Origin of the sequence: Croceicoccus esteveae (assembly GCF_031846435.1) — a bacterium.
GTDB classification, from domain to species: domain Bacteria; phylum Pseudomonadota; class Alphaproteobacteria; order Sphingomonadales; family Sphingomonadaceae; genus Croceicoccus; species Croceicoccus esteveae.
Window position 1 is genome coordinate 1 of sequence record NZ_JAVRHS010000002.1, and the last position, 57671, is coordinate 57671.

At 59.2% G+C, this 57671-nt stretch carries 47 protein-coding genes and 2 pseudogenes (1 of these 49 running past the window's edge); 26 read left to right on the top strand and 23 right to left on the bottom strand.

All coding sequences use genetic code 11. From position 1 onward, the window contains the following. Nucleotides 1-419 (top strand): annotated as a pseudogene (locus RM533_RS02890) (DDE-type integrase/transposase/recombinase); the annotation flags it as partial. Between the two features lie 618 nt (nucleotides 420-1037). Here RM533_RS02890 and RM533_RS02895 read toward each other — a convergent pair. The 10 genes and pseudogenes from RM533_RS02895 to RM533_RS02940 all read right to left on the bottom strand — a co-directional run bounded on the left by RM533_RS02895 (nucleotide 1038) and on the right by RM533_RS02940 (nucleotide 8002). After that, on the bottom strand, nucleotides 1038-2672 hold the full coding sequence (locus RM533_RS02895; RefSeq protein WP_311340149.1) for an MFS transporter: 1635 nt from the start codon (nucleotides 2670-2672) through the stop codon (nucleotides 1038-1040). Next, on the bottom strand, nucleotides 2653-2958 hold the full coding sequence (locus tag RM533_RS02900; protein ID WP_311339714.1) for a hypothetical protein: 306 nt from the start codon (nucleotides 2956-2958) through the stop codon (nucleotides 2653-2655). Before RM533_RS02900 ends, RM533_RS02895 begins: the two co-directional genes overlap by 20 nt. After that, nucleotides 2955-3218, bottom strand: a complete 264-nt coding sequence (locus tag RM533_RS02905) for a hypothetical protein (protein ID WP_311339715.1) — start codon at nucleotides 3216-3218, stop codon at nucleotides 2955-2957. Before RM533_RS02905 ends, RM533_RS02900 begins: the two co-directional genes overlap by 4 nt. A 12-nt stretch (nucleotides 3219-3230) precedes the next feature. Further along, complete coding sequence (locus RM533_RS02910; RefSeq protein WP_311339716.1) at nucleotides 3231-3515, bottom strand: hypothetical protein; 285 nt, start codon at nucleotides 3513-3515, stop codon at nucleotides 3231-3233. 142 nt (nucleotides 3516-3657) lie between these two features. Beyond that, nucleotides 3658-3848, bottom strand: a pseudogene (locus tag RM533_RS02915) (NAD(P)H:quinone oxidoreductase); the annotation flags it as partial. Between the two features lie 150 nt (nucleotides 3849-3998). Further along, nucleotides 3999-4514 carry a single-stranded DNA-binding protein gene (gene ssb, locus RM533_RS02920; protein ID WP_311339717.1) on the bottom strand — a complete coding sequence of 172 codons (516 nt, stop codon included), beginning with the start codon at nucleotides 4512-4514 and terminating at the stop codon, nucleotides 3999-4001. A gap of 15 nt (nucleotides 4515-4529) precedes the next feature. Further along, entirely contained in the window at nucleotides 4530-6380 is a 1851-nt protein-coding gene (gene feoB / locus RM533_RS02925; protein ID WP_311339718.1) for a ferrous iron transporter B, read from the bottom strand. Then, complete coding sequence (locus RM533_RS02930; RefSeq protein ID WP_311339719.1) at nucleotides 6377-6664, bottom strand: FeoA family protein; 288 nt, start codon at nucleotides 6662-6664, stop codon at nucleotides 6377-6379. Before RM533_RS02930 ends, feoB begins: the two co-directional genes overlap by 4 nt. Nucleotides 6665-6737: 73 nt before the next feature. Next, the gene (locus RM533_RS02935; protein WP_311339720.1) at nucleotides 6738-7397 is read right to left on the bottom strand and encodes a COQ9 family protein; all 660 of its coding nucleotides are present in this window, start codon (nucleotides 7395-7397) and stop codon (nucleotides 6738-6740) included. After that, a complete protein-coding gene (locus RM533_RS02940; protein ID WP_311339721.1) occupies nucleotides 7397-8002 on the bottom strand; it encodes an ankyrin repeat domain-containing protein in 606 nt (201 codons plus the stop codon). Before RM533_RS02940 ends, RM533_RS02935 begins: the two co-directional genes overlap by 1 nt. A 112-nt stretch (nucleotides 8003-8114) precedes the next feature. Here RM533_RS02940 and RM533_RS02945 point away from each other — a divergent pair, with 112 nt between their 5' ends. The 6 genes from RM533_RS02945 to RM533_RS02970 all read left to right on the top strand — a co-directional run bounded on the left by RM533_RS02945 (nucleotide 8115) and on the right by RM533_RS02970 (nucleotide 12135). After that, nucleotides 8115-8726 (top strand): SCO family protein, encoded by a 612-nt coding sequence (locus RM533_RS02945; protein ID WP_311339722.1) that lies wholly within the window; start codon nucleotides 8115-8117, stop codon nucleotides 8724-8726. Then, nucleotides 8714-9205, top strand: a complete 492-nt coding sequence (locus RM533_RS02950) for a YcgN family cysteine cluster protein (protein ID WP_311339723.1) — start codon at nucleotides 8714-8716, stop codon at nucleotides 9203-9205. Before RM533_RS02945 ends, RM533_RS02950 begins: the two co-directional genes overlap by 13 nt. 81 nt (nucleotides 9206-9286) lie before the next feature. Beyond that, complete coding sequence (locus RM533_RS02955; protein WP_311339724.1) at nucleotides 9287-9979, top strand: M48 family metallopeptidase; 693 nt, start codon at nucleotides 9287-9289, stop codon at nucleotides 9977-9979. A gap of 47 nt (nucleotides 9980-10026) precedes the next feature. Next, complete coding sequence (locus RM533_RS02960; RefSeq protein WP_311339725.1) at nucleotides 10027-10518, top strand: hypothetical protein; 492 nt, start codon at nucleotides 10027-10029, stop codon at nucleotides 10516-10518. Then, a complete protein-coding gene (ribD, locus tag RM533_RS02965) occupies nucleotides 10508-11527 on the top strand; it encodes a bifunctional diaminohydroxyphosphoribosylaminopyrimidine deaminase/5-amino-6-(5-phosphoribosylamino)uracil reductase RibD (RefSeq protein WP_311339726.1) in 1020 nt (339 codons plus the stop codon). The genes RM533_RS02960 and ribD overlap by 11 nt, the downstream gene beginning before the upstream one ends. Next, nucleotides 11512-12135, top strand: a complete 624-nt coding sequence (locus RM533_RS02970; protein WP_311339727.1) for a riboflavin synthase — start codon at nucleotides 11512-11514, stop codon at nucleotides 12133-12135. The genes ribD and RM533_RS02970 overlap by 16 nt, the downstream gene beginning before the upstream one ends. 3 nt (nucleotides 12136-12138) lie before the next feature. Here the strand turns inward: RM533_RS02970 and RM533_RS02975 are convergent, their stop codons facing one another. The 3 genes from RM533_RS02975 to uvrA all read right to left on the bottom strand — a co-directional run bounded on the left by RM533_RS02975 (nucleotide 12139) and on the right by uvrA (nucleotide 17306). Continuing rightward, complete coding sequence (locus RM533_RS02975; RefSeq protein WP_432265027.1) at nucleotides 12139-13311, bottom strand: amino acid aminotransferase; 1173 nt, start codon at nucleotides 13309-13311, stop codon at nucleotides 12139-12141. A 102-nt stretch (nucleotides 13312-13413) separates the two neighbouring features. After that, complete coding sequence (locus RM533_RS02980; protein WP_311339729.1) at nucleotides 13414-14253, bottom strand: DUF1134 domain-containing protein; 840 nt, start codon at nucleotides 14251-14253, stop codon at nucleotides 13414-13416. A gap of 131 nt (nucleotides 14254-14384) precedes the next feature. Further along, the gene (gene uvrA / locus RM533_RS02985; RefSeq protein WP_311339730.1) at nucleotides 14385-17306 is read right to left on the bottom strand and encodes an excinuclease ABC subunit UvrA; all 2922 of its coding nucleotides are present in this window, start codon (nucleotides 17304-17306) and stop codon (nucleotides 14385-14387) included. 282 nt (nucleotides 17307-17588) lie between these two features. Here uvrA and thpR point away from each other — a divergent pair, with 282 nt between their 5' ends. The 8 genes from thpR to RM533_RS03025 all read left to right on the top strand — a co-directional run bounded on the left by thpR (nucleotide 17589) and on the right by RM533_RS03025 (nucleotide 28817). Continuing rightward, entirely contained in the window at nucleotides 17589-18122 is a 534-nt protein-coding gene (gene thpR, locus RM533_RS02990) for an RNA 2',3'-cyclic phosphodiesterase (RefSeq protein ID WP_311339731.1), read from the top strand. A gap of 93 nt (nucleotides 18123-18215) precedes the next feature. Then, entirely contained in the window at nucleotides 18216-20393 is a 2178-nt protein-coding gene (locus RM533_RS02995) for a M3 family metallopeptidase (RefSeq protein WP_311339732.1), read from the top strand. 261 nt (nucleotides 20394-20654) lie between these two features. Further along, entirely contained in the window at nucleotides 20655-21617 is a 963-nt protein-coding gene (gene mdh, locus RM533_RS03000) for a malate dehydrogenase (protein WP_311339733.1), read from the top strand. A gap of 33 nt (nucleotides 21618-21650) precedes the next feature. Continuing rightward, nucleotides 21651-22541, top strand: a complete 891-nt coding sequence (gene sucD, locus RM533_RS03005) for a succinate--CoA ligase subunit alpha (protein ID WP_311339734.1) — start codon at nucleotides 21651-21653, stop codon at nucleotides 22539-22541. Between the two features lie 93 nt (nucleotides 22542-22634). Then, nucleotides 22635-25469: a 2-oxoglutarate dehydrogenase E1 component gene (locus tag RM533_RS03010; RefSeq protein ID WP_311339735.1), complete on the top strand. Its 2835-nt coding sequence runs from the start codon at nucleotides 22635-22637 to the stop codon at nucleotides 25467-25469. A gap of 34 nt (nucleotides 25470-25503) precedes the next feature. Beyond that, nucleotides 25504-26742, top strand: a complete 1239-nt coding sequence (gene odhB, locus RM533_RS03015) for a 2-oxoglutarate dehydrogenase complex dihydrolipoyllysine-residue succinyltransferase (protein WP_311339736.1) — start codon at nucleotides 25504-25506, stop codon at nucleotides 26740-26742. 38 nt (nucleotides 26743-26780) lie between these two features. After that, a complete protein-coding gene (gene lpdA, locus RM533_RS03020) occupies nucleotides 26781-28184 on the top strand; it encodes a dihydrolipoyl dehydrogenase (protein ID WP_311339737.1) in 1404 nt (467 codons plus the stop codon). Between the two features lie 18 nt (nucleotides 28185-28202). After that, entirely contained in the window at nucleotides 28203-28817 is a 615-nt protein-coding gene (locus tag RM533_RS03025; RefSeq protein WP_311339738.1) for a trimeric intracellular cation channel family protein, read from the top strand. Between the two features lie 70 nt (nucleotides 28818-28887). Here the strand turns inward: RM533_RS03025 and RM533_RS03030 are convergent, their stop codons facing one another. From RM533_RS03030 to RM533_RS03055, 6 genes are all read right to left on the bottom strand, one after another. Then, nucleotides 28888-29682, bottom strand: a complete 795-nt coding sequence (locus RM533_RS03030; protein WP_311339739.1) for a LysR family transcriptional regulator — start codon at nucleotides 29680-29682, stop codon at nucleotides 28888-28890. Between the two features lie 94 nt (nucleotides 29683-29776). After that, nucleotides 29777-30175 (bottom strand): Co2+/Mg2+ efflux protein ApaG, encoded by a 399-nt coding sequence (gene apaG / locus RM533_RS03035; protein WP_311340150.1) that lies wholly within the window; start codon nucleotides 30173-30175, stop codon nucleotides 29777-29779. A 55-nt stretch (nucleotides 30176-30230) separates the two neighbouring features. Then, nucleotides 30231-31439 (bottom strand): trans-sulfuration enzyme family protein, encoded by a 1209-nt coding sequence (locus RM533_RS03040; protein ID WP_311339740.1) that lies wholly within the window; start codon nucleotides 31437-31439, stop codon nucleotides 30231-30233. Next, on the bottom strand, nucleotides 31436-32491 hold the full coding sequence (leuB, locus tag RM533_RS03045; RefSeq protein WP_311339741.1) for a 3-isopropylmalate dehydrogenase: 1056 nt from the start codon (nucleotides 32489-32491) through the stop codon (nucleotides 31436-31438). The genes RM533_RS03040 and leuB overlap by 4 nt, the downstream gene beginning before the upstream one ends. After that, nucleotides 32488-33108 carry a DNA repair protein RecO gene (gene recO / locus RM533_RS03050; protein WP_311339742.1) on the bottom strand — a complete coding sequence of 207 codons (621 nt, stop codon included), beginning with the start codon at nucleotides 33106-33108 and terminating at the stop codon, nucleotides 32488-32490. Before recO ends, leuB begins: the two co-directional genes overlap by 4 nt. A gap of 201 nt (nucleotides 33109-33309) precedes the next feature. Next, nucleotides 33310-36294, bottom strand: coding sequence for a TonB-dependent receptor plug domain-containing protein (locus tag RM533_RS03055; protein WP_311339743.1), 2985 nt, complete (start codon nucleotides 36292-36294; stop codon nucleotides 33310-33312). Between the two features lie 345 nt (nucleotides 36295-36639). On the opposite strand from RM533_RS03055, the gene RM533_RS03060 reads away from it, so the two are divergent. The 10 genes from RM533_RS03060 to RM533_RS03105 all read left to right on the top strand — a co-directional run bounded on the left by RM533_RS03060 (nucleotide 36640) and on the right by RM533_RS03105 (nucleotide 50477). Beyond that, the gene (locus tag RM533_RS03060) at nucleotides 36640-39705 is read left to right on the top strand and encodes a TonB-dependent receptor domain-containing protein (protein ID WP_311339744.1); all 3066 of its coding nucleotides are present in this window, start codon (nucleotides 36640-36642) and stop codon (nucleotides 39703-39705) included. A gap of 112 nt (nucleotides 39706-39817) precedes the next feature. Then, nucleotides 39818-41074, top strand: coding sequence for a sensor histidine kinase (locus RM533_RS03065; RefSeq protein WP_311339745.1), 1257 nt, complete (start codon nucleotides 39818-39820; stop codon nucleotides 41072-41074). Nucleotides 41075-41160: 86 nt separating this feature from the next. After that, nucleotides 41161-42192 carry a substrate-binding domain-containing protein gene (locus RM533_RS03070; protein WP_311339746.1) on the top strand — a complete coding sequence of 344 codons (1032 nt, stop codon included), beginning with the start codon at nucleotides 41161-41163 and terminating at the stop codon, nucleotides 42190-42192. A gap of 37 nt (nucleotides 42193-42229) precedes the next feature. After that, a complete protein-coding gene (pstC, locus tag RM533_RS03075; protein ID WP_311339747.1) occupies nucleotides 42230-43612 on the top strand; it encodes a phosphate ABC transporter permease subunit PstC in 1383 nt (460 codons plus the stop codon). 7 nt (nucleotides 43613-43619) lie between these two features. After that, complete coding sequence (pstA, locus tag RM533_RS03080) at nucleotides 43620-44891, top strand: phosphate ABC transporter permease PstA (protein WP_432265028.1); 1272 nt, start codon at nucleotides 43620-43622, stop codon at nucleotides 44889-44891. 8 nt (nucleotides 44892-44899) lie between these two features. Then, nucleotides 44900-45709: a phosphate ABC transporter ATP-binding protein PstB gene (gene pstB / locus RM533_RS03085; protein WP_311339749.1), complete on the top strand. Its 810-nt coding sequence runs from the start codon at nucleotides 44900-44902 to the stop codon at nucleotides 45707-45709. After that, nucleotides 45709-46383 (top strand): phosphate signaling complex protein PhoU, encoded by a 675-nt coding sequence (phoU, locus tag RM533_RS03090; protein ID WP_311339750.1) that lies wholly within the window; start codon nucleotides 45709-45711, stop codon nucleotides 46381-46383. Before pstB ends, phoU begins: the two co-directional genes overlap by 1 nt. 35 nt (nucleotides 46384-46418) lie before the next feature. Further along, nucleotides 46419-47114 carry a phosphate regulon transcriptional regulator PhoB gene (gene phoB / locus RM533_RS03095; protein ID WP_311339751.1) on the top strand — a complete coding sequence of 232 codons (696 nt, stop codon included), beginning with the start codon at nucleotides 46419-46421 and terminating at the stop codon, nucleotides 47112-47114. A 156-nt stretch (nucleotides 47115-47270) separates the two neighbouring features. Continuing rightward, nucleotides 47271-48908, top strand: coding sequence for a mechanosensitive ion channel family protein (locus RM533_RS03100; protein ID WP_311339752.1), 1638 nt, complete (start codon nucleotides 47271-47273; stop codon nucleotides 48906-48908). 42 nt (nucleotides 48909-48950) lie between these two features. Continuing rightward, on the top strand, nucleotides 48951-50477 hold the full coding sequence (locus RM533_RS03105) for a phospholipase D family protein (RefSeq protein ID WP_311339753.1): 1527 nt from the start codon (nucleotides 48951-48953) through the stop codon (nucleotides 50475-50477). A gap of 35 nt (nucleotides 50478-50512) precedes the next feature. On the opposite strand, the gene RM533_RS03110 is transcribed toward RM533_RS03105, so the two are convergent. The 3 genes from RM533_RS03110 to RM533_RS03120 form a co-directional block, all read right to left on the bottom strand. Beyond that, nucleotides 50513-52450, bottom strand: a complete 1938-nt coding sequence (locus RM533_RS03110) for a glycosyltransferase family 2 protein (protein ID WP_311339754.1) — start codon at nucleotides 52448-52450, stop codon at nucleotides 50513-50515. Beyond that, complete coding sequence (locus tag RM533_RS03115) at nucleotides 52447-53739, bottom strand: glycosyltransferase family 61 protein (protein ID WP_311339755.1); 1293 nt, start codon at nucleotides 53737-53739, stop codon at nucleotides 52447-52449. The genes RM533_RS03110 and RM533_RS03115 overlap by 4 nt, the downstream gene beginning before the upstream one ends. Nucleotides 53740-53892: 153 nt before the next feature. Then, entirely contained in the window at nucleotides 53893-54864 is a 972-nt protein-coding gene (locus tag RM533_RS03120; RefSeq protein WP_311339756.1) for a phosphotransferase, read from the bottom strand. Nucleotides 54865-55173: 309 nt separating this feature from the next. On the opposite strand from RM533_RS03120, the gene RM533_RS03125 reads away from it, so the two are divergent. Then, nucleotides 55174-56997: an ABC transporter ATP-binding protein gene (locus RM533_RS03125; protein WP_311339757.1), complete on the top strand. Its 1824-nt coding sequence runs from the start codon at nucleotides 55174-55176 to the stop codon at nucleotides 56995-56997. 79 nt (nucleotides 56998-57076) lie between these two features. Here the strand turns inward: RM533_RS03125 and RM533_RS03130 are convergent, their stop codons facing one another. Continuing rightward, nucleotides 57077-57671, bottom strand: partial view of an acetyl-CoA C-acyltransferase gene (locus tag RM533_RS03130; RefSeq protein ID WP_311339758.1) — the 3' portion only. 611 nt of this gene lie beyond the right edge of the window; the window shows 595 of its 1206 coding nt (coding positions 612-1206); the start codon falls outside the window, past its right edge — the gene reads right to left on this strand; the stop codon is at nucleotides 57077-57079.

The following is a 57671-nucleotide window of genomic DNA, read 5'->3' on the forward strand; positions in this document are numbered from 1 at the left end:
GAACGAGGCCGGCTATGGCTTGAACAATGGCTTGTGGATCCGCCTGCGGCCAGAGTACCCGGGGTATGTGTGGGCCTACGAGTTTGTCGCGGGGCGCACCCATGATGGTCGCAAGTTCCGCATCCTGGCCATCATCGACGAAGCCAGCCGTGAATGCATGGCGCTGGTCATGGCGCTCAGGCTTGAACATCAGGACGTGCTGGCGCTGGCTGACTTGTTCGTCTCTCAAGGTCCACCTGCGCAGATCAGGTCCGGAATTTATCGCTTCCGCCATGCAGGACTGGCTCGCCCGCATCGGGGTGAAGGCACGCTGCATCGCGCGGGGCGCGCCATAGGAGAACGGCCACCACGAAAGCTTCAAGGGCTTACTGCGGGATGAGCTGCTCATTCGCGGGATCTTCTACAGGCTTACTGAGGCGTAAGTCCTGATCAAGACCGGCCGCCGCCACTACGACACCGTCGGGCCGCACCACTCGGACAGGGCCGGTGAAAACCTCCATGGCAACGATCGTCATCGCTGTCACCGTCACATGGTAGCTCTTATAAGTCCGGGCCCTGATTTCTTGGCGTCACTCCAGAGATGCCAGTTCAAAATCTCGCACGCCTCCCTGCCCTTGGGCTTGTCCCTCAACGCCCGGTTCTGCCATCTTGTGCGAAGGGCTATTTCGATATTATCGGCATTGAACGACACCCGGAGTGCCGCTGGAATTGCCGCCGAAACATTTTCTTCTTTCCCAGCGAACGTCTGGATCGAGCAATGGTTCGGCATCCCTTGCCTTTGATGCAGGAATTAGAAGATCTGGCGACGCGATCTCAATCGCACTTGTCGGGCAAAGACACGAACACGTCGTTAATCAACAAATTGACTTTGCGAATTGACCTTTATCAAGTGTAGAACTGAACCACGCTTTTGTCGCAAGTAAGACCTTCTGCCAGCGTCACTGCAGCCAAGTTGGCGGACTTATCCCGCTACGCGGCAAATTCGCCGAAATGTTTGTGCGCTGCTTGCAAACAAAAGATCAACCTAACTAAACAACTTATCTCCGGCCAGACACCCAATGCTTAACCAGCGGAGCTTGCGAACCGCTGTGTAAAGCGGCGACCTGGAGTTGTTTCTGGCGATCTTCCTCCGACACGCGGGAATGGTGGCGCATGTGATCGGTCCATGACGGTTCGAACCAGCTCTCGATGAATTCATCTTCACCCTCTGCGTTTCGCAGCAGGCTCCAGCCATATCCCCCGCCTCGCAACCGGGATGCTCGCATATCTTTCATCGCTGCCATGAAGGCACCTTGTTCAGAGACTGCCACCTTGTAGACAACGTCGATCCTGACAGGACCGTCGGCAATCTGATCTTCCGCCATGAGAACCGGTTCGGGCCAGTGCGAAGATGGCGCAAGCGCTTCTACTGAGTAAGTTTTCAGTTTGACTGGCAAGGTGATGAGAGCGAACACCAACGCACCGCCCGCAGCCAACATCAGTGCTGTCTCAATTGAAGTGTGGGTCGCAATCTGCCCCCAGATCACGCTACCTGCCGACATCGAACCGAAAAACACGGTCAGGAACACGGCGAGGCCACGCGCGCGGACCCAATCGGGAAGCGCGGTCTGGGCTGCGACGTGGAGGCTGGAAAGAACTGCGATCCATGACAGGCCTGCCAAGGCTGCCGCTGCGAGCGCCAAGACCTGGCTGGACCCCAGGGAAAGGATAACCAGCACCAGGGAGGTGCCGACAGATCCCGCAAAGACTGTTCCCCCGATGCCAAACATGCGTTTGATGGCCGGCAGCACGAAAGCCCCAGAGACCGCGCCGGCACCCACGCTTCCCAACAACAGACCATAGAGCCCGGGGCCGCCAGTCAGCACGTCTTTGGCGATCAAAGGCAACATTGCCCAGAAAGCGCTGGCGAACAAAAAGAATGCAGCCGCACGGATCAGTGTCGCTTTCATTGGTTTCGAATTCAGAGTGTATTTAAGACCGGAGCGCATTGCCCCGAGAACCTGTTCGGCGGGAACCTGCTGGACCGCGCGTGGCGCCGGTGACCACCAGAACAGAGCGGCGATGATAACCAGAAATGAAACGGCGTTTACAGCGAAGGGCGAGGCCAGCCCCAGCCCGACGATCAGAACCCCTGCCAGCGCCGGTCCGATCGCACGGCTGACGTTGATGCCAACCGAATTAAGCGCGATCGCGCTACCGAGGTGCGGTGGATCGATCAGCTTTGGAACTATAGCCTGCCATACAGGCGCCATGAATGCCGCGCCCGTTCCCATGGCGAAGGTGAAGATCAGCAGCAGCGCGGGCGTCATCAATCCCAGATAGACAATGCCTGCAAGCAGGAGGGCGACTACGCTAAGGAACGTATTGGCGATCAGGAGCAACTTCCGTCGATCGACTATATCAGCCACTGCTCCCGCCAGGAGTGCGAACAGAAAGATCGGCAGCGTCGTTGCCGCTTGGACGGCCGCGACTATGGCCGGTGACGCGCTGAGTTCGGTCATCAGCCACCCGGCACCGACATCGTGCATCCACGTGCCGATATTGGAAATCACGGTTGCTACCCACAACACTGTAAAAGCAGGGAACCTGAACGGTGACCAGGGTGTGCCGGGCCCATCGCGATGTCCTGAAGTGGTGTTCTCGGGCATCGGATCAGACTGGCGTCGGCACATCTGGCACAAGAACAATGACGTACCACCCAAGGTTATTCTTGCCGATCGACAGGAATTCGGGGCTAATGAGCAGGATCAGCGCGTAATTATCACGTGCATTGAGCACCAGCAGTTTTGCGAGTGCCTGATTCATGCCGAGTTCCTGCAAATTGGCCGATACGTTAGTGCGTTCGGCACCATTGCTCTGCGCAAACGGACAGGAAAACACCATCTCGCCCAGATCATCGCAGCCTGAATCATTTGTCACTTCAAGTCCGCCCTTCTCACAGTGTTCGCGGGTTTTCATGATGCAGTCTGCTTTCCTGCACCTGGTACACCGCAAAAGAGAAACCGCCCAGCGCCTGGCGCATAAACGCGTTCTATGTTCCAATCGCTGATGGTCTCAGCGTGATCAATAATAAAGCGCGTCTTGAACAGCGTCTTGCCGTCGATCCGTTTGAAGACATTGAGGAGGCGTTCGATGCTTTCATCGGAAATTTCATGGATGCGGAACGGCCAATCATTCGTGGCCAAAAATTCCAAGACGCCCTGCAGTTCGTTTTTCATGGTGGGAGCGAGTCACGGTCGGGGCTGGAGTAAATTCTCGCAGTCCGCAGCCAAACAGGTCAGGTATTCGCCCGCCCCGTTCACCAGCAGCTTCACACCGCCGACGCCTAGTCCGGTCCTTGTCAACCAGCGTTCGAAATCATCCTTTTCCTCGCCCGCTGTCTGCACGAACAAATTGTAGGCAATCCAAACGGTCAGCAGATCACCTTTGCTCGGAGCATCAATGCCAATGGACTCGATTTCGTCACGATGGTCCTGACCGTGTTGACCGCCGCCGATGGTGCCACGGAGTTCCAATCTAAAGGCGTCGCTTCATCTGGCGCTTCAAGTTTTTGGAAAAAAGCTGCGCGGGCGGGAGTGCGGCGCCTCCCGCAAGAGGTAGACCTGTCCTGCGGTTTATTTCATGATCCTGTGAAGTAGAATCATCTTCGGTTTCTCGTCACACGGCAAGCTTTGCCGCAGTGCGGGCGACTTGCGCGCCGAGATAACGGGCACCGGCGAGATCTGGATCGGTCGGTTGCAGGCTGCCGTCGCCGCCGGCAATGGTGATGTACCATATGGCGAGCCGCCGCGCACGCTGCTGTTGTCCATCTGCTCCTGGAAGCCATAGTCCAGCCCGACGATGGTCATAATACAGTAATGGCGTCCTACAGTTACACCTGCGGGACGCCCCTACTCATTGTCAATGATGCCGATAAATTAGTTACGGTAGTTTTGCGGGAAGTCGTACAAGCTTTAGGCACTTACTCCAGGACGTTACAGATCCTCACCTACCCGGCATCAGAACGGAATATCGTCGTCCAAATCTTCGTAGCCGCCACCCGATCCACCGCTGGAGCCGCCACCCTGGTTCCAGTTGCCTGCCCCTCCGCCGCCTGACTGATCTGATGACCCCGATTGCCAGCCGCCGCCCGACCCGCCACCAGTACCGCCGTCAGCACCGCCTTGACGGCCATCAAGCATGGTCAGGGTGCCGCCAAATCCGCGCAATACAACTTCGGTCGAGTAACGATCGTTACCTGACTGATCCTGCCATTTGCGTGTCTGCAACTGACCTTCGACGTAGACCTTGCTGCCTTTGCGCAGGAAGCGTTCTGCAACGCTGACCAGGCCTTCGGAAAAGATGGCCACAGTGTGCCATTCGGTACGTTCCTGCCGCTGCCCTTCGCGATCCTTCCAGTTTTCCGTCGTCGCGATGCGCAGATTGCACACCTTGCCGCCGTTCTGAAAGCTGCGAACCTCGGGGTCGGCACCAAGATTGCCGATCAACATTACCTTGTTCAAACTGCCTGCCATGAATTCGATCCGTTCCTACAGCCCCGCCGCCACGGCGAGCCAATATGTGAGTCCTGCGAAGATATAGGCGAGGACGAACAGATACAGCAACATGAACCCGGGCCATTTCCACCCGTTCGTTTCGCGCTTGGCAACTGCGATCGTGGAGAGGCATTGCGGCGCAAAAACAAACCAGGCAAGAAACGCAAGCGCTGTCGGCAAGCTCCAGCGTGCGGACAGTTGGTCGGTAAGGGCGACGGCCGTTGCATCCTCGTCCTGCTGATCCACCGCATAAGTCGTTGCAAGCGATGCCACTGCCACCTCGCGTGCAGCCATCGCCGGGATCAGCGCCAGAGCAATATCGCGATTGAATCCGATTGGCTCCACGACCACGGCGAGGCCATCTGCAATCTTCCCGGCAACGGATGCGTCCACCTGACTTTCACCAGGCTCTGCTTGCGGGAAACTGAGCAGCAGCCACAGGAGAAATGTTGCGGCAAAAATGATCGTGCCTGCGCGCCGCAAAAAAATCCACGCCCGCTGCCACAGCCCAAGCATCAGGTCCTTCAGCCTCGGCCATTGATAGCGCGGCAACTCCATGATGAACCCGCTGGCGTCGCCTTTTGTGACGCTGCGCCTCAACACCAGTGCGACGATCATTGCTCCGGCAATGCCGGCTACATACAATCCGAACAGCACCAGCCCTTGCAGACCCACGCCCAAGCCCACGCTGCGTGCCGGGATGAAGGCTGCGATGATGACTGCATAGACCGGCAACCGCGCAGAGCAGGTCATCAACGGCGCAATGAGAATGGTCGTCAGCCGGTCCTTGGGGTCGGAAATGGAACGCGTGGCCATGATCCCGGGGATGGCACAGGCAAAGCTTGACAGCAGCGGGATAAAGCTGCGGCCGGACAGTCCGACGCCTGCCATCATCCGGTCCATCAGGAATGCTGCGCGCGCCATGTATCCGGTCGATTCCATCAGCAGGATGAAAAAGAAGAGAATGACGATCTGCGGCAGGAAGACGACGACTGAACCCACGCCTGCGAGCACACCTTCGGTAATGGCGTCGCGGATCAGTCCCTTGGGCATCACCTCCGTCACGCCGCTGGAAAGAGCGGCGATCGCGCTCTCTATGGCATCTGCAAACGGCGCTGCCCATGCGAACACTGCCTGAAACACTATGAACAGGAGTGCAAAGAGAATGAGCGGCCCGGTCCAGGGGTTGAGCAGCACCTTGTCCAGCCCGCGATGCATCCTGCGGGTGCGCGTCTGCGAGACAATCGCGGCCCTGGCGATGGCTTGGGCAGTAACGCGCCGTTCCGTCATTGTGACATCGGTCGGCAGGACTGGCGCCTCGCGCGGTCGCTCGATCTGGTCAGCAAGAGCAGCCAGCAAGGCATCAAGGCCGCGCCCCCTTACTGCCACTGTCTCGACCACCGGGACGCCGACAGCCTGTGCCATGGCTTGCGGATCGAGGACCAGGCCGTCACGTTCGGCCAGATCGACCATATTGAGTGCGATCACCACCGGCAGGCCAATGGCGATCGCCTCCTGGGCGAACACCAGGTGCTGTTGCAGATTTGCAGCATCAACCACCACGATGAGCGCGTCCGGACGGCGCTGACCCGGCTGGTCTCCGGTCAGCACGTCACGGGTAACTGCCTCATCCGGGCTCGACGGATCGAGCGAATAGCTGCCTGGCAGATCGAGCAGTTCCACCGGTTCGCCATTGTGCAGGCTCATGCGACCTGCCTTGCGCTCCACTGTCACGCCGGGATAGTTTGCGATTTTCTGACGGGCGCCAGTCAATGCATTGAACAGAGCGCTCTTGCCGCAATTGGGATTGCCGGCAAGCGCCACCACGCGAATGGGTCTGGTCATGGCCTCGCCTCTGCGTCAACATCCTCGACCAGTATCGCCAGCGCATGAACCCTGCGCAAGGCGATCGTCATGCGGCCGATCTCGACCGCAAGCGGATCCCGCCCTGCAAAGATACCGCGGTAGGCAAGCTTCAGGCTGGCACCGGGTTCGATGCCCAGCGCATGCAACCTGCGCGCTTCCTCGCTGGCCAGCGCGTCCCAATCTACCGATCTGATCCGAACCGTTGTGCCCAGCGGACAATCTGCCAAAGTGTTCCGCTCTTCGTGCAAGACATGTTTGCGCATGTTGCGCCGGTCGCACACTCCTCGCGCCATTGCAACTGGTTCTCAATACCTGTTGGTCAGACGTACCCCGCCGCTAGATCGCCGGATAACGCAGGCGGCCAAGCAATCTGGTGACGCTGAACCGCTCCATACCGGGTTTCAGCAAGCTGGCTTTCGTCTTCTCGAACTGCATGACATCATCGATCCGCCGGTCGAGAAAGGCATGGGTTTCCCCTTGGCCCTCGCTGTCGTCATTGACGAACACCGACAAGGTCGCGGCATAGATCGACGCAAGGATCGCCCGCTTGCTGTAATGATTGTAATCGGTTGCCCGATCTCCGGCCATGCGCCACATCAGATCCGCGCTTCGCCATCCCAGCCTGAGCGATCTGCGGATGTTGCCGGGCAGTAGCATGACGGCGATGGCCCTGCGTACAGCTTCACGTTGAGGCAGCGCGGCTTCCAGACGAAATAGGACCAGCGTGCGGATTCGCTCCCGGATCTTCATCGACGCAAGTTCAACCGGGTCGAGCGATTCGGCCATGCGGCGATCAATAGACGCGGTCCACGCCGCGATCATGTCCATCGCTCCATCAGGAAAAGCCAGACGCGCTACATCGGCATCCACGCCCTCCAGCTGCGCTGCAGTCGCCAGTGCCTGTTCACCCCAACCATCGAATATTGCAGCATCGGCAAGCGCAGGCGCCAAGGCGATCGCAAGTTCTTCAAGCGTCAGATTTTCAGCATCGATCATCAAAGCACCGGTCCATAAGTTGCCTGCGTTCCTGCCTTGCGGTCGTCGCTTTCGATCGCGGCGAGTACGGGATTGTCGCGGCCGGCCAGCAGTGCATAATTGCGGGCACTGCGTCCTGAACTGTCAGCGCGATCGGGATCGGCTCCATTGGCGAGCAATATCTGCGCCAGCTTCGCATCGCGCAGATGCGTTGCAACGATCAGCGGCGTCTCACCTGTAACATTGGTTTCGTTCATGTTGGCACCAGCCTTGGCCAGCGCCTCGACCCCATCTAGAAACTGCAGCGAAGATGCCATTTCCAGCGGCGTCACTCCTTTATTGTCGCGGATGTTGGGATCTGCACCCTTGTCGAGAAGGAAGCGCAGCCATGTCAGATCCCGCCTTGCAACGACGTAGTGCAAGGCGCCTTCGCCGTTTCCTACATCACGCGCGTTGATCAACGTGCTTCCAGGCTCGTTCAGCGCTGAAACCGCAGCGTCGCCGTCGCGCTTCTTGACCGCTTCGAGAAACTTGTAGCCAGCCGAAAACTGCGCCAGCGCCGGTGTCGCTGCAAGGAGCAATGCTCCTCCCAACCCGAGATAGATGGTCTTGCCTGGCCCGTTCAACGTGCAGCGCCCCTGTTCTTGCGTATCTGTATCGGTCGTGTTCGCGCATCACAGGATACGCACGCCGGAAGATGGATGCAATTGCCTCTTGCGCAAGCAGCTTTACGCAGACATGAAACGACGCGTCATGCCTTCGCGCCCTGCCCATGCCCTTGCCCTGATGCTGACTTTGGCGTTGCCACTTGCCGCCTGCAGCGAAACGCCGCGCGAAGAGGCTCCGCTTGCCGGCGCCACCATCGGCGGCGACTTTGCCCTTGTCGGGGAGGATGGTCGCACGGTCCGCTGGTCAGATTTTGACGGTCAATGGCGGATCGTCTATTTCGGCTACACCTTCTGCCCGGACGTCTGCCCTGTTGATGCGCAGGCGATCGGACAAGGTCTTCGCCAGTTCGAAGCGCAGTCGCCAGATCTTGGCCGATCAATCACGCCGATTTTCATCACTATCGATCCTGATCGCGATACCCCAGAGGTGGTGGGCGAATTCGCAGGCAATTTCCACCCGCGCATGGTTGGCCTGACTGGAGGCGCAGATGAAATCGCTGCGGTTGCAAAGCTGTTTGCTGTCTACGCCAACAAGGGAGCAGAAACATCGAACGGCGGCTATCTGATGGATCACAGCCGGGCTGCCATGTTGTTTGATCCGGAAGGCCGGCCGGTGGCCTTGTTGCCATCGGAACAAGGCGGCACGGCAGTCGCGCAGGAACTTGCCCGGTGGGTGCATTGACTGACAAAAGTTGCGCTGCGACGCCTTTCTGGGAAAAGCCGCTTGAAGACCTCTCCCAAGGTGAGTGGGAAGCCCTGTGCGACGGTTGCGGCAATTGCTGCCTCCACAAGCTTGAAGATGCCGATACCGGCGCTGTCTATGCCACCGATGTGGCGTGCCGTCTGCTTGATACAGCGACGGCGCAGTGCACCGATTACGCAAACCGCAAGGCAATGGTCCCTGACTGCATCCGTCTGACGCGGGCTACCGCAGGAACTTTGTCGTGGCTTCCCCAAACATGTGCCTATCGTCTGCGCGCCAGGGGAGAAAGCCTGCCGCACTGGCATTACCTCGTTTGCGGAGATCGCGATGCAGTCGTTCGCGAAGGCGTGTCAGTCGCCGGACGGGTGATATCAGAAAATGATGCCGGGCCGATCGAGGAACATGTCATGATCGACGGGTTCGATCTCGTTCGGGCGGGCGATCGGGACGATTGTTGATGATCCATGTCGGTACGCGCGGGACTTGAGCAATTCCTGGCCAGGCGTCGTCCCGCACAGGCGTCCGGCATGGGCGAATTGATGACGCGAATCTCTGTGGGTGCAGACATCGTGCCGATGCGAATACGCCATCACCCCACCGCTCGTCAGATTACTCTGCGACTTTCACCTGATGGCTCTGAAGCGCGTGTTTCTCTGCCTCGCTGGGCTGCGTTGCGTGATGGCGAAGAATTTGCCCGCAGCCGCGTCGGCTGGATAGCGGACCAACTGCGCCGTTTGCCGAAACGTGAGGATCTCGTTGACGGCAGCTTTATCCCTTACCGCGGCACTTTGCTGCAATTATGCTGGGACGAAAGGCGGGATCGGCGACCAGTACGCAATGGCCAGGCGCTCGAGTGCGGCGGCGCGGAGCAATCTCTCGGCAGCCGCATCCGCTGCTGGCTGCGCACAGAAGCATCGATGGTGATGCAGGCCGACTTGGTGCATTTCTGCAAGGCAGTCGATCGCCAGGCCACTGCCATAAAGCTCAGCGAGGCGCGCAGCCGCTGGGGAAGCTGTGCGGCGGATGGCACCATCCGTCTCAACTGGCGGCTGATCATGGCGCCCGATCACGTCCGGCGATGTGTGGTGGCGCATGAAGTTGCACATCTGGTGCATTTCAATCATTCAGCCGCTTTTCATTCCCTCCACGGCCTTATCCTGAGCGATGATCCTGCGGCAGCCAACCTGTGGCTCAAGAAGCATGGCCGCACGCTCCATGTGCCGTTTGGCTGATCATGGCTCTGGCGCAAGCGGGCAACAGCGCTTATCTGTGACGCCGCATGGCATCGACATCCACAGGTTTTTCGCGACTCCTTGTCCTTTTCAATCCCTTGCGGGCAGGAAGGGACCTGCGTGATGTCTGGAAGCAGGAGACGCCGCACCGCTGGCGCTTCCTTGCACTGTCGGCTGCGGTGACTTTCTGCATTTTTGGTGTCATGTTCCAGGAGCAATACGTCGTCGAGCCGCGATCGCCGACGGTTACGTACATCGACACTTTCGAGCCAGGACGCAGCGATGCCGAGATCATCGCCTCCAACATCGAGAATCAGAAACGCAAGGATGCGTTGCTGGCGCAGCGTGCCGAACGCGAAGCGCAGATCCGCGAACGTTACGAGGTGGTCGGACGGGTTTCCGGCATAGACGTGGAGGAAGCGCGCCAACGCGGCATCCGCGAGCGCGCCGAGCAGGCACAGCGGGTCGAAGAAGCCCGCCGTCGCGCAATTGAACGTGCCGGGCAAAATATCAGCCAACCTTCCGCGAATGATCAATAGCCAGCATCCAGCGCCGATGCCCAACGACTACATCCGCACCGACGATACCTGGTTGGCTGCTGCTGCACGGCTTGCGCGGCGTGCACGCCCGCTCAGCCGGCCCAACCCTGCTGTCGGATGTATGATCGTCCGCCAGGATCGTGTCGTCGGGCGCGGCTGGACGCAGGTGGGCGGACGTCCTCACGCAGAAGCGGTTGCGCTCGCCCAAGCAGGATCCGCGGCCGGATACGCGACTGTCTATGTCACGCTTGAACCATGCGCGCATGAGAACGGACGCGGGCCCTCCTGCACGGAGCTTCTCATCAAGGCACAGGTGGCGCGGGTCGTCATCGGGTGCTGCGACCCCGATCCACGCACCGCGGGCCGAGGCATTGCGGCGCTGCGGACTGCCGGCATGGAAGTCGAGGTGCTGCACTGTGCAGCAAGCCGCCAATCGCTTGCAGGATATCTGTCGCGCGTTGAACGGCAGCGCCCTTTTGTGACTTTGAAGCTGGCTTTGTCGATCGACGGCTGCCTTGCCATGGCGGACAGGAGCAGTCGATGGATCACAGGCGAAGCAGCGCGGGCACACACTCATGGCGAGCGCGCGCGTCACGATGCGATTCTGATCGGTCGCGGCACGCTGCTGGCGGACCAACCCACGCTGGATGTGCGATTGCTGGGACTGGAAAGGCAGTCACCGGAACGTTGGCTGCTGACTCGTGGGCAGGCTCCGGCAGGATGGCAGGCATTGCATGATCCGGCTGATCTTTCGGTGATGCTGCCGGCGCAATATCTGATGGTGGAAGGCGGCGCAGCCACTGCCGCTGCCTTCCTGCGTGCCGATGTCGTTGACCGTCTCTTGATCTATCGGGCCCCGATCATCATTGGCGGCGGCATGCCGGGGATTGGCGACATCGGCCTTGGCTCCCTTGCCGCTGCGCATGGCTGTTGGCGCATGACAGACCGGCAGGCACTTGGCAGCGATCATCTTGAGGTATACGGGCGCATGTCATGTTTACCGGCATAACCACCGCCATCGGCACCGTCAGCAAGGTATCCCGCAACGCTGGAGATACGCGACTTGTCATCACCCAGTCAGCAAGCGCACGGGATCTCCAGATTGGCGCCTCTATTGCCTGCTCGGGCGTATGCCTGACGGTGGTTGACCTGGCTGACACGGCTGATGACAGCTGGTTTGCAGTGGATGTGTCGGATGAAACCCTGTCACGCACCGCGGAAGGGCAATGGCAAGCTGGAGCCATGCTGAACCTGGAACGGGCATTGAAGCTGGGCGATGAGCTTGGCGGTCACATCGTCACAGGGCACGTGGATGCAGTGGGCAATGTCACCAGGAAGGAACTGCGCGCAGGATCAATCCATCTCGAGATCGATGTTCCTGCGGCAATTTCCCCGTTCGTCGCTGCCAAGGGTTCAGTCACTGTTGACGGTGTATCTTTGACCGTCAACGAGGTTGCCGACAATGCAGATGGCAGTGCGCGGTTCTCGCTCAACATCATCCCCCATACCGCCGCTGTAACCACCTTGGGCGATAAAGAGGTGGGCGATCAGCTCAACATCGAAATAGATGTCCTTGCCCGCTATTTGCAACGCATGCAGATGCTGCGCGCAGGCTGACTGTCACCCGGTCACATCCGCGACGGCGCCGATGAAGTTGTCAATGTTGCCAAGGGTCAGCCCTGCAATGTTGATGCGGCCCGATCCTGCCATGTAAACACCATGGCGTTCGCGCAAGGCGACAATCTGCTCGCTGGCGAGCGGCAGCATCGAGAACAATCCATTCTGCTGCGCCAGCGGTGCCATGTCGATGGTCCCGACGATGCCGGCAGCGGCAAGGACGCCGCGCACCTCGTGCATCCGCTTGCGCATGGAGGCAAGTTCGTCGCGCCAGTCGGCACGCAGTTGCTCATCCTTGAGGACCTCCCGGACCGCAGAGGCGCCATGGTCCGGCGGCATGGACCAGGTCGCCCGCGCGATGGAAGCTGCATTCGACATGATGCGTGCCAGGCCCGCCTCGTCCGCAGCCTGCACGTAAAGCGCGCCGACCCTGTCCCTGTAGAGGCCGAAGTTCTTGTCGCAGCTGTATGCCAGAAGCGCCTCTGGCACTGCTTGCATTACTGTGCGGACGCCTTGCGCATCCTCTTCTAGCCCTTCACCCAAGCCCTGATAGGCAAGGTCCAGGATCGGCAGCAGGCTCTTGCTCGCGATCAGTCCGGCAATCTCCTGCCATTGTTCCTGCGTATAATCGATGCCGGTAGGATTGTGGCAGCATCCGTGGAGCAGCACCGCGTCTCCTGCATCTGCCGCCGCGATTGCTGCTCTGAGCGCATCCATATCGGGACGACCCTCACGAGCGTGACCAAACGAGACCAGGGGCACGCCAAGATCGTCCATGATCTGCGCATGATTGGGCCAGCTTGGCACTCCCATCAGGATTTTTGCGACGCCCGCTGCCTTGGCAAGTGCTACGGCCAGCCGCACGCCACCTGTTCCACCTGGTGTCTGCATGCCGGCGATGTTCGTGCTGCTCGCCAGACTTGCCCCGAAGATGATCGGCTTCAGGCTCTCGACAAACTCCATGCAGCCTTCGGGGCCGAGATACGCCTTCGATTGCTGTTCTTCCACCAGCCGGCGTTCCGCGTGCTTGATTGCGCTGAATACCGGTGTTGCGCCTTTGTCGGTGCGGTAGACGCCAACGCCAAGGTCGATCTTGGCTGCCCGATCGTCCGCCGCATACATCTTGATCAGCGCGAGCAGCGCATCGGGAGCCTGTTGCGGAAGTTCGGCCAGCATTTCTTTTCCTGTCAGCATGTGTTTACCTGAGCGAAGGTGCGCTCATGCAGATGTTCAGGCGCGCGGGCAAGTCCGGTGGCCGGCAAAAAGGACCGCAACCGGTCAGAACGGGAGCCAGCGCTGTTTCTTGGAGAAGCGCAGATAGCCTGCGTTCACTCCAAGACGAACACCGACGCCAAGCCGCACGGGAATCATGACAATGTCGCCCTTGCGCACATAGCTGGCATTGAACCCGCCTATGGCATAGGCTTGGCCCTCGCCTGCAGGAAAGCGGGTGTACAGATCCTCGCTGTCCCAGAGATTGTAAACAAGAATGAACGTGGAGCCTGCGTTTGCGCCTGCGTCGAGACCAACCGATGGCCCGGTCCAGAACACCCGCTTGTCGCCCTCGACCGCGTGGTGCAACGTGCCTTCGCCATAGCGTATGCCGACCGCCAGCGCGCCGCCCGCCTCACGCCCGCTGATGTAGGCGCTGGGTTCGCCCTGTTCGTGCAGGATGTCCTCGATCAGCTTGGCCAGCCCCTCGGCTCCCTTGCCAAAGGCGCGCTCTGCCGCGCCAAGCACCTGGTCTCGCTGGTAAGTCGCCGATTGTGTGCTTGAAACAGGCGGCGGCGATGGAGCTTGCGGCTGAGACGCAGGGGCAGCGTATGGAGCAGGCTGCTGAACTGGCGCTGCATAGGGTTGTGCATACGGATCCGGCGGCAGGAGGTCACGGTCCTGAGCAGCAGGTTCGGCAACCGGCGCATAGGGATCTCCGCTGATCTGCCCGTCGACGGCTGGCAATTCGGCATTGCGCGACAGATCGCCGTCGATGGCCGCGTTGGGATCGACTTTACGCACCTGCGCTCCGGCAGGCAGGGAACTGCTGGCCAGTATTGCCAACGCGGTCATGCCTGCCGTCCAAGCCCGCGCGTTCAGCGCCAATCCTACCACTTTGCTCATGCCTGCAATCCTTGCCCATCGCGCTTGTGCGGTGCAATTAACGGTTCCTGCACGCAGCGTCACCGGCAAAAGACAGGCAACATCATTAAAAAACGATGAACGGTTCCCGGGCGACAAGGCTGCCGACGTTGTCAGTCGAGCAGCTTGGCGAGATAGCTGCCGGTGAAGCTGCGCGGATCTTTTGCCACCTGCTCGGGTGTGCCGAAAGCGACGATTTCGCCGCCTTTGACGCCGCCTTCCGGTCCCAGATCAACGATCCAGTCGGCGGTCTTGATGACATCCAGGTTATGTTCGATCACCACTATGGAATTGCCCTGTACGACCAGCCTTTGCAGCACCTCGAGCAATTTGCGCACGTCTTCGAAATGCAGGCCGGTCGTGGGTTCATCAAGGATATAAAGCGTCTGTCCGGTCGACCGGCGCGAAAGCTCCTTGGCGAGTTTCACGCGCTGCGCCTCGCCGCCCGACAGGGTCGTCGCCTGCTGCCCCACCTTGACGTAGCCCAGCCCCACTTCGTTGAGCATGTGCATGCGGTCGCGGATCGGCGGCACGTTTTCGAAGAACACCTCGGCGTCCTCGATCGTCATGTCGAGCACATCGGCGATCGACATGCCCTTGAACCGCACCTCCAGCGTTTCGCGATTGTAACGCTTGCCGCCGCATTCCTCGCATGTGACGTAGACATCGGGCAGGAAGTGCATCTCGATCTTGATGAGGCCATCGCCCTGACACGCCTCACACCGGCCACCCTTGACGTTGAAGCTGAAGCGGCCCGGCTTGTACCCCCTCGCCTGCGCTTCGGGCAATCCGGCGAACCAGTCGCGGATGTTGGTAAATGCGCCGGTGTAAGTGGCAGGATTGGATCGCGGAGTGCGGCCGATGGGCGACTGGTCGATTTCGATCACCTTGTCGCAATTGTCGAGGCCGGTGATCTTGTCATGCGCGCCGGCGATGACCCGCGCACCGTTCAAAGCGCGGGCCGCTCCGGCATAGAGCGTGTCGATGGTGAAGCTTGATTTGCCCGACCCCGATACCCCGGTGATGCAGGTGAAGGTGCCAAGCGGAATGGATGCGGTCACGTCCTTCAGATTATTGGCCCGGGCGCCATGCACCGTGATCTTCTTGCCATTGCCCTTGCGGCGCTTGGCCGGAATGGGAATGGCCCTGCTGCCGTTCAGATATTGTGCAGTCAGCGATTTCTTGGATTTCAGCACCTGCTTCAACGTGCCTTCGGCAACGATCTCACCGCCATGCACGCCGGCGCCCGGCCCAAGATCCACCACGTAATCGGCCGCGCGGATCGCGTCCTCGTCATGTTCGACGACAATGACGGTGTTGCCCAGATTGCGCAGCCGCTTCAGCGTTTCGAGCAAGCGATCATTGTCTCGCTGGTGCAGCCCGATGCTGGGTTCGTCCAGCACGTAAAGCACGCCCGACAGGCCGCTGCCGATCTGGCTGGCGAGCCGGATGCGCTGGCTTTCACCACCCGACAGTGTACCCGAAGTGCGGTCGAGCGTCAGGTAATCGAGGCCGACATTGTCGAGAAACCCGATGCGTTCGTTGATCTCCTTCAGGATGGAGCTGGCGATCTGCGCCTGTTGATCCGTCAGCTTGGCCGACAAGGTCGTGAACCATTCCAGCGCGGCGGCCACCGACAGCCGGACCGGGCCTGAAATGCTTTCACCCGCCACCTTGACGCTCAACGCCTCAGGCTTGAGCCGGGCGCCATGGCAGGTCTCGCAAGCCTGCGCCGTCTGATATCGCGACAATTCCTCACGCATCCATGCACTGTCGGTTTGCAGCATCCGGCGGTTGAGATTGCCGATCACCCCTTCGAACGCCTTGTTGACGGTATAGCTTTTGCGTCCGTCCTTGAAGGTCAGCGGCACCGCCTTGCCCTTCGTGCCGAACAGGATGGTATCGCGCACCTCTTCGGGCAATTCGATCCATGGCGTCGCAAGATCGAAGCTATATTCCGTCGCCAGGCTGGACAGCACCTGCATGTAATAAGGCGAAGGCGGATTGGACTTCGCCCAGGGAACGACCGCGCCCTTTTTTAACGACAGATGTTCGTTCGGCACTACCAATTGCGGGTCGAACAGCAGCTTTTCCCCCAATCCGTCGCAAGCCGGACAAGCACCCTGCGGTGCGTTGAAGGAAAACAGCCGCGGCTCCACCGCCTCGACCGTGAACCCGGATACAGGACAGGCGAAGCGTTCGGAAAACACGATCCGGTTCGGCGGCAGACCTGCGCCTTTCAGCTGGCCGCCAGTCATATTGCCGGACGCGCCTGCCGCATCGCCGGCATCCGCCTCGCGCCCCGGCACGACGCCATCGGCAAGATCAACATAGGCAAGACCATCCGCCAGTTTCAGCGCCGTTTCGAAACTGTCGGCCAGCCGCGTTTCGATCCCTTCGCGCACCGCGAGGCGATCGACGACAACCTCGATGTCGTGCTTGTACTTCTTGTCGAGCTTGGGCGCTTCGGCGATCTCGTGGATCTCGCCGTCGATGCGCACGCGGGTAAAGCCCGCCTTCTGCCACTCCGCCAGTTCCCGACGATATTCGCCCTTGCGGCCGCGGGCCACGGGAGCAAGCAGGTAAAGGCGCGTTCCTTCGGGCAACGCCATGACCCGGTCCACCATGTTGGACACCGTCTGCGCCTCGATCGGCAGACCGGTTGCGGGGCTGTAGGGCACCCCCACCCGCGCCCACAACAAGCGCATGTAATCGTAGATTTCCGTCACCGTCGCCACGGTCGAACGCGGATTGCGCGAGGTGGTCTTCTGCTCAATGGAAATGGCAGGAGAGAGCCCGTCGATATGTTCAACATCGGGCTTCTGCATCATTTCCAGAAACTGCCGTGCATAGGCGCTCAGGCTCTCGACATAACGGCGCTGCCCCTCGGCATAGATGGTGTCAAAGGCGAGGCTCGACTTGCCGGAGCCTGACAGGCCGGTGATCACGATCAGCGCATCACGCGGCAGATCAATGTCGATGCCTTTGAGGTTGTGTTCGCGCGCGCCGCGCACGGAAATCTTGGTCAGGGACATGGAAAGATGGGGTTTCCGATGAGGAATAAGACAGTGCGCGCAGGTCAGATTGCCCTTGTAGCACTCTGAATTGCGCAATCGGCGATTTGGCTAACACACCATCACGATGCCCGCACTGCGCATCTGCCATGGAAAGCCAGCAGCAATGTGGGATTGGACGCGTGCTTTGCAATCCTTTCACCCGTGCAGCGATGTTCTCTGCCGATGTTCTCTGATGATCATACGGGGCAGAGCTACGCATCAGCCTTGCAGCAAAGGATGCTTCCTACCTATTTATATGCGATGCACAGGATCTTCATCGGTATTGCGCCGCCACCGCAGGTCTGCGGCATGCTGGTGGATGCCATGCACGGAATCGAACATGCCCGTTGGCAAACGTCGGAGCAGTTGCATTGTACGCTCTGCTATGTCGGAGAGATCGTTGCGCCGCTTGCCAACGATCTTGCTGACGCGTTGGGCACCATCCGGCAACCTCCCTTCAAGCTGCTGATCGATGGGGTGGGGCATTTCACCCGCAAGGATCATCCATCGGCTGTCTATGCTGCAATTTCGGGTGACGCAGGGCTGGAAGCGCTCCGACGCAAGGTTAACGCCGCCTGCCGGAGCTGCGGCATTGTCCCGGATGCCCGTCGGTTCATTCCACATGTAACTCTTGCTCGCCTCAACCGTTCGTCAGGTCCGATCGGACCTTTTCTGTCAGTGCAAGCCCGGCTGGCGAGCGAGCCGTTCGCAGTGAATGCGTTCACGCTCTACGAAAGTCATCTGGGGAACGCAGGATCATTTTACGAGCCGGTGCTGCGCTATGCGTTGCGGTGAAGCAGTAGCGTTTGAAACCGGTTTTCTTTGCGATCGCCATGCTGTTCAGGCAAGGGAGGCTGCAATGTGCATTAATGATGAAGGAGCAATGCGTTGGATAATTTGCGGAACAGGGCAGGACTGCTTGCTGGCGTGGCAGCCATGCTGGCGCTGGGCGGATGCACCACGATGAACGACACAGGCCGGCCCGATGTGCTGGCGACGGCTGCTCTGCCTGAAGCCAGCGGCGTCTTTGCCACTCCCTCCACCCTCGCGTTTCAGGCGCCGGACTTCACGCAGATCCAGACCGGCGACTTCATGCCTGGCTTCGAGGAGGGAATGGCGATTCACAGCGCCGAAGTGGCAGCGATCGCCAACAATCGCGCGCGTCCGGATTTCGAGAATACCATCGTCGCGCTTGAAGATTCCGGCGAAATGCTGGGCCGCGTATCGACGGTGTTCTTCGCTCTTACAGGAGCAGATACCACCGATGCTCTCGATGCGATCGAGAACGAGATCAGCCCGCGCCTGTCTGCGCATTACGATGCCATCTATCTGAACGACAATCTCTTTCAGAAGGTCAAGGATGTCTACGATCGTCGAGCCACGATGAACCTTGACACCGATGACGCCGCTTTGCTGCAGGAAACCTATGATCAGTTCGTGCATGCAGGCGCCATGCTGTCGCCAGCCGACAAGGAGGCGCTGAAGGACATCAACACGCAGGTTTCGACGCTTACCACCCAGTTTGGGCAGATGGTCACAGCCGGTACCAACGATGCCACCCTGTTCGTTACTGACGCAGCCAGCCTTGCCGGGATGAGCGATGCGCAGCTTGCCGCCGCTGCCAAGGCAGCGTCCGACAGGGGTCGTGCGGGGCAATACGCGCTCGTGCTTCAGAACACCACGCAGCAGCCGCAGCTTTCCAGCCTGGCTGATCGCGAGACGCGACGCGCATTGTTCGAACGCAGCGTCAATCGCAACTCGCTCGGCGATGCCAACGACACGCGTAACATAGTGCTGCAGCTTGCCAGGCTGCGTGCGCAAAAGGCCGGTCTGTTCGGCGAACGCAATTTTGCCGAATGGCAGATGTACGACCGCATGGTCGAAAGCCCCGAAGCTGCGGTTGAATTCATGCGCGGGCTTGCTCCGGCCACTGCACAGGCACAGGCGCGCGAAGCTGCTGCACTCGAGGCTATGATAAAGTCCGAAGGCGGCAGTTTTGCCGTCGAGCCGTGGGATTGGAACTATTACTCGGAGAAAGTCCGAAAAGCCAAGTACGATCTCGATGAAACCGAGATCAAGCCATATTTTGAAATGACCCGCGTGCTTGAAGATGGTGTGTTCTATGCTGCCAACCAGCTCTACGGACTGAACTTCCGGCGCCGGGACGACATGCCTGTCTACAACACCGATGTCAGCGTCTATACCGTCTTCGACCGTGACGGTTCGGAACTTGGCCTGTTCTACTTCGATCCTTATCAGCGCGACAGCAAGCGCGGCGGGGCCTGGATGTCCAACTTTGTCGATCAGTCGCACCGCGATGAAACAAAGCCTGTCATTTACAATGTGCTCAACATCCCCAAACCAGCTGCCGGCGAGCCGACCTTGGTAAGCTTTGATGAAGTGGAAACAATGTTCCACGAATTCGGGCACGCCTTGCATGGTTTCTTTGCAGATCAGCGATATGCGTCGATGTCAGGTACCGCAGTAGCGCGAGATTTCGTGGAGTTCCCTTCCCAGGCCAACGAGAAATGGGCAACCGAACCGCGCATTCTTGCAAATTATGCCAAGCACTATCAGACCGGCGCACCCATTCCGCAAGACCTGCTGGTGAAGATCGACCGTGCTTCCAAGTTCAATCAGGGTTTTGCGTTGGGTGAGACGCTGGCAGCAGCAATGCTCGACATGGATTGGCACCTGCTTGTGCCGGCCCAGGTGCCCAGCGACATGGATGCATTCGAGACGCGCGCCTTGAAGGCAACCGGTCTTCATGCAGGCAAGGTGCCGCCGCGCTATAAATCGCCCTACTTCCGGCACGTGTTCGGCGGCAGCTCCTACAGCGCCGGTTATCATGCTTACTTGTGGACCGAAATGCTGGCGCACAACGTCAACGAATGGTTCGACAAGAATGGCGGACTTACCCGCGCCAATGGCGATCGTTACCGGGATGTAATCCTCTCTCGCGGAGGAACGCTTGATTATGGTGACGCTTTCCGCACGCTGACCGGTCACGATCCGAAGGTCGAGCCATTGCTGAACGCGCGCGGGCTTGCCGGTGACGTCCAGTAGCTGAGTTTGCCATGATGGTCCAATAGACGACCATTGAAGCAGCGCGGTTGCAGGGCGATCCACAGCTCGTCCTGCAACCGCTGCGTTCATGCAGCCGATATTGCGAACAATTAGCAGAGCGCGGCAATCTTCGGCTTTTGACGGTTGCAATCGTACATTTAGAGGCCTAGCAAACCGCCACCGGGTCGCGCTGCCGCTTTTAGTGCTCTGTCATGGCGCACGGAGGCCACGGTCCGCAAACCGAAGAGGAATTGTGATCTGATGGCTCGAAAGAAAATCGCCCTGATCGGCGCCGGGATGATCGGCGGCACGCTCGCGCATCTGGCAGCAATGAGAGAAATGGGCGACGTGGTCCTGTTCGACATTGCCGAAGGAATGCCAGCGGGCAAGGCGCTGGATATTTCGCAGGCCGCCCCGGTCGACGGCTTTGATTCCACACTCAAGGGTACCAGCGACTACGCGGATATCGCGGGCGCGGACGTCATCATCGTCACTGCCGGTGTTCCGCGCAAGGCTGGCATGAGCCGTGATGACCTGCTTGGGATCAACCTCAAGGTCATGGGCGCGGTCGGCGCGGGCATCAAGGCGCATGCTCCCGATGCTTTTGTAATCTGCATTACCAATCCGCTTGATGCGATGGTGTGGGCTTTACGCGAATATTCGGGTCTGCCTCCCCACATGGTCGTCGGCATGGCCGGTGTGCTGGACAGCGCCCGTTTCCGCCGCTTTCTTGCCGATGAATTCGACGTATCGGTGGAGGATGTCACAGCCTTCGTGCTTGGCGGCCATGGCGACACGATGGTGCCGGTAATCGAGTATTCGACTGTCGCTGGCATCCCGGTGCCTGACCTGATCAAGATGGGTTGGTCAACGCAGGAAAAGATCGACGCGATTGTCGATCGCACGCGCAAGGGCGGCGGCGAGATTGTCGGCCTGCTCGGCAATGGCTCGGCGTTCTACGCGCCTGCCACAAGCGCAATCATGATGGCCGAGAGTTTCCTCAAGGACAAGAAGCGGGTTCTGCCTGCTGCTGCCAATCTGACCGGGCAGTATGGCGTTGATGATCTTTACGTCGGCGTGCCGGTAGTCATCGGTGAGAACGGCGTGGAGCGGATTGTCGAAATTGCGCTGAACGACCAGGCGAAGGCCAATTTCCAGACCAGCGTCGACGCGGTCAAGGAACTGCTCGACGCCTGCCGGAAAATCGACGCAAAGCTTGGCTGAGCCACATTGTTTCACCCGCAAGGGAGGTTTTGAATGTCCATATTGGTAGACAAGAACACGAAGGTCATCACGCAAGGGATGACTGGATCGACCGGCACTTTCCACACCCAGCAGGCGCTGGACTATGGAACGAAGATGGTCGCTGGCGTCACTCCCGGTAAAGGCGGTACGCAGCACATCGGACTTCCCAATTACAACACCGTGGCCGAGGCGAAAGCTGCTACGGGCGCCACTGCTTCTTGCATCTACGTTCCGCCGCCGTTCGCCGCCGACTCCATTCTGGAGGCGATCGACGCGGGGATGGAACTCATCGTGACGATTACCGAAGGCATTCCGGTGCTTGACATGGTGCGCGTTAAGCGGGCGCTGCAAGGGTCCGGGTCGCGCCTCATTGGCCCCAACTGCCCTGGTGTGCTGACACCTGGCGAATGCAAGATCGGCATCATGCCGGGAAGCATCTTCAAGAAGGGCTCGGTTGGCGTCGTCTCCCGCTCGGGCACTTTGACGTATGAGGCAGTGCATCAGACCACTGCGGTTGGGCTAGGGCAGACCACGGCGGTTGGCATCGGTGGCGACCCGGTGAACGGCACCAACTTCATTGATGTGCTTGAGCTGTTCATGGCCGACGATGAAACAAAGTCGATCATAATGATTGGCGAAATCGGCGGATTGGCGGAGGAGGAGGCTGCGCAGTTCATCAAGGATGAGGCAAAGCGCGGTCGTAGAAAGCCCATGGTCGGCTTTATTGCAGGCCGCACGGCGCCTCCCGGCCGGCGGATGGGTCATGCCGGCGCCATTGTGTCGGGTGGACAGGGCGGCGCCGAGGACAAGATCGCGGCAATGGAAGAGGCTGGCATTCGCGTTTCACCATCTCCGTCGCTCCTTGGCGAGACTCTCGATGGATTGCTGAAGGAAAACGCCTGAAGCAAAGCGCTCCGGGTGGCAGGATTACTCCGCCATCCGGCCAATGCCGATGGATTAGAGCCGGTCATTTTCGGCGCGTGCGGGTGAAGCGTGATGGGTAACGAGAAGCAGTCCATTGTTCCCGACCTGGAATGGGATGGTCCGCAGGCTGGCCCGTCATGGCAGCGTGACGCCTGGCCGCTGTCCGGAGATGGCGCCTTTGACGATCTGACAGAAGCTCTTGATCCCACGCGCATGAAGATTGCCGTACGCGCCGCGGCCCGGCGCAAGGGCAGTCCGGTTGATGAAGGCGCGGTTCAGGCAGCGGCAGATGCTTCTGTTCGCGCAATGCTCTTGCTGCGGACTTACCGGGTGCGTGGGCACCTGGCCGCCGATCTCGATCCGCTGAACCTCGCCCAGCGAGATCTGCCCGATGACCTTACCCCGCAATATCACGGATTTTCGGGCAAGGATCTTGACAACCCTGTCTATATTGGCGGCAATTTGGGTCTGGAATGGACGACCGTCCGCGAGATGGTCGAGATCCTGCGTGCAAATTACTGCGGCAAGATCGGCCTTGAATACATGCATATCTCCGACGTGGAGGAGCGGCGCTTCCTTCAGGAGAAGTTTGAAGGCATTGACAAGACGATAGATTTTACTGTCGATGGTCAGCGTGCAATCCTGTCGGCGGTGATCCGGGCGGAGCAGTACGAGAAGTTCCTCGGCAAGAAATACGTTGGCACGAAGCGGTTTGGTCTCGACGGCGGCGAGTCGATGATCCCGGCGCTTGAATCGGTCATCAAATATGGCGGGCAGATGGGTGTTCGCGATATTGTCTATGGCATGGCGCATCGCGGCCGGTTGAACGTGCTCGCCAATGTAATGGGCAAGCCGTACAAGGTTATCTTTCACGAATTCTCCGGCGGCAGCGCTAATCCGGAGGACGTTGGCGGCTCCGGCGATGTGAAATACCATCTCGGCACCAGCACCGACCGGGATTTCGATGGCATTTCGGTGCACATGAGTCTGGTGCCCAACCCTTCTCACCTCGAGGCGGTGGATCCCGTTGTGCTTGGCAAGGTGCGGGCGCAGCAGACTTTTCGCGACGACATTGGCGAAGGACGGCATCAGCAGGTCCTGCCCGTGCTGATCCATGGCGACGCTGCTTTTGCGGGTCAGGGCATAGTGTGGGAATGCCTCGGCTTTTCGGATATTCGCGGTTACAACACCGGCGGCTGCATCCATTTCATCATCAACAACCAGATCGGGTTCACGACCAGCCCGCAATTCGCACGCTCCTCCCCCTACCCGTCTGATGTGGCAAAAGGGGTGATGGCGCCAATCCTGCACGTGAATGGCGATGATCCCGAAGCAGTGACATTCTGCTGCAAACTCGCCATTGAATACCGGCAGCGGTTTGGCCGCGACATTGTCATCGACATGTGGTGCTACCGCCGGTTCGGGCACAATGAAGGCGATGAGCCCAGCTTCACGCAGCCATTGATGTATCAGGCGATCCGCAAGCATCCGCCGATATCGTCAATCTACAGCCAGCGTCTTGTTGAACAAGGCGTAATAGACGATGCCTGGATGAAGGACCAGGAAAACAGTTTTGTCGACCTGCTCGAGGAGCAGTTCTCTGCCGCCGCGGATTACCAGGCGAATGATGCCGACTGGTTCGCCGGACGCTGGACAGGACTTGCGAAGCCCGCTGATCCGGAAACATCGCGCCGCAATGTCGAAAGCGGCATTTCCGGCAAGCTGTTCGACAGCCTTGGTCGGACGCTGACGACAGTTCCCGACACGCTGGAGATACATCGCACCCTTGGCCGTGTGCTGGATACAAAGCGGGAAATGTTCGACGGCGGCACCGGCTTCGACTGGGCCACGGCAGAGGCGCTGGGGTTCGGATCATTGCTGGCCGAAGGGTTCAGCGTGCGGTTGTCCGGACAGGATTCGGGGCGTGGCACATTCTCGCAGCGGCATGCCGCATGGATAGATCAGCGCACCGAGGAAAAGTACATCCCCTTGTGTCACGTGCCGCACGGCCGCTTCGAGGTGTATGACAGCCCGCTTTCGGAATATGGCGTTCTGGGCTTCGAATATGGTTACGCTCTCGCCGATCCGAAGTCGCTGGTCTTGTGGGAAGCGCAGTTCGGCGATTTCGCCAATGGCGCGCAGATCATGATCGATCAATTCATCGCGTCGGGAGAAGCGAAATGGCTTCGCGCTAACGGCCTGGTTCTTTTGCTGCCCCATGGTTATGAAGGTCAGGGACCAGAGCACAGCTCAGCCAGGCTGGAGCGGTTTCTGCAGCTTTGCGCTGGTGACAATATCCAGGTCTGCAACATTACCTCGCCGGCAAATTACTTTCATGTCCTGCGCCGCCAGATGCTGCGATCATTCCGCAAGCCGCTGATCATCATGACCCCCAAGTCGCTGCTGCGTCATCCGATGGCCCGCTCCATGCGGGACGAGTTTCTGGACGACAGCCATTTTCGTCGCATCTTTTCCGACACGGCTGACATTGCAGATGAAAAGATCAAGCGGCTTGTATTGTGCTCCGGCAAAGTCGCTTACGATCTCATCGAGGCACGCGATGGTGCCGGACAGCAGGACACCACGATCGTACGGCTCGAGCAGCTTTACCCCTTCCCCGGAGAGCCTCTGGCGCGGCGGATCGGCCGGATGAAGAACCTCGAGGAGGTCGTCTGGTGTCAGGAAGAACCGCGCAACAACGGCGCATGGTTCTTTGTCGAAAGCCATATCGAACATGCACTGGCCGAAGCCGAATCCGCCGTGCGCCGGCCTCGTTATGCCGGACGGCAGCCCGCCGCTTCGCCGGCCACGGGGCTTGCCTCACGTCATGCAAAGCAGCAGGCGGCATTGATATCTGACGCTCTTGGCCTTTCGGTCGAGGATGAGATCCAGCGGCGCAAGCCCTAAATCAGCAGCACGACCGCGAAAGGACGCGCAAGCGATGAGCACCGAAGTCAAGGTTCCCACTCTGGGCGAAAGCATTTCCGAAGCCACTATCGGCGAATGGCTGAAGCAGCCGGGCGATGCGGTGGCGCAGGACGAACCGGTCTGCAGCCTTGAAACCGACAAGGTCGCCATTGACGTCAATGCGCCAGTGGCGGGCATCATGGGTGATTTGCTGGCCGCGGTCGGAGACAATGTCGAGGTCGGCGCGCTAATCGCCCGGATCGAGGATGGAGCCGGTGCAGGCGCCAAGACAGTGGCGCCGCGCAATGAGGAAGAGCCCGCGCCGAAGAATGATGACAAGACCGCCGGGCAGCAGAGTGATGTCGCCGACGCAGCGGTTCTGTCGCCTGCGGTTCGGCGTGCGGTGCTGGAGCACGGGATTGACCCTGCCAGCGTGAAGGGCAGCGGTCGTGACGGTCGCCTGACCAAGGATGATGTGCTGGTTGCAGCCAAGGCACGGGACAGCGATTCTGCCATCACTGCCGATGATGCTGCCAAGGCTGCGCCGACATCCACTTCTGCCGCTGACGAGGACCGCAAGGTCGAGCGGGTCAGGATGACACGCCTGCGTCAGACAATCGCCAAGCGGTTGAAATCTGCGCAGGATAACGCGGCGCTGCTGACTACTTTCAACGACGTTGACATGTCCGCCGTGATCGAGGCGCGAACTCGCTACAAGGATTTGTTCGCCAAGAAACATGATGTCCGGCTTGGCTTCATGGGGTTCTTTGCAAAGGCGTCCTGCCTTGCCTTGAAGGACATTCCTTCTGTCAACGGACAGATCGACGGTGATGAAATCGTCTATCATGAATTCGTCGACATTTCAGTTGCAGTATCGGCGCCGAACGGCCTGGTTGTTCCGGTGGTCCGCAACGCTGACCGCAAGAGCTTTGCCCGGATTGAAAAGAACATCGCCGAGTTTGGGCAGAAAGCCAAGGACGGCACGCTCACCATGGATGACATGAAAGGCGGCACCTTCACCATTTCCAATGGCGGAGTGTTCGGCTCACTTATGTCGACGCCCATCATCAATCCGCCGCAAAGCGCAGTGCTTGGCCTTCACCGCATAGAAGATCGGGCGGTGGTCATTGATGGCAAGGTTGAGGTACGACCGATGATGTACATCGCCCTTTCATATGATCACCGCCTGATCGATGGACGAGAAGCGGTTACTGCGTTGAAGATCATCAAGGACGCCATCGAGGATCCAACACGCCTGTTGATCGATCTTTGATCTTCGCCACTCTGGGTTTGTTCTGAACGGGATTGAAAATGTCCGAGTTTGATTTTGACGTTATCGTGATCGGCGCAGGACCGGGCGGTTATGTCGCGGCCATTCGTGCGGCGCAGTTAGGGTTGAAAACTGCATGCGTGGAAAGCCGCGAAACACTTGGCGGCACCTGTCTCAATGTTGGATGCATTCCATCAAAGGCGTTGCTGCACGGCTCTGAACTGTTTGCAGAAGCACAAGAAGGAACGCTGGCGAAGTTCGGCGTCAAGACGGAAAAGGTCACTCTCGACCTCGAAGCGATGCAGGGTGAAAAGGCAACCGCAGTCAAGGAACTGACGGGCGGCATCGCTTTCCTGTTCAAGAAGAACAAGATCACGTGGCTCAAAGGTCATGCAGGTTTTGTCGACAAGCACACGCTGCAGATTGGCGATCAGCGCCACACCGGCAGGAACATCGTCATTGCAACCGGATCGTCGGTAACCCCCCTTCCCGGCGTGGATGTCGATAATGAACGCGGCGTGATCGTGGACTCGACTGGCGGTTTGGCCCTGAAGCATGTGCCGGACAGGATGATCGTGATCGGTGGCGGCGTCATCGGCCTGGAACTGGGCAGCGTATGGCGGCGGCTTGGCGCAAAAGTTACTGTAGTCGAATTTCTCGATCGCCTGCTGCCAGGCCTTGACGAGGATGTCCGCAAGGAAGCGGGTAAGATCTTCAAGAAGCAGGGGATGGAGCTGAAGCTGGGCAACAAGGTCACCGCGGTTGCTGTCGAAGGCGACACAGCAAAGGTAACGATCGAGCCGGCCAGCGGCGGGCCTGCCGAAACGATAGAAGCCGATTGCGTGCTGGTTGCCATTGGACGGCGCCCGAATACCGACGGACTTGATCTTGAATCGGCCGGGTTGGAGACAAACGAGCGCGGGCAGATTGTTCCTGATCAGCAATTCCGCACCAGGGTCGACAGCGTCTGGGCGATCGGCGACGTGATTCCCGGCCCGATGCTGGCGCACAAGGCCGAAGATGAAGGCATTGCGGTTGCGGAAAACATCGCAGGCGAACATGGCATTGTGAACCATGCCATCATTCCCAACGTCGTCTACACCATGCCTGAGATGGCTGGGGTCGGCCTGACAGAAGCACAGGCGCGGGATGCCGGACACGAGATCAAGATCGGCATGTTTCCGATGATGGCGAACAGCCGCGCGAAGACCAACCGTGAGCCGGACGGTTTCGTGAAGATCATTGCAGATGCGAAAACCGATCGGGTACTTGGCGGATGGTGCATCGCCACACTTGCAGGAACGATGATCGCCCAGATCGCGCAAGCTATGGAGTTCGGGGCGACCAGTGAGGATATTGCGTATACCTGCCACGCACATCCGACTCATTCCGAAGCCATAAAGGAAGCCGCCATGGCGGTTCGTGGTAAGCCGATCCACGTCTGACAGCGAAGGTTTGTCTGCATGAACCCGCCGGCATTGCCGCCGTTCCTTGACCTGACAGGAACGGCGGTGTTTGCCCTTACCGGCGCACTGCTGGCCGCGCGTCTGCGGCAAAGTTTCGTCACCATGCTGTTTTTTGCGCTGGTTACGGGGGTGGGCGGCGGAACTGTGCGGGATCTGCTCATTGATGTACCCGCGTTCTGGGTTCATGATGCATGGGTCGCGCCGGTGGTCCTTGGCACAGCATTGCTGGCATGGTTCACGCCCGCACATTGGTGGGAAGGACGATTGCTGGAATGGGCCGATGCCGCTGGCCTTGCCGCATTTGCGACCCTGGGCACGGCCAAAGCGCTGGCGTTTGACGTTGCCCTGTTCCCGGCAATTATTCTGGGGATAGTGTCGGGTTGCGTCGGAGGGATCATTCGCGATGTTCTTGCTGGGGTCCCATCAATCCTGATGCGCCCGGAACTTTACGTGACAGCCGCTGCAGTGTCTGCAGTTATCTGTGCAATGGGAACCTTGCTGGATCTGAAGCAGACGATCGTCTGGTCTGTGGCAGCACTTGCCGGGCTCATGCTGCGTGGCGCAGCGATGATCTGGCGGATTGAATTACCGCCCTACTCGCGCGTGGACTGAGGGATCATGATACCAGATTGTCTGAGTGCCCACGGTTCTTGGGCATAGAGGGCATCGGGTGCCAGCACGATCAGGACGGCTCGGTAAGGAAATCGACCAGAGCTTTCATCTTGCGCTGTCGCCACTGCGGCCGAGGGGCAACCAGCCAGTAGGTGGTGTTCGTCGCTTCCGCTTCTCCAAGCGCGATCATCGCTCCACTCTTCAGAAAAGATTCCACGAGTGGATAGGGCAAAAGCGTACGCCCGAGGCCACCAAGCACTGCTGACAACGCCTGGCCAGTTGCGCCGACCTCAATGGCAGCTTCGACACCCGAAGGCGCGGGTCCGCCAGGCCACGCAATCCAGGCGGCTGCAGCATCGGGTGCCGACACAGCGATGCGGCGTCCCGGTGAGAGCGCAATTCCTTCCAGATCTCCCGGCCCTTCGGCAAGGCGTACCGCAAAATCGAGATTGGCTTCGGTGAAATCAGCGCGCTGCCCGCCCGCCATGTGGAAGCGCACATCAGGATGCTGATTGCGATATGCAGCCAGGCGCGCGGCCAGCCAGGCGCCAAAGAAATCACGAGGCGCGGCAAAAGTAAAGAACTGGCTCGATTGGCCGGCCTGCATGGCCTGCACCGCTTCTTCGAACCGCAGAAAACCTTCGCGCAGCGGATCCAGGCCGGAGATTGCCTCGTCAGTCAGCTCCAGTCCTTTTGGCGTCCGGCGGAAAAGAATGACGCCAAGTGCATCTTCAAGCGCACGGATCTGCTGCCCTACCGCAGCGGGCGTGACCGCCAGTTCGTCCGCAGCACGCGTGAAAGACAGATGGCGTGCCGCAGCATCAAGAACGCGCAAACCATTCAAAGGCAGATGTGTTCGCTTCAAGTGCGCGCAAGCCTTGTCCAGCACAGCTGATCGTCAGAACCGCAGCAATGGAAGAAGGATCTGGTCATGCAGTTCAGTACAAGCGCGGCTGCGATCATCGGGTCGTCGCAGGAGCTTCCAACGGAAAGAAGGGGATTGCCGCTTCGAACAGGGAGCCGTCATCCCGCCGGAATGTATAATGCCCCTCCATCGTTCCATGGGAGGTTTGAAGCGGACATCCGGAGACGTAGTCGTAGCTTTCGCCGGGCTCAAGATACGGCTGCTCGCCAACCACTCCATCGCCGTCGACGAAGGAGGTCCTGCCGTTGGCATCGGTGATGCGCCAGTGCCGCGTCAGCAGGTGCACCGGCTCCTGCGATCCATTCTCGACCCGGATATGATAAGCCCAGAACCAACGTCCGGCTGCGATGCGCGACTGCTCGGGCAGGAAGCTCGCGGCAACCCGGATGGTGATCCCGTGTGTCAGGGCGGCGTGGTCAAAAAGCTGGTTGATCATGACAGGTGCAAGCCTAACGCGGTTTTGATCCTGCGGCAAACGCTCGATGAAACTACAGTCCTGCACCTTGAAGGGCGCGATCAAGATCCTCCATCAGATCCTCCGGGTCCTCAAGGCCGACATTGAACCGGATCATTCCTTCGCTGACGCCCATTTCGCGGCGTGTCTCGGCACCCACGGAATGATGTGTTGTGGATGCAGGATGACACATCAGGGATCGCGCATCTCCGATGTTGTTGGAGATATCGATGAGGTCAAGTCCGTTGAGAAGGGCGTGAGCCTGTTCCCGGCCACCTTCCAGGACAAAGGAAAAGATGCAGCCGGGCATTTCCATCTGGCTCATGGCCAGGGCATGTTGCGGATGGCTTGCCAGACCAGGATGCAACACTTGCGGTACGCGTGCCTCGATGAAGGCCGCGACCTTGAGTGCGTTTTCAGATTGGCGTCGGGCACGCAGCTCCAGCGTTTCCAGTCCCTTCATGACAATCCAGGCACTGAATGGCGAAAGATTAGGGCCTGTATTGCGCTGAAACGGAAGCAGAACCTCATTGATGAACTGTTCGGAACCACAGATGGCTCCGGCCAAGACACGGCCCTGCCCTTCCATCAGCTTGGTTGCGGAATAGGCAACGACGTCAGCCCCCAGTTCAAGCGGACGCTGCATTACCGGGGTGCAGAACGCATTGTCCACGACAGAAATGATCCCATGTGCCCTGGCAATGGCACAAACGGTTCGCAGGTCAACAATATCGAGAGTCGGATTTGCCGGCGTTTCAAAAAAGAACACCTTGGTGTTGGGCCGCACCGCCTGCTCCCACGCATCGTTGTCAGTGGAATCGATCGTCGTGGTTTCGATCCCGAAACGTGGCAGCAGGCTGTCGACCAGCCACCGGCATGAACCGAAAGCTGCCCGGGCGGCAACGACATGGTCGCCGTTGGACAGCTGGCATAGCAACGCCGCAGTCATTGCCGCCATTCCCGATGCCTGGGTGCGGCATGCCTCTGCCCCTTCCATGAGGGCGATACGCTCCTCCAGCATGGCTACGGTGGGGTTCTGCAGGCGGGAATAAGTCATTCCGTCTGCTTCGCCTGCAAACCGCGCAGCCGGCGTTTGCGCGTCATCATAGCTATACCCCGAGGTCAGAAACAGCGCCTCGCTCGTTTCCCCCTGCTCGGACCGCCAGGTTCCGCCGCGCACCGCGCGCGTTGCCGGCCGCCAGTTGCGCGTTGTCGCGCGATCCATGCCGGTCGTGCGCTTCACAGCCGCTCCAGCACGGCGTCGCCGATCTGCGATGTACTGGCATCGCCGCCAAGGTCGCGACCAAGCACACCGTCACGCAAAGTCGCAGCTACGGCCCGCTCCACCTGGTCCGCTGCGGCCGCCTGACGGAGGGAATGACGCAGAAGGTCGGCGGCGGACAAGATCGCAGCCAAAGGATTTGCAATGCCCATACCGGCAATGTCGGGGGCGCTGCCGTGGATCGGTTCGTAAAGGCCGAAAGTCCCATGTTCGGTCGCGCGTTCGCCCAGCGATGCTGAGGCAAGTAGCCCAATGGATCCCACGCACATCGATGCCTGGTCTGAAAGAATATCGCCAAACAGGTTGCCGGTAACGATCACATCAAACTGACCGGGGTCCCGCACCAGCTGCATGGCGGCATTGTCGACATAAAGATGGCTCAGCGTGACATCAGGATAGTCTTGGCCGGTTTCAATAACGACATCGCGCCACAACTGGCTGGTTTCCAGAACATTGGCCTTGTCGATCGAACACAGCCGTCCTTGCCGTTTGCGAGCGGCTTCGAAACCGATGATCGCGATCCGCCGGACTTCACTCTCGTCGTAGGACATGACATCATAACCACGACGCAGGCCGGAGGCCGTTCGCTCGGTGCCTTTCTTGCCGAAATATATGTCGCCGTTAAGCTCTCTTACGATAAGCAGGTCGATGGCACCTGCAATGGCAGGTTTGAGCGCGCTTGCACTCTCCATGCCACCGAACATTTTTGCCGGTCGCAGATTGGCAAACAGCCCCAACGCCTTGCGCAGACCGAGCACAGCTTGTTCGGGTCGCAGGTGGCGGTCAAGCTGGTCGTATCGGGGGTCGCCCACCGCTCCGAACAGGATGGCATCGGCTTCGGCGGCGCAAGCAAGCGTTTCTTCGGGAAGCGGATGGCCATGTCGCTGGTAAGCGTATCCACCGACATCGCCGACGAGCAGGGACAGCGGGAGCGGCAGATGCTGCAGCACTCTGACCGCCTGTTCGGTCACTTCGGGCCCTATTCCGTCGCCGGCGAACACTGCAATCTTCATGCTACCCCCGTAATCCTGTCAAGCCGATGCATCAGCAGGTTGCGTGCCGCCATAACATCCGCACGTGTGCCTGCAAGGAGATGATGTTCGACAAGGCGGCCCTGTTGCTTGAGTAGTGCCAGCGTTTCAGTCCAGCATACCCCTGCTCCCGTCAGGAGATTGTCGCTACGCGTGCCATAACCCATCTCGCGCAGCAGCAATGTTTCAAAACGCAGCAAGGCCGGCGTCCAGCCCCGTGCCGAGGGGGCGTGGCAGATCGCGTCCAGCAGGGGTTGCAGTGCATCATAGATGCGCGGGCAGGCCTGCCGCTCCGGCAGGGTCACTGCGGCAAGAGCCGTAACCCACTGTATCGCGGCGGCAGGAAGCGGCTCGGTCATCCACAAGGCCCGGCTCGTCACCAATTCAGTCCTGAAGAAGGGAAGCTGATGCGCGTTCTTCATCGTGATGGTGGCGGCAACGGTATTGCCCGGGATGAGTACCGGCCGCAGCATTCGTCCCCTGCCACCAGCGATATAGCCGGCGATCAAGCCTGTTTCCTGTGTCAGAAGCCGCGCGATGCTGGCAGTTTCGCCATGCGGGCGCGCCGCGCACACGATTGCGGTCATGCGAACTTGCATCAACGCTGCATGCCTGTCTGCGCGGTTACAGGCAAGGGCTGCCATCAGGTCGACGGCCGGCTGCTGAAGACCGGTCGAAGCCTGGGCGGCGCTTCCGTTGCAAGGGCGTGCAAGCACAAGCGCCTGCAAGAAAATGGGTCGGCAAAAAAAAGGGGCAGCGTTGCCGCCACCCCTCTTTCCATCTTGTCTACGGTGAGACGATCAGAAGGTAACCTTCGCTGTCACACCATACCGGCGACCCAGTGGGTCATAGGTCGAAGGATAAATGTTACCGCTGTTATAAGCAGTCGAGCCAATGGTGCTGCCGACAACCTTTGGCTTGTTATCCAGCATGTTGATGGCCGTTGCGATGATCGTGAAGTTCTCCAGCACCTGTGCACGGATGCTCAGATCGAAATAATGCTCCGATCCGATGCTGGTGAAATCCTCGATCGGGAATGGCCGAACGCCGGCAGCATTCGGCTGATTGACAAGCGGCTCAACCTTCACGCCATCGATGAAGCGCCACAGCAGCGACACATCGACATCGCCGAAGCCCAGCGTGGTGCGCTGATTGAACGAGAACTCCGGCTGAATGGACGAACAGTTGATGCTGTAGAACCCTACGCACTCGCGGTTGAGCGATTCTGGATCATTCTCGTTCGCGTTGAAGCGACTGCGATTGGTCCAGTTGCCCTGGAAATTAAGGTTCAGGTTGAACGCACCGAACTCCTGACCGTAGTTCATCACCACATCGATACCATCGGTTTCGATCCGGCCCTGGTTGGTAAGCACCAGCGGCAGGCCGGGCGTTGTGCCGACCGAACCAAACAGGTTGCCCGTTGCCGGATTGCGGCGAATGGACGTGCAGGCCGGGTCGCTTGCAGAACCTGTACCATTAAGTTCGGGACCAAAACAGGCGCCCAGCACATCGCCGATCGTTGGGTTGGTGATCGCGTTAGTAACGACGATGTTGTAATAATCGACCGTGGCCGTGAACCCGCGGAAGAAATCAGGCCGCAGCACTACGCCCGCTGTCCAGACCGTCGCATCTTCGGAACTCAGGTTGAGGTTGCCGCCTGTGGTGACGTTCACCTGCCCGGCCGGATCCACCTGGATCGAACCGATCGACGTTACAGGAGCGCCTTGCGCAAGGCAGGTGGCCCGCAACGCATCACTGGTGAGCGGCGCTGCACCCGCGCATGGATCGACAGTGAAGTTGTCGAGCCCCGTGGTCGGCACATCGAACAATTCACCAATGTTGGGCGCGCGTGTCACCTGCTGATAATTGCCGCGAACCTGAAAACCTTCAACAGGTGTCCAAGATCCACCCGCCTTCCAGGTGAACTCGTTCCCGGTCGTCGAGTAATGCGAGTAACGAGCACCTGCCTCGAGCAGCAGCTCTTCGAAAAATGCCACATCGCTCAGGATCGGTGCCGCAATTTCGCCGAAGAATTCATAAACGTCATATTCACCCGACACATCGGGACTTGCCGCGCCATTGCCCAGCACTTCGCCCGGCGTCTGCGACAGCAGGTCGGAAACCGATTCTGCCGTGTACTTGCGGTATTCAAAACCGCCTGCAACGCCAAGCGGGAGATCGGAGCCGGGGCTTACCGCGCCCAGATCGCCGGAAACGAACGCCTGGAACTGACCAAGCGAAGTCTTCGTCGCGCCGCTGTTGCCGACATCGAGGAAGTCCCGCACGTCTTGGGAGATGCTTCCCGCCGGTCCGAACAGGTTGATCGGAACGCAAGCATTCGTCGTATCCAGGCAGGTGTCGGGATTCGTCGCCAGCACGGCCTGTTGCAAACGCGTGAACGTGCCGTTGCCGCTCTGCCGCTGCGTGTTTTCGCTCTCACCGTAGGCACCGAACATTTCCCAGTTCAGCGCCGAAGTCAGTTCGCCACGCGCACCGCCCTTGATCTGGAACAGCTGCGTTTCATATTCGCTGACGCGCGGGCCGAACTCCACGAACCGGCGACCGTAATCGAGCCCGACCGTGCGATAATCCTCGTCATCGGGATCAGTGGCAACGGCTGCTGCGTTACACTCGGCTTGAGAGAACAGCGGCTGCACCCCGGCAGCTTCGGCATCGGTGTCAAGGCCGCAGATCTGGTTGCGGATGCCGGCGTTCAGGAACGGGTTCGACAATGGCGTTGTCAGCACGTTACGAAAAGTACCGGACGGCGCAATTTCGGTCTGCGTCGTGCTCTGTACGAACAGGGATTCGCCGAACACTTCAATTGCGTCGCTGATCTCATACCGCGCTGCGCCATACATGCGATATTGCTTGATCGGCAGCTGGTAAAGGTTGAGCGGATTGAAGTTGTACGGTCCGTAATAGGGCGTCAGCGAATTGCCGTCCGGCGCAACCTGCAGCGTGCCGCCGGTGGTGCCGGGAACGGTAATGACCGAAGGCACGGTTGTTGACGAACCACCCGCCTGGCCTGTCGTGGAGCTGATATTCTCCCGCCCGAACGCGCGATCTCCTTGCGTCACCGCGTCACGATTGGTGTAGCCGATGCTGAACACCGCATTGCCGCGGTCATCGTCAAAATTGGCGCCGAGCAGCAGGTCGGCACGAAAGATGTTCCCATCACCCTTCTCGGTGATCTGCTGGGTGGCAGACGCTTCCATGCCGGAAAAATCGTCGCGGGTGATGAAGTTGATCACACCTGAAATCGCGTCCGCGCCATAGGTTGCGCCGGCACCGCCGGTCAGGACGTCGGTGCGCTGCAGCAATGCGACGGGAATGACGTCGATGTTGGTGATACCATCAAGGCCAGCTGGAACGACGCGGGTGCCGTTGAGCAGCGTGATATTGCGGTTTTCGCCAATGCCGCGAAGGTTGACAAAAGTGTTGCCGCCGTTGCCGTTGTTCACCTGTGCGCCAAGGCTTGGAACCACGCCGGGAATTTCGCGGATGACATCCTCGACCACCACGGTCTGCTGCAATTCCAGTTCGTCAGATGTGACGACCGCAACCGGGCTCGACTGCTCCAGGTTGGGATTGGAAATGCGCGATCCGGTCACGATGATGGCATTGTCGAACGGCGGTGTGGGGTTCGTGACCTGGTCAGAAGCATCGGGCACAACCTGCGCCTGCGCTGCTGTCGTTGCCGAAAGGCCCAGAGCAACCACCGCCACTGCGCGCAGTGCCGTTGAGGAACGCAAGCCAAACCGAACTGCTGGTGAAGATCTCATAGTCAGAACCCCTCTTCTGCTGTTTCGTCAAGGACGGCCGTGCCGCCTGCACGCATGTCGCCGTCGTTTGTTATGGCATCGGTATAGACGTGTTCATTTGAGGTTCAACTTTTCAGACCGCCAAGCCGCGCGCTCTGAAACGATTGTGAATGACACTGTGTCTGTTGCGCAACAGGTCGCAGTGAACGTCGCAAAAGGCGAACAAACGGGCTGGTGAAGATCGGCATTCTAAGCGAAATGAGCGCCATCTCATCACCTTGCGCCGCGTGCGCCGAGGCAGATGACAGCAAGCCAGTCACGATATTTCAGACAATGCTCACGAGATCCCCAGAGGGTAAGATAACCATGAAGCATACTTTCCAATCCATGTTGAAGACCGGCAGCAGCCTTCGTGCCGTTGCGGTTACAGGCGTGAGCCTCATTGCCTTCGCTGCCCACCCTGCGCTCGCGCAAGGTCAGCCGACACAGGAAAATCTGCAGGAAAACCGCGCGGCGCCTGCGGACTCCGGACTGATCATCGTGACGGGGTCGCGCATCGCAAGACCGACCGTTGAATCAACTGCACCCCTGCAGATCATTGATGATGCCGTGATCGACGAATCCGGCGCCACCAACATCCAGGAAGTGCTGCTTGAAAACCCGGTGTTCGGCACTCCTGCGCTGAGCCGCACCAACTCCGCTTTCCTGACCTCGGGAACCGGCGTCGCAACGGTGGATCTTCGTAACCTTGGTTCGGATCGCACGCTGGTGCTGATCAATGGTCGGCGGGTGGTCTCCTCGCTGCCGGGTTCGGCCACAGTCGATCTTAACGTGATCCCCACGCAGTTTGTCGAGCGGATCGACATCCTGACAGGCGGCGCATCGTCGCTGTATGGTTCGGATGCCGTCGCGGGCGTCGTCAACTTTGTCTACAAGCAGAACTTCAACGGTATCGAGGCAAACGGCCAATATGGCCTCACCGAAGAAGGCGATGACATCCGGTATCAGGCAAACCTGACAGCCGGCACCGACGTTGCCGATGGCAATGGCAACATCATGGTGCACTTTGGCTATTCCAACGAGAAGGGCCTGTATTCACGCCAGCGCAAGAACACGCGCGTGGATGATTATGACAAGTTCGCCTTTACAGGAGATCCTGCCGACTTTGGCACGTCGATCGCGCCATTCTTCTCGAGCTTTCCACCTCAGGGTCGGTTCATCACGAGCGGTGGAACGTTCACCTACGATGCCAACAACAATCTGCAGGCTGGGTTTTCCACCAACGGTCCTGACGTGGATGGCGACGGTTTCGGTGATGGCGGCCCGCTCGCCAATGGCTTCAACCGCCAGCAATTCCGCACGCTTGCGGTGCCGGTCGAACGTTACACCTTTGCCGCTGCCGGTGATTACGGCCTGACTGACACGATCAACGTGTTTTTCGAAGGCACTTTCAACAAGACGTCATCGTCACGCATCATCGAGCCGTTTCCGCTTGAGTCGGGTGGGCCAAACGGAGTGTTTCCATCGGGTGGCGGTTACAACATCGAAAACTTCGTGACGCGCGCTACCGCGGCTGGCGGTCAGGAACGCGTGATTGCCGCCAACCCGTTCGTTCCCGACGCGATCTTGAACGCGGCGACCGACAGCAACGGCGATGGCCTGCGTGACATCGGCTTTGCTCGCAGGCTTAGCGATTTCGGCCCCCGCAGCGGAACGACAGAGCGTGACTTCTACCGCTTTGTCGTCGGGTTCGACGGCACCATTGCCGACGAGCGGTTCCGCTGGGACGCGAGCTACAATTACGGTCAGGTTAACGAAAACCAGATCTCGTCAGGCCAGGTCAATGTCGTGAATTTCCGTGACGCACTTGCTGTTCAGCAGGACTTCGACGACGTGAACGGCAATGGATCGACGGAAGATCTCATCTGCGTCAACGCGGAAGCCCGCGCGAACGGATGCGTGCCGGCAAACATCTTTGGTGCAGGATCGCTTTCACCCGAGGCCGTTGCCTACATCCAGGCGCAGGGAACCTTCCAGACCGGCATCAAGCAGCATGTCGCTCAGGCGAACCTTTCCGGCTCCCTGCTGGAGCTTCCGGCCGGTCCGCTTGGAGTTGCCGTGGGTGCCGAGTACCGCAAGGAAGAAGCGTTTGAAGACAGCGACGCACTGACCAACGCGGGCTTGAACGCTGGCAACAAGATTCCCGACACACGCGGAAGCTTTGACGTCATCGAGGGATTTGCGGAAGTCAGCGTTCCCATCCTTGCCGATACGCCATTTTTCGAACTGCTTGAGGTCGGCGGCGCTGTTCGTGTGGCAAAATATTCTACTGTTGGAACGACCTTCAGTTACAATGGTACGGTCGCGTGGCAGCCCATCGAGGATGTGCGGGTACGGGGCACTTACGCCCGGTCCGTACGTGCTCCGAATGTCGCGGAACTGTTCTCCGGACTTTCGCAGACGTTCCCGTCCGGCATCACCGATCCGTGCGTGGGTGTCGGCCTGACCGGCGGCGGCGCGTTGGGCGACAACTGCCGTGCGGCACCGGGCGTTCTGGACAATATCCGGAACAATGGCGGTTCGTTCACGATCAATCAGGCTGATCTGCAAGGCATCAGCGGTTTCAACGGCGGCAACCCCGACCTCAACGAGGAGAAGGCGGACAGCTACACGGCCGGAGTGGTCATCAACCCACGTTCCATTACTGCATTGCGCAACCTGACCTTGACTGCGGACTACTACAACATCAAGATCGAAGATGTCATTGCCGCCTTCCCGCGTCAGTTCACGCTTTCGCAATGCTATGAGCAGGGTAACGACACGTTCTGTGACCTGATTACACGACGGCCCACGGGCACTGCTGTAAACAGTGCCGGTTCCATCGATCTGATCAACGCGTTGTCGGTCAATGCCGCAATTCTCAAGACCGAAGGCGTCGACGTTACCGCGAACTGGACCACCGGACTTGGCTTCATCGGCGATGATCGACTGGCGCTGCGTGTGGCTTACAACCATGTAATCAAGAATGATTACACGCCGTTGGCTGGTGAGGACGTCGATCCGTCAGCAGGCGAAATAGGTGACGCGAAGGACAGCTTCACTGCCAATGTCACCTACAGCAATGATGATGTCCGGATCGGCTTTACCGGAACATGGATTGGCAAGTCATACGAAGACGACCAGTTCTGCGCCGCTTACGATCTTGATCCAAAGTGCATCTCGGTTCCTGCCCAGTTCTATCTGGATATGCAGACCACATTCCTCGTCGACGATCACTTTGAGTTCTACGTCGGTGCAGACAATCTGCTTGACAACAACGCGCCCAATCTTCTTTCCGGCACCTCGTTTAACGTGACGGGTTCGGACACGGCAGCAGATGTCTATGACATTTTCGGTCGGCGTTTCTACGCCGGAGCACGCGTACGCTTCTAAGGCGAAGCACTAGGACAGGCAGGCGGTGGTCCCCAGGGGCCGCCGCCTGTTCCGTTTGTGCAAAAGACATTTGCCTGCTGTGCTTGACAGCAGCAGTGCTTTGCGTGCCACTATGATCGGGCCGCTAATGCAGACACGTCCTTCCCTCGTTCCGGGCTTCTTACTTGCCCTTGCCGGCGCTTGCGTCACCGGATGGATAGCGCGTGACTTCTGGCTGGCTGCGGGCATTCTGGTCGTCTGGGCAGCCTCGCTGCTGCTTACGCGGCCCCCGCCCGACAACAGCACCGCAACTATCGCCGGCACTCTCTTCCAGAAAGACCGCCTGCGCGACTTTCTCGAGCCGCTAGACCATCCCTATCTCGTCATGAAACACAAGCGAGTCATCCTCGCGAACCGGGCAGCGCGCGAAGTGCTGGGCGGCCACATCATCGACCAGGATATCCGCGTTGCGCTTCGTCATCCCGCTGCGGTTCGCCTGGTGCAGCAGGAAGGCGGGGGACATGCGCTCATAAGGGGGCTTACCGGCCCAAGAAGCATATGGCACATTGCACTGCTGCCTATCGACAGCGACAACACCATGATCGAGCTGGTAAATCGCACGGCCGAAGCGGACATCACCAGAGCGCACACTGATTTTGTCGCCAACGCCAGCCACGAGCTGCGCACGCCGCTCGCCTCCATCATCGGCTATGTCGAGACGCTGGTCGATAGTGGAGCCGGCGCAGCACCGGTCAGCCACGAAGCCCGCTCCCGTTTTCTCAAGACCGTCCTGCGGGAGGCGAGGCGGTTGCAAGCGCTGGTAGAAGATCTGATGTCGCTTTCCCGCATCGAAGCGGAGAAGCATGATCTGCCTAGCGTCAGCTTTGACATCGGCGAACTTGCGCAGACGGTCGTGGCGGACATGTCCCTGCTCGCAGGTGCAGGTCGGATACATCTGACAGCCGATACCGGGCCGATGCTGGTGCGTGGAGATCGTCAGCAGATCGAACAGGCGATGCGCAATCTGGTCGAGAATGCGCTGAAATACGGCAGCAGCGACACGCTGGTTGCCGTGCAACTGACTTTCACCGGCAGCAGCGGAGTCGAAATGTGCGTTACAGATAAAGGAGCCGGCATCCCGCCCGAGCATCTCCCGCATCTTACCCGACGGTTCTACCGTGCCGATCCGGGCCGAAGCCGCGCGTCGGGAGGCACCGGACTGGGCCTTGCCATCGTCAAGCACATTGTGGAACGGCATCGCGGAACGCTTGATATCCGCAGCACGCTTGGTACGGGCACAACCATTCGCATTGTGCTTGCCGCAGCAAGGCAAACGCCGTCGGACGACACGAAGGGCAATGCGTCTCGTCGTGTCACAAAGGTGTCATGAACGGCGGCTAGACGGTGGCATGGCAGCCGCAGGCAAGGTTGCCTGCCCGAATTATACGAAATTACGTCACAGGGGGTGTCCAGAGCATGAAGACTGCCATCGGCCTCTCGCTCGTCGCTGCTGCCGCGCTTTCCGCATGCTCTGGTCAGAACGCTGCATCGCGCGATCAGATCAAGGCTGTGGGATCTTCCACTGTATATCCGTTTGCAAAGATCGCGGCCGAAGAGTTCACGCGTGACTTTCCGCAATTCCCCTCTCCCATCATTGAGGCCACCGGGACGGGCGGCGGCATCAAGCTCTTCTGTTCAGGTGTAGGCGTGCAATACCCCGATATCGCCAATGCGTCCCGCCGCATGAAAGCTTCGGAATACGACACCTGCAAGGCTAACGGAGTGGACCCGGTCGAGGTCGTGTTCGGCAAGGACGGGGTGGCGATCGCTTCTGCCGCAGATGGTATCCGGCTGGACCTGACGGTGCGGGAATTCTACCAAGCAATTGCGGCTGAACCTTTTGGTCAGCCCAACACTGCGCAGCGGTGGAACGACATCAACCCGGCCTTTCCCGATGAGCCAATCCTCGTCTACGGCCCTCCCCCGACATCGGGAACCAGGGACGCTCTTGCCGAACTGATCATGACAGCCGGCTGCAGGACAGATAATGCAACAGCCGGGCTCAAGGAAACACAAGAAGACCGCTTCGAACGCATCTGCACCGAAGTACGCACAGATGGCCGGTTTGTGGAACAGGGTGAGAACGACAACCTCATCGTGCAAAAGCTGGTGACAAACCCCAAGGCAGTCGGCGTGTTCGGTTACAGTTTTCTTGAAGAAAATGCCGATCGGCTACAGGGGCAAACGCTCGGTGGTGTTGAACCTGACTATGAAAACATCGCCAGCAATGCCTATCCCGGCGCAAGACCACTCTACCTTTACATGAAGAAGCAGCATATGGAGGCAGTTCCGGGGCTCAAGGATTACGCCGCCACATGGGTCGACATCTGGGGCAAGGATGGCTTGCTGGCACGCAAGGGCATGATCGCATCATCGCCGGGCGTGCAGCTTCGCAACAAACAGCTGATTGCAGCCATGACCCCGCTTGATCCTGCCGAACTCAAATGAACCTGCAGATCAAAGCTGCGCCTTTGAGGACAACTGCATGTCCCCTGTGATCCTGATGCTGCTTGCGCTCGGGCTTGCGCTATCCGGCTGGCTTGCAGGGCGATCGCGTGCCTGGAGCATGGCGGCAGGCACTTCCGACCGGATGGCCGCATTGCCGGCCTATCATGCCTGGTATGTCGGATTGTGGATTTTCATCCCCTGCATCCTTTTTGCATTGATCTGGGCAGCATTGGCACCGCATCTTGTCACGCAGGCGATGCTGGCAGATCCGGCGGCAGCATCCCTGCCGCAGTTTGGCCTGTTACGACAAACGATCTTGGCAGAGGCTTTGGCTGTGGCGCGCGGCGATGCAACAGGCGTGTTCCATCCGCTGGCCGAGGCGCTGGTGGAACCGGCAAGCGCGGCGCTGGACAGGTATGGCACCATCGGCATTGCAGTCATGTTGCTGATCGCTTTTGCCGCAGGCGCGTTTTCATTCCTGCGCATCCGACCGGATTTTACCGCAAGAACCCGGGTAGAGCGCGTTGTCATGGCCGTACTGTTGCTGGCATCGTTGGTGGCAATCCTGACAACGCTTGGCATACTGCTGTCGCTGGTGATTGAAACCATTCGATTTTTCAGCATGGTTTCGCCGCTGGACTTTTTATTGGGGACGCAATGGTCTCCTGATCCGATGCGAGATGCCGGTTTTGTCGAAGGCGAGGATTATGGCGCTCTGCCCTTGTTCTGGGGCACCATCTACATCGGCGTAATCATCGCGATGATGGTTGCAATCCCCCTGGGGCTGTTCAGCGCGATTTTCCTGACGCAATACGCCACGCCCAAACTGCGGCAGTGGCTCAAGCCAATGCTGGAGATCCTCGCCGGTGTGCCAACCGTCGTGTATGGGTATTTCGCTGCCCTTACCGTTGCTCCGGCAGTACGGGACTGGGCGCAGGCAATCGGGATCGAAAATGCCAGCAGCGAGAGCGCCTTGGCAGCAGGCCTGGTGATGGGCGTCATGATCATTCCGTTCGTGTCCTCCATGGCCGATGATTCCATTGCCGCAGTGCCAGGCGCAATGCGCGATGGCAGCCTTGCCATGGGTGCCACGAAGTCAGAGACGATCCGCAAGGTGCTGGTCCCCGCGGCGCTTCCCGGCATCGTCGCAGGCGTGATGCTGGCAATCAGCCGCGCCATCGGCGAGACGATGATTGTCGTCATGGCCGCAGGCGCTGCTGCCAACCTCACGGGCAATCCACTGGAGAGCATGACGACCGTCACCTATCAGATCGTCGCGTTGCTCACCGGCGAAGGCAGCTTCGATCATCCATCAACGCTTTCCGCGTTTGCCCTTGGCATGGTTCTGTTCACAGTAACCCTGGCTCTGAACTTCATCGCATTGCGCGTCGTGAAGCGTTATCGTGAAGCCTATGAGTAAGCTTGGCATGTCAGACAACGCCTCACCTTTTGCAGCTGACGCACGCTTGCAGCACAACCGCCGGATCGCCGCGCATCTTGCGAGGCGCTATGCCGCCGAACGTCGGTTCAAGGCGGTCGCGGTACTGTCGGTCGTGGTTTCGATCACCGTTCTTGCGTTCCTGCTTGTGTCGATGACCTGGCAAGGGACTGGTGGGTTCACCCGTGCTGAACTGGAGGTCTCCTTCAATCCTGCGCAAGCGGGGGTCACCGTTGATCCTGCGATGTTCGCAAATGGCAATGGCATCAAGATCCTCAAAGATGCAGGACTGGAAGAAAAGCTGCACGCCCATGTTGAGCAAGGCTACGGACCGCAAGTGGCGCGCCAGCTTGCCGGGTCTGCATGGCGCGGCATGGCAGCTGAGCTGATCGCAGACCCGGCCCTGCTGGTCCGGACGCAGAGTTACTCCTTGCCAGTAACCGAGACGCTTGCAGCAGCGATGCGCGGTGAGGGTTCGCCACAATTGCGGAACATTGCAGACCGTCTGAAAGCGACAGGCGTGCTTGGCGACCGGTTCGACTGGGGCTTTCTTGCCCGGTCCGATGCCACTGATTCTCAGGAAGCAGGCATCTGGGGCGCGCTCAAGGGTTCTTTGCTGACGATGCTGGTGACGCTTGCACTTGCTTTTCCAGTCGGCGTGCTTTCCGCTGTCTATCTGGAAGAATACGCGCCGAAAAACCGCTGGACAGATGTGATCGAGGTTTCGATCAACAATTTAGCGGCGGTCCCGTCGATCATCTTTGGCTTGCTGGGGCTCGCTGTATTTTTGACGATCTTCCCCAATTATCGCTCTGCCCCGGTGATCGGCGGCATGACGCTGGCGTTGATGACGATGCCTGTTATCGTGATATCGGGCCGGAATGCGATCAAATCGGTCCCTCCTTCGATCCGCAATGGGGCTCTGGCGATCGGTGCGTCACGCATTCAGGTGGTGTTTCACCACGTGCTGCCGCTGGCCCTGCCCGGCATCCTGACAGGCACCATCATCGGCATGGCCCGTGCCCTGGGTGAAACGGCACCTTTGCTGATGATCGGAATGCGCGCCTTTGTGGCCACTCCGCCCGACGGGTTCACCTCGCCTGCAACGGTGTTGCCGGTTCAGATCTTTTTGTGGTCGGACGAGATCAGTCGCGGCTTTGTCGAGCGAACCTCGGCAGCCATCATTGTGCTGTTGATCTTTCTTCTGATGATGAACGGAGTGGCGATATATCTGCGTAACCGTTTTGAAAGGCGTTGGTGAACATGCAAATGGCTGATGCAATTGCTCATGAAGAAACAGCGGATCCGTTTGCAGATGCCGGCCCTGCCAAAATGAGCGCGCGCAATGTATCTATCTTCTACGGTGACAAACAGGCGATCGATGATGTATCGCTGGACATCCATACCCAGTATGTGACGGCATTCATCGGCCCGTCCGGTTGCGGGAAATCGACCTTTTTAAGATCGCTGAACCGCATGAACGACACCATTGCTTCTGCGCGGGTCAAAGGCGAGATCCTTCTGGACGGGGAGGACATCTACCGCTCGAGGCTTGACGTGGTGCAGCTGCGCGCACGGGTCGGCATGGTCTTCCAGAAGCCGAACCCTTTCCCCAAATCGATTTACGAAAATATTGCTTATGGCCCGCGCATCCACGGCTTGGCGTCAGGTAAGGCGGAACTGGACCAGATCGTCGAAAAATCGCTTCAGCGCGCCGGCTTGTGGGACGAGGTGAAAGACCGGCTCGGCGACTCCGGCACTGCCCTGTCGGGCGGGCAGCAGCAGCGTTTGTGCATAGCACGGGCGATTGCCGTAGACCCCGAAGTGATCCTGATGGATGAGCCGTGTTCCGCGCTTGACCCTATCGCAACTGCCCGGATCGAGGAATTGATCGATGATCTGCGCGGCCGATACGCTATCGTGATCGTCACCCACTCGATGCAGCAGGCAGCGCGCGTTTCGCAACGGACGGCTTTCTTCCACCTAGGAAAAATGGTGGAATACGACAAGACGAGTGAAATTTTCACCAATCCTCGCGAAGTACGAACGAAAGATTATATTACCGGGCGGTACGGATAATGATGGAACATACAGTCAGAGCGTTCGAAGATGACATTACGCGCCTGCGCGGCCTGATTGCGGAAATGGGCGGCCTGTCCGAAGTTTCCGTGCAGGAGGCGCTTGACGCGATGGTGAATGGAAACGAGCAGCTTGCCGAACAGGTCATCGAACGCGACAAGCGCATCGATGCGCTCGAGATGGAAGTGGACCGCCTTGCCGTGCGGATCATTGCCTTGCGTGCACCGATGGCCGACGATCTGCGCGAAGTGATTGCCGCGCTCAAGATTGCAGGCGTCGTGGAGCGGATCGGAGATTATGCCAAGAACATAGCCAAACGGGTAGGAAAAATCGAAGGCCGCCGGCATTTCGAGCCTCTTACTCTGCTTCCGGCGATGGGGGACATTGCCACGCAGATGGTACATGATGTGCTGACCGCCTATGCCGCGCGCGATCCGGTCCTTGCGCGCAAGGTTATCGCCACAGACAAGAAGGTCGATGCGTTCTACGACAGCATCTTCCGAAATCTGGTTACGCACATGGTGGAAAACCCTGCCACCATCAGCAGCGCTGCCCAATTGCTGTTCGTCGCTCGAAATATAGAACGTGTCGGCGATCACGCGACCAATGTTGCAGAAATGGTCCATTTTGCCGCGACCGGCAACTACCCCCCCGAAGAGGATCAGAAGGACTGACAGCAACGGTGTCCTCGGCCGGAGACAAGCCGCGCTTGGCGGCGAAACCGCAGCTCCTCCTGGTCGAGGATGACAGAGCCTTGGCCGATCTGGTGCGGTTCCACTTCGAGGCGCAGGGGTATAGGGTGCTTTCCACTCCTGATGGCGATGAGGGGCTGCTGCTCGCCCGGGAATATCTGCCCGATGTGGTCATCCTCGACTGGATGGTGGAAGGCACGAGCGGCCTCGAGATCTGTCGTCAATTGCGCAGCCTTGGTCCGCTTTCCCACGTGCCTATTGTCATGCTGACGGCGCGGGGCACTGAAGATGACAAGGTACGCGGACTGCAGACCGGAGCCGATGATTACCTCACCAAGCCGTTTTCCCCGCGCGAACTCATGGCGCGGGTCGCCGCAATCCTGCGGCGGGTTCGCCCGGCGCTCGGGCGCGAGGAACTGACGGCCGCGGACATAATTCTTGACACCGGTCGACATCTGGCAAGTCGAGATGGCAAGCCGCTGAAGCTTGGACCGACGGAGTTTCGCCTGCTCAGTCACCTGATGGAGCATCCCGGACAGGTCTTTTCACGCGGTCAACTGCTGGACGCAGTCTGGGGGCAGGACAGGGACATCGAAATGCGCACGGTTGATGTGCACATCCGCCGCCTGCGCAAAAGCCTCGCGATGTATGGCGGATCCGACCCTATCCGCACTGTGCGTTCGGCAGGTTACGCATTCGATGCCGCTGGTTGATCGCTGTTCTTCAATTTGCAGCGCGAGGCATGCTCTGGTGAGTTGAGACAGCTTGCTTGACCGAGCGGGTCTGAACAGCCATTCCGCCGCGATGGTAAAAAACGCCTCCCTTGCGAAACTCTGCACACCCTGGACCAGGGCACGGGTTTACACCTGATGATTCATGCTGTGTCTCGTTGGCTCATCCGCTTCTGGATCATTCTTGGCTGTGCTGTGCTGGCAACTGTTCCCGCCGCTGCGCAAAGCCTTGTGCCTGCCGAGGAAGCGAAGGCCCCGGTGCAAGAGAGCGATGCATTTGGTCGCGAAACTCCACGCAGCACGGTCACCAATCTGCTGTCGGCGCTTGCTTCAGATGATTTTACCAGGGCGGCCAATTATCTGATCGCGCCGGACAAGGACGACGCCAGCCAAGAGCCAACGCAGGACGAGATTGAAACCGCAGCACGGCTTGCAGCAAAGCTGAATGCGCTGCTCGATGCCGGCGGCAGGCTGACACCTTTTGCCCGGCTTTCCAATGATGTTGCCGGCAGTATCGACGATGATCTTCTGCCGCAGCTGGAGAATATCGGCTCCCTTTCCTTGGCCAACGGGGAAGAACCGATCCTGCTGCGCAAATATGCCGATGCAGGCTGGCGCATTGCACCTGAAACGCTTCAAATCGTGGAAGCTGCATCTGCGGACGAGGAAAACCCGGCGTCGCAGACGTCCTTCCGAGTCGCCGGTGCGCCTGTGCTCGACTGGCTCCTGTTGCTTGGTGTGGCGATCGGCACCTTCCTGGCGCTCCGCCTGCTTGCCCAGGCCATCATCGTGATTTTTGACCGCATCCTCGGCTCGACGCGGCAGAGGTCCATCTTTCGTTTCTTGCATGCAGCAATGCCGCCGCTGGCGCTGTATGCCTCCGTGCTTATCTTTTATTCCGTAGCCGGCAAGATCGAAGTCGGCATCATCGTGCGCCAAACCCTTCTGCGCTACGCCGGGATCGTGGCCTGGGTGGCACTTGTCTGGTTTCTGCTGCGGCTGGTCGATGCAGTTGCCGGCTCTGTAATGCTTCGCATGCACAGGGCCGAGCGACGCCAGGCGGTATCTATCGTGACATTCCTGCGGCGGGTGGCAAAAGCCATCCTGTTTGCCGTAGCCGCGATTGCGGTGCTCGATACCCTGGGGCTTGATGTAACCACCGGCATCGCGGCTTTGGGTATCGGCGGCCTTGCGCTTGCGCTGGGTGCGCAGAAAACCATCGAAAACCTGGTCGGTTCGGTGACACTGATTGCGGATCAACCTTTCCAGGTCGGCGATGCGGCGCAGATAGGAGATGTTTTCGGCACGGTCGAGGATATCGGCATGCGTGCGACCCGTGTTCGAACCCTGACCCGCACGCTGGTTTCCATCCCCAATGGCAATCTGGCAAGTGACAGGATCGAGAATTATGCGCTGCGTGATCAGTTCCTGTTCCGACATGTCATTGGCGTCAGCTACAGCACTGACGCAGACCGGATGGAACAGGCACTGACCGCCATCCGCACCATTCTTCGCGATGATCCCGACATCATAGATGATGATGCGAGAGCAAGGTTTATCGGCTTTGCCGAAAGTACGTTGCAGATTGAGGTGTTCGCCTATTTTCGCACGACGTCATTTGTGGATTCGCTCGCCATGCAGGAAGCATTGCTCCTGACCATCATGCGCAAGCTGGCGCAACTGGATGTCCAGATCGCTTTCCCGACCCGCACCATAGCCCTGGCGCGTGAACAATTTACACGGTTGCGATCCGCTGAGGACCATGTCGATGGTTGAAAATGATCTGCCTGTCTGTCTGCATCCTGGGACCGGCCCAGCGTGAAGCGGCGCCTGAACCCCTTTGCTCTGCCATCATTGGCAGATCGCCCGATTTCCCACGCGATCAAAGACACAGCTGACACCACCTTGGGCAAGCGCGTTGAGCCGCTTTGCGCGCAGCATCCCGGCAATTGCGGCGTACGCCTGCTGACTTTCGGCAAGGATGCCTTTGCGGCGCGCGCGCTGCTCGCGCGGGCGGCAGAGCGAACTCTCGATGTGCAGTATTATATCTGGCACGACGATCTTTCCGGCAATTTGCTGCTTGATGAATTGCGGTCCGCTGCAGCGCGTGGCGTGCGGGTGCGGCTGCTGCTCGACGATAATGGTATCGGCGGACTTGATGAGGTCCTGGCGGAGCTCGTCACGCACCGCAACATTACAGTGCGCATCTTCAATCCCTTCAAGATCCGTTCACCCAAGGCAGTCAACTTCCTCTTTGATTTCCGGCGGCTCAACCGACGGATGCATTCCAAGAGTTTCATCGTTGACAATCAGGTGGTCATCGTGGGCGGCCGCAATACCGGCGATGAATATTTTGATGCGCGACAGGACGGGCTTTTTGCCGACATGGACGCCATGGTAATCGGTTCCGTGGTGGAAGAGACATCTCATCTGTTCGATTGTTTCTGGAACAGCCGATGGGCATTTGCGGCGCAATCCATCGTGCATTCCACCAGCGAGGACAACAAGCAGGCCGTGCGTCACCGAGCAGCGCTCGGCAGCGACAGCGTCGCAGCGCACCGCTATCGTCAGGCCCTGCAGGAACGCCCGATTTTCGAGGCGCTCAAGGAAGGTGCCCTTGACCTTCAATGGGCACCGATGCGGCTGATCGCTGACGATCCGGAAAAAGTCGCTGGCATCGGCACGCGCGGCAGCAACATGCTTGCTGATCTGTCGCAGATGATCGGGCAGCCGCAGGAGGAGCTGGACCTGATCTCGGGCTATTTCGTGCCAACGGTCGCCGGCGCCCGCCGGTTCATCGATTTGGCGCGGCAAGGCGTCACGGTGCGTGTGCTGACCAACTCCTACGCCGCAACCGATGTGGCGGTCGTGCATGCGGGCTACGCTCCATACCGCAAGCGCCTGCTGCGCGCAGGGGTGCAATTGTTTGAAATGCCTGCGCCTGGTGATCAGCCGAAGCGAACGCGCAAGTTTGTTCGCGGTGCAGCCGGTGGGTCACAGGCGCGCGCAGTCACCGGATCGACCTTGCATGCCAAAGCGTTTGCTGTCGATCGGCAGCGGCTGTTTGTCGGGTCCTTCAATATCGATCCGCGATCGGCCAATCTGAACACCGAACTTGGCGTGGTCATCGAAAGCGAAGTGCTTGCTGGCCGCATCACGCACATATTCACGGATGAAATTGCGAAGAACAGCTACCGGCTCGCGCTGAACGACAATGACGATATCTGCTGGATAGATGAGCGCGATGATGAACCGCGGCAAGAGGCGGTGGAGCCTGGCACCTCGGTGCTGTCGCGCGCAATCGTCAACATCCTCTCGCATTTGCCCATCGAACGTTACCTCTGACGCTGCGCAGAATTCTGGCGGCGTGCATTAACCCGTCACCCGGCACGTGCGCCCAGCCACAACTTGGCCGGGATCATCGTCCTCAGCCGCTTTACCGTTGGCGCAATGCGGCTCTGCACTGCGTTGGGCAGCAGGGAAAAAGCAAGCCATGCGGCCAGACGGGGCTCTGATGGATGCGCGGCTATCGCTTTTGCCAGATGTATGCGTGCAGCGCGGACATTGCCAACGGGCGATTCCAGATGCCGACGCGCACAATCAAGATGGTAGAGATGCTTGACACCATGCGCGCGTGCCTCCCAGCCATGCAGGTCAAGAAAGGCCAGACGCGCGGCCATGTTGGCATCAAAGTTGCGCGACCGACGGGTCTGCTCCGCATTGTTCCCGGTGGTCTGGCGCGACACGATCAGCGGCTCTGCCACAAAATCAATGTCGTAGAAGGTCGCGATGCGGACCCAAAGATCGTGATCCTCATTGGCGAGCAAGGCTTCGTCGAAGGTGCCGACAGTCTGGAATACCTGCTTGCGGACAAGAGTGCTGCTGGTAGCGAAATGGATCACATTGTCGTGCAACATTGCCGCCATCTGCCCGCCCCTTGCGTGAGGCGTCCACTCTTCATCGCCACCGTCCCAGCGTAAAATTGCGCCTGTGTAGAACAGTCCCACCCTGTCAGGCCTGCACAGCGCCAGATCAACCTGCTTTCGCAGCTTGCCGGCAAGCCACAGATCATCGGAATCGAGAAACGCAATCAGCGATCCGCGCGCTTCGCTGATCCCGCGATTGCGCGCGGCTGCGACGCCTTTGTTAACCTCCTGCCGCAGATAGCGGACTCGCCGATCCCCGCGCCGTGCCACCGCGCCCTCCACATCCTCAGTAGAGGCATCGTCAACGATCAGCACTTCGAAACTGGGGTAATCCTGCGTCAGAACACTATCCAGCGCGGCAGACAGCAAATCCACCCGGTTGAACGTGGGGATGATGACGCTGATCAAGGGCAGTGCTTCTGCTTCCGAAGAACGGTCACAATCCTCAGATACCCGCGGCACGGAGGTAATATGCTGCGAGCTTTGCCTCGCTTTTACCGCTGATGTGGCGATTGATCGCGCATGCTGCAGGCGCGCCTTCATGCGATCTGCGCGGGTTGGTCGGTTGCGCCTTGCGCCAGTTCGTGCGGAAATTTGCACTGTTTCGGCGCGGTCCTGCGCCTCATCGGCAAGCGCTCGATAAGCCTTGTACAGCGGCAGGCGGTAGTGCCCTGCCCTGCCATCCTTGTGCAATGCGTCTTCAATGCCGGCAATTACGCTCAGGCGCGAGCGCAAGCCATCTGGGGTAAGGCGATGCCCGCTTAACGAAACGGCGTCCCCCGGCAATCGGCGGTAGTACGCGGTGGCATCCGCAGCTTCGATCAACGCAATGCCCGCTACCAGCGCCCGCATCATCAGATCGCCGTCATCATCCACGGAGACTTCCGGGTTCCACCCGCCGCTTTGCCGATAGGCGTGCTGCGACCACAGCACCGAACAGGGCGGATGATACCAACCCGTTAGCCAGGCGGACAAGGGGTCCTGCCCCCGACGCGGGGCGCAGGAGGCAGGCTTTGCCCGCCATGCGGAACCGATGCGTTCATATCGGCGCCAGGGACAGCACGCGATCGCCTCTGGATTATCGCGCAGCACGCCGCCAAGTTCCTGCAGCACCGTCGGCCCCAGAAGGTCGTCTGCATCAAGAAACATGAAAGCGTCGCCCTTCGCCTGCGCCACGCCAGCAAGCCGCGCACGTGATGCACCGGGCGTCTTTTCATGCAGAACCCGCACCGCATCCCCGAACGACTGCGCAATAGCCACGCTGTCATCGGTAGAGCCATTATCCACCACCAGGATCTCGGCAGCGGCAGCAGTCTGGTTCAGCACGGATCGGATCGTCTGCGCCAGAAATGCATCGGCGTTGAACACGGGAATAATGACGGAAATCCTCACAGGCCTAATGTTCCTGCTCCCGCTGCGCTTTCGACAGACCGGTCAAGAGCGGCCAGTGCGCTTTCAACGAGCTGTGTTCGAACGGTCATGTCACGTCGTAGCGGATCTGCATCACTGGCCACTACTTCAGCCGGCACAAGACCGTAATGATGCCCCATGGCACAGGCGACTGCATAGAAGTTGGGATTGGGAAAACCGAGCCAGGCGATCTCCAGAATGTGTGCGCCGGGCGGGCAGAACATCATGTTCGTCATCCCCGCACCATGAGGCGCCGCAAGGACGCTGGTCTGCGCCATCAGTTCAACCTGCGAAGCAAAATCATGCTCCTCCATATACACCCGCTCAAATCCGGCATCACGGAACAACGGCCAGATCTCCTCCTCATTGGCCAAACGCCGGATGCCAGCCTTGCCTCTGCTGATATAGATCCTGCGCTGCGGCGCCGGGGCGTCCCGCGGTGCAATCGCGCTGCGTACAGGTTGCAGCAGTTCAGGGCGGAAGCGGTCCGTTCCAAGGAAGGTAAATGCCTCCACATGCAGGCACTCGCCTGGCTCGAAACGAGAAAAAGCCGCAGGATCGAGATCCATCATGCGCAGCGATGCGTCCATCGTGGAAGTCAGATGCGTAGGCAGCAGCACTTCGCCAAGCTCGCCTCGTTCCTGCAACATGCAGAGCTTTGGCAGATGCGCCGTCAGCCAATGGGAATGGTTGTCATATACCCGTTCGCAGATCCAGGTTGCGCGCCGGATCCGCCGGATGGCCGGACGGCTGCGCAACACCTCTGCGTGCCGGTTGCGAAACTTGATCTCACGCAGATCGATTGCCCGGCCATCGCGGGAGAGGATTGCCGGCCAATACTCCTGCCGATCATCGACGAATGACACGATGGTGGCGTCGGGAATGGTAGCGATAAAGGTTTCCTCGCTGATGCGCTGCGGCACATCATGCATGGAATAGCCCCACCAGCCCGCATCACGCGACAACGAACTGCGGTCATCGGTGGTGAAAGGAAGCGGATTGGTGACCTGTTCACGCCTATGGATAAGTTCGAATTCGGCCGCACGGCCTTGCGCCTGCATCCGGGCAACATGGCTCTGCACGGATTCCGGCGGGCAGTGACGCCAGCCCACGCGATGCGGCGGCAGGCCTGCCTCGACCGCCACCTGGCATCCCTGACGCGCAAGCTGGCGCAATCGCGTCACCGCCTGGCGTCCGAAACCGCCGGGTTCGTTGTTGCGTGCTGTCACGACTGACCTTTTGCGTGCATCTTGAAAATTGCCTTTTGTCATCAGCTGCTGGTAGCGTCAGTTGACTGCAAGATGCAGGAACGCCGCGACCATGTCGTTCTGCCCTCGCCTGACTTCAATATCGCTGCCGTCCTGCACAGGCTTACCCGAAGCCTGCACGGGTCGCCAATGCACATGATTATTGTTTCTCAACGCTTAACCGTGACTGATTGACGCGTCAGATCCATGCACCGCACCGGCAAGCAGCAAAAGCATCTGCGCGTAAGTGCGAAAGAAGTGTATCTGCTGCTCATTTCCCAGAATTTGGGGCGCAAGGCAAAGCGAGGAGAAGTTTGCAAATGTGCGGGTATCGACGGGCAGGCGGCCAAGCATCGCCAGAAGATAGGCAAGATCAAAGCCATGGTGTCCCGGCCTCATGAACTCGTAATCCACGTTGTAGAAGCGGCTGGTATCATTCTGCACGATCAGATTGACCGTCGTCATGTCGCCGCACATCATGCGACGGGGAATGGGAACCGTTGCGCAAAGATCGACCAGCTCCTGCGCAAGGCGCGACAATCTGTCCCGCCGCGAATGCAACCGCGCCAGAGCGACAGCCTGCGCCTGTCGTCCGTGGTAGCGGCGCTGCTGCATTATCTTGTCCACAACATGTCCCATGATGGTCTTGATCTCGGCAGGCAGCAGAGTGTCCGGTCCCGGCCACAGGGACGCGTGATCGCTAAGGGATTTGTGATCTTCCAGGAAACGCGTCACAGGACCGGCAGAAAAACCATTGTCGATCCACTGCCTAAAGCCGGATCCTTCAACCATTTCCTCAACTGTATAGATCGCGTTTGCTTCAAGAACCTGCGGGAACAGCGCCGGGCGATGCTCCTGCACCCATTGCGCAAGTGCAAGATTGGCGAGCCCCTTGATCGACTGATGGGCCGGGAAGCTGATTTTCAGGATACAGCGGCCATGCACCGGATGATCGATGATGCAGACAATCCGATCTTCGCCGCGTTCGGCAAGAGTATGGATCAAGGTAGCGCCAATTGCCTTTATCACAGCGCCCGCATGTGCCCTTGCCCGTTGCTCGATTGTGCCAAAGGCGTGCTGCAACGGCAAGGAAACGCCTGCATAGGCCGCTTGCAATGCGCGGCCGGCGATCAGTTCATGAAATTGCAAGCTTGCGCACTCCATTGAGCCATTCAAATTCAACCTGTTATGCACCAGCAAGTTCCAGAAGCTTTTTGGATGCGCTGGTCGCATATCAGGTCATTCGCCGGGTTCTTGCCTGCAGCAGGGACTGAATAGATGGTCACCGCGTTGCAGCATGTGACAATGGGCAGCATCTGCCCTATGGGCGGAGCGCAATATCACACAGGCGTCGGTTAGGCTTGTGTGGTTGCTGCCTTTGCAACGGAGCTTTGTCTTTCTTGCTGTTTGGCAGCAGCGGATGTCCGGGGAGATGCCCCTTCGATCAGGAACAGTTGGATGAGTAAATGGGAACAGCGGCTGCCGATTGGCGCTTCGCTCAAGAAGCTTTACAGCCTTCTTTCGCCCAAGGACAAGCGCAACGGGTTGATCCTGTTCGTGCTGATGCTCGTCGGCGCCGTGCTGGAAGTGATTGGCGTTGCCGCGGTTCCGGCATTCGTAAGCGCGGTCGTCAGTCCCGAGCGGCTCGTCGAGGTGCCGCTGGTCGGGCCGGTGCTAAGCCAATATGCAGCGCAGGCTGGCGACATGCTGATCTTCTGGGGTGCGTTGATATTGGTGATCGTATTTGCCGCCAAGAACGCTTTCCTCATCTTCAATTTTCATCTCCAGCTGCGTTATGTAATGAACCGCCGCATGGAACTGTCAGCGCGGCTGATGACTGCCTATCTTTCTGCGCCCTATCATTTTCACCTTGAACGCAACACGTCGGAACTGCTGCGCAACGTCGACTCCGAGGTTAATACTACCTGCACCACGGTTCTAAAGACGATCATGGAACTGGTCACCCGCATGGTGATCCTGATTGCCGTGCTGGCCTTTCTGTTTCTGGTCGAGCCGGTGATTACTTTGGCATGGATGGTGTTCCTCGGCATTATCGCTGCGATCGGCGTTGCGTCGATCAGTAGCCGCCTGCAGCATTATGGCCTTCTGCAGCAGCAGCATCGCACGAAATTCACCCGCGCCCTGTTCCAGGCATTTGGCGGCATCAAGGAAATAAGGGTGCTCGGCCGCGAGCGATATTTCTCTCGTCAGGTTGTCGGCAGCCTTGGCACGATCAATCATGCCATACGCGTCAAATCACTGATCACCCAAGCCATTGCGCCGGTATCGGAAATCGTGGCAATTACCGGTTTGCTGGCGCTTGCGTGCGGTCTTGTGCTGATTGGCCGGCCGACCGAATCCATTCTCATCACGCTTTCCTTGTTCGTCGTGGGATTGGTCCGTCTGCGCGAAGCGTCGAGCGCGGCGATGAACCAATATGCCAATTTGCGGTACAGCCTTGTTTCCATTGAACCTGTTTTTGAAGACCTGAAGCAGCTTGATGGAACAGCCGATGCCCCGGGCACTGCTCCGCGCAGTTCCGTCGCCATTCGTGACAGCGTGTCCCTGCGAGACGTGTCGTTTCGCTACAAGGGCGCGAAAGAAGATGCGCTCAAGGGGCTCAATATGACCATCCCCGCCGGCAGCGCAGTGGGCATCGTGGGCTCCACCGGAGCAGGCAAGTCGACCGTGGTCGATGTGCTACTTGGACTGCTGACGCCTGATCAGGGCGGCGTTTACGTCGACGGGCGCAACCTTACCGAGATAGGCGTGCAGAACTGGCGTGCGACGGCGGGTTATGTGCCGCAGTCGATCTATCTGCTGGATGACACCATCCGGCGCAATATCGCGCTGGGCGTGCGCGATCGGGACATCGACGAGGATCGACTGGACGATGCAGTCCGCCTTGCTCAGCTTGAACAATTCCTGGAGCGGCAGCCCGAAGGGCTTGCTACTGTCGTGGGCGAAAGCGGTGTCCGCATTTCAGGCGGCGAACGGCAGCGCATCGGCATTGCCCGGGCGCTTTACAATCAGCCTGAAGTGGTCATCTTTGACGAAGCAACTTCTGCGCTCGACAATTCAACCGAACGGGCGATTATGTCAGCGGTAGACAAGCTGCGCGGCGACCGGACCATCATCATGATTGCTCACCGTCTGTCCACGGTGCGATCATGCGATCGTTTGTTCTTCCTGAAGAACGGCACGGTAGAAGGTGCAGGAAGTTTCGAGGAACTTCAGCGCGATCATCAGGAGTTTCGCAAGATGGCCGCGGATATGAGCTGATATGGCCTTCAAGACGAGGGCAGATGCGGCAACGGAGCGAAAGCTCATTGCCGCATCTGCCCTCTCTTGGTAGAAGTTATCAGACTATTTCGAACAGTCCTGCAGCGCCCATGCCGCCTGCAATACACATCGATACGATGACATGGCTGACGCCGCGGCGGCGGCCTTCGAGCAGCGCGTGACCGACCAGGCGTGATCCGCTCATCCCGAACGGATGACCGAGCGCGATCGCTCCGCCGTTTACATTCAGCTTGTCAGGATCGATACCCAGCTTGCGCTGGCAATATATGGCCTGGCTGGCAAACGCCTCATTGATTTCAAAGAGGCCAATATCATCCATGCTCATGCCGGTGCGTTCAAGCAGCTTGGGAATGGCAAAGACCGGACCGATACCCATCTCTTCAGGCTCGCATCCCGCCACCTGGAAGCCGCGATAGATGCCGAGGATCGGCAACCCGTCGCGTTCGGCCATGGCACGGTCCATCACGATCTGCGCCGATGCTCCATCGGAAAGCTGGCTGGCGTTTCCGGCGGTTACATGACGCCCTTCCTTAACCAGCAGGCCATCCTTGAATACCGGCTTGAGCTGGGCAAGCTTTTCGGCTGTCGTCCCTGCGCGCACACCTTCGTCACGGTCCAGTGTCACTTCTTTTGAGCCAGCCGGTGTGCCATCC

Coding starts and splice junctions, on each gene's coding strand:
- RM533_RS02895 (WP_311340149.1), bottom strand. CDS start 2,672: ATGTGCCGACGCCAGTCTGATCCGATGCCCGAGAACACCACTTCAGGA.
- RM533_RS02900 (WP_311339714.1), bottom strand. CDS start 2,958: ATGAAAACCCGCGAACACTGTGAGAAGGGCGGACTTGAAGTGACAAAT.
- RM533_RS02905 (WP_311339715.1), bottom strand. CDS start 3,218: ATGAAAAACGAACTGCAGGGCGTCTTGGAATTTTTGGCCACGAATGAT.
- ssb (WP_311339717.1), bottom strand. CDS start 4,514: ATGGCAGGCAGTTTGAACAAGGTAATGTTGATCGGCAATCTTGGTGCC.
- feoB (WP_311339718.1), bottom strand. CDS start 6,380: ATGACCAGACCCATTCGCGTGGTGGCGCTTGCCGGCAATCCCAATTGC.
- RM533_RS02930 (WP_311339719.1), bottom strand. CDS start 6,664: ATGCGCAAACATGTCTTGCACGAAGAGCGGAACACTTTGGCAGATTGT.
- RM533_RS02935 (WP_311339720.1), bottom strand. CDS start 7,397: ATGATCGATGCTGAAAATCTGACGCTTGAAGAACTTGCGATCGCCTTG.
- RM533_RS02945 (WP_311339722.1), top strand. CDS start 8,115: ATGAAACGACGCGTCATGCCTTCGCGCCCTGCCCATGCCCTTGCCCTG.
- RM533_RS02955 (WP_311339724.1), top strand. CDS start 9,287: ATGACGCGAATCTCTGTGGGTGCAGACATCGTGCCGATGCGAATACGC.
- RM533_RS02960 (WP_311339725.1), top strand. CDS start 10,027: ATGGCATCGACATCCACAGGTTTTTCGCGACTCCTTGTCCTTTTCAAT.
- ribD (WP_311339726.1), top strand. CDS start 10,508: ATGATCAATAGCCAGCATCCAGCGCCGATGCCCAACGACTACATCCGC.
- RM533_RS02970 (WP_311339727.1), top strand. CDS start 11,512: ATGTTTACCGGCATAACCACCGCCATCGGCACCGTCAGCAAGGTATCC.
- RM533_RS02975 (WP_432265027.1), bottom strand. CDS start 13,311: ATGCTGGCCGAACTTCCGCAACAGGCTCCCGATGCGCTGCTCGCGCTG.
- RM533_RS02980 (WP_311339729.1), bottom strand. CDS start 14,253: ATGAGCAAAGTGGTAGGATTGGCGCTGAACGCGCGGGCTTGGACGGCA.
- uvrA (WP_311339730.1), bottom strand. CDS start 17,306: ATGTCCCTGACCAAGATTTCCGTGCGCGGCGCGCGCGAACACAACCTC.
- thpR (WP_311339731.1), top strand. CDS start 17,589: ATGCACAGGATCTTCATCGGTATTGCGCCGCCACCGCAGGTCTGCGGC.
- mdh (WP_311339733.1), top strand. CDS start 20,655: ATGGCTCGAAAGAAAATCGCCCTGATCGGCGCCGGGATGATCGGCGGC.
- sucD (WP_311339734.1), top strand. CDS start 21,651: ATGTCCATATTGGTAGACAAGAACACGAAGGTCATCACGCAAGGGATG.
- RM533_RS03010 (WP_311339735.1), top strand. CDS start 22,635: ATGGGTAACGAGAAGCAGTCCATTGTTCCCGACCTGGAATGGGATGGT.
- odhB (WP_311339736.1), top strand. CDS start 25,504: ATGAGCACCGAAGTCAAGGTTCCCACTCTGGGCGAAAGCATTTCCGAA.
- lpdA (WP_311339737.1), top strand. CDS start 26,781: ATGTCCGAGTTTGATTTTGACGTTATCGTGATCGGCGCAGGACCGGGC.
- RM533_RS03025 (WP_311339738.1), top strand. CDS start 28,203: ATGAACCCGCCGGCATTGCCGCCGTTCCTTGACCTGACAGGAACGGCG.
- leuB (WP_311339741.1), bottom strand. CDS start 32,491: ATGAAGATTGCAGTGTTCGCCGGCGACGGAATAGGGCCCGAAGTGACC.
- recO (WP_311339742.1), bottom strand. CDS start 33,108: ATGCAAGTTCGCATGACCGCAATCGTGTGCGCGGCGCGCCCGCATGGC.
- RM533_RS03055 (WP_311339743.1), bottom strand. CDS start 36,294: ATGAGATCTTCACCAGCAGTTCGGTTTGGCTTGCGTTCCTCAACGGCA.
- RM533_RS03060 (WP_311339744.1), top strand. CDS start 36,640: ATGAAGCATACTTTCCAATCCATGTTGAAGACCGGCAGCAGCCTTCGT.
- RM533_RS03065 (WP_311339745.1), top strand. CDS start 39,818: ATGATCGGGCCGCTAATGCAGACACGTCCTTCCCTCGTTCCGGGCTTC.
- RM533_RS03070 (WP_311339746.1), top strand. CDS start 41,161: ATGAAGACTGCCATCGGCCTCTCGCTCGTCGCTGCTGCCGCGCTTTCC.
- pstC (WP_311339747.1), top strand. CDS start 42,230: ATGTCCCCTGTGATCCTGATGCTGCTTGCGCTCGGGCTTGCGCTATCC.
- pstA (WP_432265028.1), top strand. CDS start 43,620: ATGTCAGACAACGCCTCACCTTTTGCAGCTGACGCACGCTTGCAGCAC.
- pstB (WP_311339749.1), top strand. CDS start 44,900: ATGGCTGATGCAATTGCTCATGAAGAAACAGCGGATCCGTTTGCAGAT.
- phoU (WP_311339750.1), top strand. CDS start 45,709: ATGATGGAACATACAGTCAGAGCGTTCGAAGATGACATTACGCGCCTG.
- RM533_RS03100 (WP_311339752.1), top strand. CDS start 47,271: ATGATTCATGCTGTGTCTCGTTGGCTCATCCGCTTCTGGATCATTCTT.
- RM533_RS03115 (WP_311339755.1), bottom strand. CDS start 53,739: ATGACAAAAGGCAATTTTCAAGATGCACGCAAAAGGTCAGTCGTGACA.
- RM533_RS03125 (WP_311339757.1), top strand. CDS start 55,174: ATGAGTAAATGGGAACAGCGGCTGCCGATTGGCGCTTCGCTCAAGAAG.